This is a genomic window from Roseovarius halotolerans, from assembly GCF_900172255.1.
Lineage (GTDB): Bacteria > Pseudomonadota > Alphaproteobacteria > Rhodobacterales > Rhodobacteraceae > Roseovarius > Roseovarius halotolerans.
In genome coordinates, this window is record NZ_FWFU01000004.1 from 332,753 (window position 1) to 387,109 (window position 54,357).

Annotated in this window: 62 protein-coding genes (2 of these 62 only partly in view); 23 read left to right on the plus strand and 39 right to left on the minus strand. The window is 64.0% G+C overall.

The features are described from left to right. A protein-coding gene (locus ROH8110_RS16375; RefSeq protein ID WP_085818821.1) for a bifunctional folylpolyglutamate synthase/dihydrofolate synthase crosses the window boundary here: on the plus strand, positions 1-717 show its 3' portion. Its footprint begins 558 nt before the window's first position; the window shows 717 of its 1,275 coding nt (coding positions 559-1,275); its start codon lies off the left edge, out of view; it ends in the stop codon at positions 715-717. A 297-nt stretch (positions 718-1,014) separates the two neighbouring features. On the opposite strand, the gene ROH8110_RS16380 is transcribed toward ROH8110_RS16375, so the two are convergent. From ROH8110_RS16380 to ROH8110_RS18575, 6 genes are all read right to left on the minus strand, one after another. Next, complete coding sequence (locus ROH8110_RS16380) at positions 1,015-1,572, minus strand: F0F1 ATP synthase subunit B (RefSeq protein ID WP_085818822.1); 558 nt, start codon at positions 1,570-1,572, stop codon at positions 1,015-1,017. A gap of 5 nt (positions 1,573-1,577) precedes the next feature. Then, complete coding sequence (locus ROH8110_RS16385; RefSeq protein ID WP_085819063.1) at positions 1,578-2,123, minus strand: F0F1 ATP synthase subunit B'; 546 nt, start codon at positions 2,121-2,123, stop codon at positions 1,578-1,580. An 89-nt stretch (positions 2,124-2,212) separates the two neighbouring features. Beyond that, entirely contained in the window at positions 2,213-2,437 is a 225-nt protein-coding gene (locus ROH8110_RS16390; protein WP_007816449.1) for a F0F1 ATP synthase subunit C, read from the minus strand. Positions 2,438-2,489: 52 nt separating this feature from the next. Next, entirely contained in the window at positions 2,490-3,245 is a 756-nt protein-coding gene (locus ROH8110_RS16395) for a F0F1 ATP synthase subunit A (RefSeq protein ID WP_085818823.1), read from the minus strand. Continuing rightward, positions 3,235-3,603: an AtpZ/AtpI family protein gene (locus ROH8110_RS16400; RefSeq protein ID WP_085818824.1), complete on the minus strand. Its 369-nt coding sequence runs from the start codon at positions 3,601-3,603 to the stop codon at positions 3,235-3,237. The genes ROH8110_RS16395 and ROH8110_RS16400 overlap by 11 nt, the downstream gene beginning before the upstream one ends. After that, positions 3,600-3,836: a hypothetical protein gene (locus ROH8110_RS18575; RefSeq protein ID WP_139837425.1), complete on the minus strand. Its 237-nt coding sequence runs from the start codon at positions 3,834-3,836 to the stop codon at positions 3,600-3,602. Before ROH8110_RS18575 ends, ROH8110_RS16400 begins: the two co-directional genes overlap by 4 nt. Between ROH8110_RS18575 and ROH8110_RS16405 the strand changes: the two genes are divergently transcribed. Continuing rightward, on the plus strand, positions 3,835-4,182 hold the full coding sequence (locus tag ROH8110_RS16405) for an ArsR/SmtB family transcription factor (RefSeq protein ID WP_085818825.1): 348 nt from the start codon (positions 3,835-3,837) through the stop codon (positions 4,180-4,182). The genes ROH8110_RS18575 and ROH8110_RS16405 overlap by 2 nt on opposite strands. Before the next feature lie 20 nt (positions 4,183-4,202). Here ROH8110_RS16405 and ROH8110_RS16410 read toward each other — a convergent pair whose 3' ends face one another. Together ROH8110_RS16410 and ROH8110_RS16415 are read right to left on the minus strand one after the other, a co-directional pair. Then, positions 4,203-5,090 (minus strand): DMT family transporter, encoded by an 888-nt coding sequence (locus tag ROH8110_RS16410; RefSeq protein ID WP_085818826.1) that lies wholly within the window; start codon positions 5,088-5,090, stop codon positions 4,203-4,205. Beyond that, entirely contained in the window at positions 5,087-5,968 is an 882-nt protein-coding gene (locus ROH8110_RS16415; RefSeq protein WP_085818827.1) for a LysR family transcriptional regulator, read from the minus strand. Before ROH8110_RS16415 ends, ROH8110_RS16410 begins: the two co-directional genes overlap by 4 nt. A gap of 130 nt (positions 5,969-6,098) precedes the next feature. Between ROH8110_RS16415 and ROH8110_RS16420 the strand changes: the two genes are divergently transcribed. The 9 genes from ROH8110_RS16420 to rimM all read left to right on the plus strand — a co-directional run bounded on the left by ROH8110_RS16420 (position 6,099) and on the right by rimM (position 11,678). After that, positions 6,099-6,689 carry an FMN-dependent NADH-azoreductase gene (locus ROH8110_RS16420; protein ID WP_085818828.1) on the plus strand — a complete coding sequence of 197 codons (591 nt, stop codon included), beginning with the start codon at positions 6,099-6,101 and terminating at the stop codon, positions 6,687-6,689. Positions 6,690-6,965: 276 nt separating this feature from the next. Further along, complete coding sequence (gene ffh / locus ROH8110_RS16425; RefSeq protein ID WP_085818829.1) at positions 6,966-8,459, plus strand: signal recognition particle protein; 1,494 nt, start codon at positions 6,966-6,968, stop codon at positions 8,457-8,459. 6 nt (positions 8,460-8,465) lie between these two features. Continuing rightward, positions 8,466-9,017 (plus strand): GNAT family N-acetyltransferase, encoded by a 552-nt coding sequence (locus ROH8110_RS16430; protein ID WP_085818830.1) that lies wholly within the window; start codon positions 8,466-8,468, stop codon positions 9,015-9,017. After that, positions 9,017-9,622: a GNAT family N-acetyltransferase gene (locus tag ROH8110_RS16435; protein ID WP_085818831.1), complete on the plus strand. Its 606-nt coding sequence runs from the start codon at positions 9,017-9,019 to the stop codon at positions 9,620-9,622. Before ROH8110_RS16430 ends, ROH8110_RS16435 begins: the two co-directional genes overlap by 1 nt. Next, positions 9,615-9,914 (plus strand): chorismate mutase, encoded by a 300-nt coding sequence (locus ROH8110_RS16440; RefSeq protein ID WP_085818832.1) that lies wholly within the window; start codon positions 9,615-9,617, stop codon positions 9,912-9,914. Before ROH8110_RS16435 ends, ROH8110_RS16440 begins: the two co-directional genes overlap by 8 nt. A gap of 52 nt (positions 9,915-9,966) precedes the next feature. Next, the gene (rpsP, locus tag ROH8110_RS16445) at positions 9,967-10,371 is read left to right on the plus strand and encodes a 30S ribosomal protein S16 (RefSeq protein ID WP_085818833.1); all 405 of its coding nucleotides are present in this window, start codon (positions 9,967-9,969) and stop codon (positions 10,369-10,371) included. Positions 10,372-10,392: 21 nt separating this feature from the next. Next, entirely contained in the window at positions 10,393-11,022 is a 630-nt protein-coding gene (bluB, locus tag ROH8110_RS16450) for a 5,6-dimethylbenzimidazole synthase (RefSeq protein ID WP_085818834.1), read from the plus strand. 3 nt (positions 11,023-11,025) lie between these two features. After that, positions 11,026-11,169 carry a hypothetical protein gene (locus ROH8110_RS18765; RefSeq protein WP_170156521.1) on the plus strand — a complete coding sequence of 48 codons (144 nt, stop codon included), beginning with the start codon at positions 11,026-11,028 and terminating at the stop codon, positions 11,167-11,169. Next, positions 11,166-11,678, plus strand: coding sequence for a ribosome maturation factor RimM (gene rimM / locus ROH8110_RS16455; protein WP_085818835.1), 513 nt, complete (start codon positions 11,166-11,168; stop codon positions 11,676-11,678). The genes ROH8110_RS18765 and rimM overlap by 4 nt, the downstream gene beginning before the upstream one ends. 111 nt (positions 11,679-11,789) lie before the next feature. Here rimM and ROH8110_RS16460 read toward each other — a convergent pair whose 3' ends face one another. The 3 genes from ROH8110_RS16460 to ROH8110_RS16470 all read right to left on the minus strand — a co-directional run bounded on the left by ROH8110_RS16460 (position 11,790) and on the right by ROH8110_RS16470 (position 14,143). Next, on the minus strand, positions 11,790-12,905 hold the full coding sequence (locus ROH8110_RS16460) for a site-specific DNA-methyltransferase (RefSeq protein ID WP_085818836.1): 1,116 nt from the start codon (positions 12,903-12,905) through the stop codon (positions 11,790-11,792). 91 nt (positions 12,906-12,996) lie between these two features. Further along, the gene (rnhB, locus tag ROH8110_RS16465; RefSeq protein ID WP_176236622.1) at positions 12,997-13,632 is read right to left on the minus strand and encodes a ribonuclease HII; all 636 of its coding nucleotides are present in this window, start codon (positions 13,630-13,632) and stop codon (positions 12,997-12,999) included. 85 nt (positions 13,633-13,717) lie between these two features. Continuing rightward, positions 13,718-14,143 carry a hypothetical protein gene (locus ROH8110_RS16470; protein ID WP_085818837.1) on the minus strand — a complete coding sequence of 142 codons (426 nt, stop codon included), beginning with the start codon at positions 14,141-14,143 and terminating at the stop codon, positions 13,718-13,720. Positions 14,144-14,355: 212 nt separating this feature from the next. On the opposite strand from ROH8110_RS16470, the gene ROH8110_RS16475 reads away from it, so the two are divergent. Together ROH8110_RS16475 and ROH8110_RS16480 are read left to right on the plus strand one after the other, a co-directional pair. After that, on the plus strand, positions 14,356-14,598 hold the full coding sequence (locus tag ROH8110_RS16475; protein ID WP_085818838.1) for a hypothetical protein: 243 nt from the start codon (positions 14,356-14,358) through the stop codon (positions 14,596-14,598). Positions 14,599-14,611: 13 nt separating this feature from the next. Beyond that, positions 14,612-15,316 (plus strand): winged helix-turn-helix domain-containing protein, encoded by a 705-nt coding sequence (locus ROH8110_RS16480; RefSeq protein WP_085818839.1) that lies wholly within the window; start codon positions 14,612-14,614, stop codon positions 15,314-15,316. A gap of 27 nt (positions 15,317-15,343) precedes the next feature. Here ROH8110_RS16480 and ROH8110_RS16485 read toward each other — a convergent pair whose 3' ends face one another. The 7 genes from ROH8110_RS16485 to ROH8110_RS16515 form a co-directional block, all read right to left on the minus strand. Next, positions 15,344-16,333: a zinc-dependent alcohol dehydrogenase gene (locus ROH8110_RS16485; RefSeq protein WP_085818840.1), complete on the minus strand. Its 990-nt coding sequence runs from the start codon at positions 16,331-16,333 to the stop codon at positions 15,344-15,346. Then, on the minus strand, positions 16,330-17,091 hold the full coding sequence (locus ROH8110_RS16490; RefSeq protein WP_085818841.1) for an SDR family NAD(P)-dependent oxidoreductase: 762 nt from the start codon (positions 17,089-17,091) through the stop codon (positions 16,330-16,332). Before ROH8110_RS16490 ends, ROH8110_RS16485 begins: the two co-directional genes overlap by 4 nt. Next, positions 17,084-18,391, minus strand: coding sequence for a histidinol dehydrogenase (gene hisD, locus ROH8110_RS16495; RefSeq protein ID WP_085818842.1), 1,308 nt, complete (start codon positions 18,389-18,391; stop codon positions 17,084-17,086). The genes ROH8110_RS16490 and hisD overlap by 8 nt, the downstream gene beginning before the upstream one ends. A 10-nt stretch (positions 18,392-18,401) precedes the next feature. Next, a complete protein-coding gene (locus ROH8110_RS16500; protein WP_085818843.1) occupies positions 18,402-19,727 on the minus strand; it encodes a TRAP transporter large permease in 1,326 nt (441 codons plus the stop codon). Positions 19,728-19,741: 14 nt separating this feature from the next. Then, entirely contained in the window at positions 19,742-20,248 is a 507-nt protein-coding gene (locus ROH8110_RS16505) for a TRAP transporter small permease (protein WP_085818844.1), read from the minus strand. Between the two features lie 100 nt (positions 20,249-20,348). Next, entirely contained in the window at positions 20,349-21,497 is a 1,149-nt protein-coding gene (locus ROH8110_RS16510; protein ID WP_085818845.1) for a TRAP transporter substrate-binding protein, read from the minus strand. Then, positions 21,490-21,705: a hypothetical protein gene (locus ROH8110_RS16515; protein WP_085818846.1), complete on the minus strand. Its 216-nt coding sequence runs from the start codon at positions 21,703-21,705 to the stop codon at positions 21,490-21,492. The genes ROH8110_RS16510 and ROH8110_RS16515 overlap by 8 nt, the downstream gene beginning before the upstream one ends. 175 nt (positions 21,706-21,880) lie before the next feature. Here ROH8110_RS16515 and ROH8110_RS16520 point away from each other — a divergent pair, with 175 nt between their 5' ends. Next, positions 21,881-22,900: a LacI family DNA-binding transcriptional regulator gene (locus tag ROH8110_RS16520; RefSeq protein WP_085818847.1), complete on the plus strand. Its 1,020-nt coding sequence runs from the start codon at positions 21,881-21,883 to the stop codon at positions 22,898-22,900. Between the two features lie 20 nt (positions 22,901-22,920). On the opposite strand, the gene ROH8110_RS16525 is transcribed toward ROH8110_RS16520, so the two are convergent. Beyond that, positions 22,921-23,847 (minus strand): hydrogen peroxide-inducible genes activator, encoded by a 927-nt coding sequence (locus ROH8110_RS16525; protein ID WP_085818848.1) that lies wholly within the window; start codon positions 23,845-23,847, stop codon positions 22,921-22,923. Positions 23,848-24,057: 210 nt separating this feature from the next. Here ROH8110_RS16525 and katG point away from each other — a divergent pair, with 210 nt between their 5' ends. Further along, the gene (gene katG / locus ROH8110_RS16530; protein WP_085818849.1) at positions 24,058-26,226 is read left to right on the plus strand and encodes a catalase/peroxidase HPI; all 2,169 of its coding nucleotides are present in this window, start codon (positions 24,058-24,060) and stop codon (positions 26,224-26,226) included. Positions 26,227-26,300: 74 nt separating this feature from the next. On the opposite strand, the gene ROH8110_RS16535 is transcribed toward katG, so the two are convergent. From ROH8110_RS16535 to ROH8110_RS16565, 7 genes are all read right to left on the minus strand, one after another. Beyond that, the gene (locus ROH8110_RS16535; protein WP_170156520.1) at positions 26,301-26,966 is read right to left on the minus strand and encodes an HAD family hydrolase; all 666 of its coding nucleotides are present in this window, start codon (positions 26,964-26,966) and stop codon (positions 26,301-26,303) included. Further along, the gene (locus ROH8110_RS16540) at positions 26,947-28,008 is read right to left on the minus strand and encodes a GlxA family transcriptional regulator (RefSeq protein ID WP_085818851.1); all 1,062 of its coding nucleotides are present in this window, start codon (positions 28,006-28,008) and stop codon (positions 26,947-26,949) included. Before ROH8110_RS16540 ends, ROH8110_RS16535 begins: the two co-directional genes overlap by 20 nt. Before the next feature lie 10 nt (positions 28,009-28,018). Beyond that, the gene (locus ROH8110_RS16545) at positions 28,019-30,460 is read right to left on the minus strand and encodes a GcvT family protein (protein WP_085818852.1); all 2,442 of its coding nucleotides are present in this window, start codon (positions 30,458-30,460) and stop codon (positions 28,019-28,021) included. Further along, on the minus strand, positions 30,457-31,356 hold the full coding sequence (locus tag ROH8110_RS16550; protein WP_085818853.1) for a choline kinase family protein: 900 nt from the start codon (positions 31,354-31,356) through the stop codon (positions 30,457-30,459). Before ROH8110_RS16550 ends, ROH8110_RS16545 begins: the two co-directional genes overlap by 4 nt. Continuing rightward, a complete protein-coding gene (locus tag ROH8110_RS16555; RefSeq protein ID WP_085818854.1) occupies positions 31,353-33,362 on the minus strand; it encodes an ABC transporter permease in 2,010 nt (669 codons plus the stop codon). Before ROH8110_RS16555 ends, ROH8110_RS16550 begins: the two co-directional genes overlap by 4 nt. After that, on the minus strand, positions 33,359-34,390 hold the full coding sequence (locus tag ROH8110_RS16560) for a quaternary amine ABC transporter ATP-binding protein (RefSeq protein ID WP_085819065.1): 1,032 nt from the start codon (positions 34,388-34,390) through the stop codon (positions 33,359-33,361). Before ROH8110_RS16560 ends, ROH8110_RS16555 begins: the two co-directional genes overlap by 4 nt. Positions 34,391-34,509: 119 nt before the next feature. After that, a complete protein-coding gene (locus ROH8110_RS16565; RefSeq protein WP_211330795.1) occupies positions 34,510-35,454 on the minus strand; it encodes an ABC transporter substrate-binding protein in 945 nt (314 codons plus the stop codon). 200 nt (positions 35,455-35,654) lie between these two features. Here ROH8110_RS16565 and ROH8110_RS16570 point away from each other — a divergent pair, with 200 nt between their 5' ends. Together ROH8110_RS16570 and ROH8110_RS16575 are read left to right on the plus strand one after the other, a co-directional pair. After that, positions 35,655-36,485, plus strand: coding sequence for a DeoR/GlpR family DNA-binding transcription regulator (locus tag ROH8110_RS16570; protein WP_085818856.1), 831 nt, complete (start codon positions 35,655-35,657; stop codon positions 36,483-36,485). After that, positions 36,478-37,266 carry an inositol monophosphatase family protein gene (locus ROH8110_RS16575; RefSeq protein WP_245962880.1) on the plus strand — a complete coding sequence of 263 codons (789 nt, stop codon included), beginning with the start codon at positions 36,478-36,480 and terminating at the stop codon, positions 37,264-37,266. The genes ROH8110_RS16570 and ROH8110_RS16575 overlap by 8 nt, the downstream gene beginning before the upstream one ends. Positions 37,267-37,277: 11 nt before the next feature. On the opposite strand, the gene ROH8110_RS16580 is transcribed toward ROH8110_RS16575, so the two are convergent. The 3 genes from ROH8110_RS16580 to ROH8110_RS16590 form a co-directional block, all read right to left on the minus strand. After that, entirely contained in the window at positions 37,278-37,985 is a 708-nt protein-coding gene (locus tag ROH8110_RS16580) for a class I SAM-dependent methyltransferase (protein WP_085818857.1), read from the minus strand. 152 nt (positions 37,986-38,137) lie between these two features. Continuing rightward, positions 38,138-39,070 (minus strand): choline/ethanolamine kinase family protein, encoded by a 933-nt coding sequence (locus ROH8110_RS16585; protein WP_085818858.1) that lies wholly within the window; start codon positions 39,068-39,070, stop codon positions 38,138-38,140. Positions 39,071-39,091: 21 nt separating this feature from the next. Further along, positions 39,092-41,515, minus strand: coding sequence for a GcvT family protein (locus ROH8110_RS16590; RefSeq protein ID WP_085819067.1), 2,424 nt, complete (start codon positions 41,513-41,515; stop codon positions 39,092-39,094). Positions 41,516-41,670: 155 nt separating this feature from the next. Here ROH8110_RS16590 and ROH8110_RS16595 point away from each other — a divergent pair, with 155 nt between their 5' ends. Beyond that, the gene (locus ROH8110_RS16595; protein WP_085818859.1) at positions 41,671-42,435 is read left to right on the plus strand and encodes a DeoR/GlpR family DNA-binding transcription regulator; all 765 of its coding nucleotides are present in this window, start codon (positions 41,671-41,673) and stop codon (positions 42,433-42,435) included. Then, the gene (locus tag ROH8110_RS16600) at positions 42,401-42,607 is read left to right on the plus strand and encodes a response regulator transcription factor (RefSeq protein WP_245962879.1); all 207 of its coding nucleotides are present in this window, start codon (positions 42,401-42,403) and stop codon (positions 42,605-42,607) included. Before ROH8110_RS16595 ends, ROH8110_RS16600 begins: the two co-directional genes overlap by 35 nt. A 184-nt stretch (positions 42,608-42,791) precedes the next feature. On the opposite strand, the gene ligD is transcribed toward ROH8110_RS16600, so the two are convergent. After that, entirely contained in the window at positions 42,792-45,230 is a 2,439-nt protein-coding gene (ligD, locus tag ROH8110_RS16605; RefSeq protein WP_085818860.1) for a DNA ligase D, read from the minus strand. Positions 45,231-45,283: 53 nt separating this feature from the next. Then, complete coding sequence (locus ROH8110_RS16610; RefSeq protein ID WP_085818861.1) at positions 45,284-45,547, minus strand: hypothetical protein; 264 nt, start codon at positions 45,545-45,547, stop codon at positions 45,284-45,286. A 167-nt stretch (positions 45,548-45,714) separates the two neighbouring features. Here ROH8110_RS16610 and ROH8110_RS18940 point away from each other — a divergent pair, with 167 nt between their 5' ends. Beyond that, entirely contained in the window at positions 45,715-45,840 is a 126-nt protein-coding gene (locus ROH8110_RS18940) for a CBS domain-containing protein (protein WP_139837426.1), read from the plus strand. 11 nt (positions 45,841-45,851) lie between these two features. Next, complete coding sequence (locus ROH8110_RS16615) at positions 45,852-46,181, plus strand: hypothetical protein (RefSeq protein ID WP_085818862.1); 330 nt, start codon at positions 45,852-45,854, stop codon at positions 46,179-46,181. Positions 46,182-46,217: 36 nt separating this feature from the next. Here ROH8110_RS16615 and ROH8110_RS16620 read toward each other — a convergent pair whose 3' ends face one another. From ROH8110_RS16620 to glnH, 7 genes are all read right to left on the minus strand, one after another. Beyond that, positions 46,218-47,237, minus strand: a complete 1,020-nt coding sequence (locus ROH8110_RS16620) for an FAD-dependent oxidoreductase (protein WP_254903800.1) — start codon at positions 47,235-47,237, stop codon at positions 46,218-46,220. A gap of 29 nt (positions 47,238-47,266) precedes the next feature. Then, a complete protein-coding gene (locus ROH8110_RS18945; RefSeq protein ID WP_245962877.1) occupies positions 47,267-47,635 on the minus strand; it encodes an FAD-dependent oxidoreductase in 369 nt (122 codons plus the stop codon). A gap of 129 nt (positions 47,636-47,764) precedes the next feature. Then, a complete protein-coding gene (locus tag ROH8110_RS16625) occupies positions 47,765-48,718 on the minus strand; it encodes a MurR/RpiR family transcriptional regulator (protein ID WP_085818863.1) in 954 nt (317 codons plus the stop codon). After that, complete coding sequence (locus ROH8110_RS16630; protein WP_085818864.1) at positions 48,678-49,697, minus strand: C45 family autoproteolytic acyltransferase/hydrolase; 1,020 nt, start codon at positions 49,695-49,697, stop codon at positions 48,678-48,680. Before ROH8110_RS16630 ends, ROH8110_RS16625 begins: the two co-directional genes overlap by 41 nt. Continuing rightward, positions 49,690-50,415 carry a glutamine ABC transporter ATP-binding protein GlnQ gene (gene glnQ, locus ROH8110_RS16635; RefSeq protein ID WP_085818865.1) on the minus strand — a complete coding sequence of 242 codons (726 nt, stop codon included), beginning with the start codon at positions 50,413-50,415 and terminating at the stop codon, positions 49,690-49,692. Before glnQ ends, ROH8110_RS16630 begins: the two co-directional genes overlap by 8 nt. Then, positions 50,412-51,068 carry a glutamine ABC transporter permease GlnP gene (gene glnP, locus ROH8110_RS16640; RefSeq protein WP_085818866.1) on the minus strand — a complete coding sequence of 219 codons (657 nt, stop codon included), beginning with the start codon at positions 51,066-51,068 and terminating at the stop codon, positions 50,412-50,414. Before glnP ends, glnQ begins: the two co-directional genes overlap by 4 nt. Before the next feature lie 75 nt (positions 51,069-51,143). Further along, complete coding sequence (gene glnH / locus ROH8110_RS16645; protein ID WP_085818867.1) at positions 51,144-51,875, minus strand: glutamine ABC transporter substrate-binding protein GlnH; 732 nt, start codon at positions 51,873-51,875, stop codon at positions 51,144-51,146. A gap of 136 nt (positions 51,876-52,011) precedes the next feature. On the opposite strand from glnH, the gene ROH8110_RS16650 reads away from it, so the two are divergent. Next, on the plus strand, positions 52,012-53,334 hold the full coding sequence (locus ROH8110_RS16650; RefSeq protein ID WP_085818868.1) for an aspartate aminotransferase family protein: 1,323 nt from the start codon (positions 52,012-52,014) through the stop codon (positions 53,332-53,334). Further along, a complete protein-coding gene (locus tag ROH8110_RS16655) occupies positions 53,331-54,095 on the plus strand; it encodes a beta-keto acid cleavage family enzyme (RefSeq protein ID WP_085818869.1) in 765 nt (254 codons plus the stop codon). The genes ROH8110_RS16650 and ROH8110_RS16655 overlap by 4 nt, the downstream gene beginning before the upstream one ends. Positions 54,096-54,143: 48 nt before the next feature. On the opposite strand, the gene hisN is transcribed toward ROH8110_RS16655, so the two are convergent. Continuing rightward, a protein-coding gene (gene hisN, locus ROH8110_RS16660) for a histidinol-phosphatase (protein ID WP_085818870.1) crosses the window boundary here: on the minus strand, positions 54,144-54,357 show its final stretch. It continues 575 nt past the right edge of the window; the window shows 214 of its 789 coding nt (coding positions 576-789); its start codon lies off the right edge, out of view; its stop codon occupies positions 54,144-54,146.

A 54,357-nucleotide genomic window follows, 5' to 3' on the forward strand; every position in this document is an offset into this window, starting at 1 on the left:
ATCAAGCGCGGCGTGCCCTGTGTCGTCGGCCCGCAACACTATGACGCAATGGAGGTGATCGAGGCGCGCGCCGCCGCACTTGGCGCGCCGGTGATCGCGCAGGGGCAGCATTGGCATGTCTTCGAGGAGCGCGGGCGGCTGGTGTTTCAGGACGAGCGCGGGTTGCTCGACCTGCCGCTGCCCAACCTGCCGGGCGCGCACCAGATCGACAATGCCGGTGCGGCGCTGGCGGCGCTGCGCACACTCGATGCGGGCGAGGCGGCCTATGGCGCGGCGGTCACGCGCGCCGAGTGGCCCGCGCGCATGCAGCGCCTGAACAGCGGGCCGTTGGCCGAAATCGCCCCCGAGGCCGAACTGTGGCTCGATGGCGGGCATAACGCCGCCGCCGGACAGGCGCTGGCGCGTCATCTGGCGAGCCTGCCCGAGCGGCCCACTTATCTGATCTGCGGGATGCTCAATACCAAGGATATCGCCGGTTACCTGGGGCCGCTGGCGGCGCAGGCCGAGAGCCTGACCGCCCTGTCCATTCCCGGCGAGGCCAATACATTGCCCGCCAGCGAAACCGCCGGGGCCGCGCGCGCCGTGGGGCTTGAGGCCGGCACGGCCGAGGATCTGCGCGCGGCATTGCGGATGATTGCCGAACGGGCGCCGCATGCGCGCATCCTGATTTGCGGCTCGCTCTACCTTGCGGGTCATGTGCTGCGCGAAAACGCCTGATTTCACGGCGCGGGGGCGGGAAATCGCAAGAAACGAATCACGGCAGGTTGACCGATTCGATCCGATTCGCCAGTATCGCGGTGAACGGCCCGTTTGCGCCGATGATCCGCCGCCTCAGATGTGGTGGTTTCATGAAAGGCAGGCGGCGGGCACGCTGGAATTCAAGGTTACGGTGGCAGGAATGATCGAGGGGCCGGTGCAACGGCCCCCTTTCATTTGGTGGGGTGGGTTGCGCCAGACATGAAAAAGCCCGGACGATTGTCCGGGCTTTCGCATGAGAGACGGTGGTTCGATCCGTCAGTGCATCTTGGCGTCGACCTCGGCGATGGCGTCGTCGATCAGCTTGTTGCCGTCAGTGGCGGTCATCTTCTTGGCGACCACGTCCTTGGCGGCGGCGATGGCGACGCGGATGGCCTCGTCACGGACTTCGCGCACGGCACGCGCCTCGGCGGAGGCAATCTGGTCCTCGGCGCCCCTGAGACGGCGAGCGATCGAGGCCTTGAGGTTCTCTTGCGCCTGTTCACCGGCTTCGGTGGCTTCCTGCTTGGCGTGCGACACGATGCGGTCGGCCTGCTCCTGCACTTCCTTCTGCTTGCGCTCGTAGCTGGCCAGAAGGGTCTGCGCCTCTTCGCGAAGGGCACGGGCCTCGTCGAGTTCGGCCTTGATGCCATCGGCGCGCTTGTCGAGCTGGGCACCGATCAGCGACGGCACCTTGAAGTAGAACAGCACCGCGATGAACAGCAGGAAACCCAGCAGCACGATGAAGTTGGTATTGTGCAGCGAGAAGAACGGGCCAGATGCGGCCAGCGCGGGGCTGGCGGCAAAAAGGGCGGTCAGCGTGGCAAGGTATCTCATGGCGCTTATCCCTTCATCCGTGCGTTCACGGCCGCGGTGATGGTCCGCGCGTCGGCCTTGGTGCCCATCGCGGCAACCAGCTCGGCGGCGGTATCCTTGGCCACGCCCTGGACGCTTTCCATCGCGCCTGCGCGGGTCTCGGCGATCTTCTTTTCGCTTTCGGCCAGCTTGGCGGCGATTTCGGCATCGGCCTTGGCGGTGGCCGCATCAAGATCGGCCTGGATCTCGGCCTTGGCCTCGGCGATGATCTTCTGCGCCTCGATGCGCGCTTCGGCGAGGGCCTTGTTATAGGCTTCCTCGGCCTCGAGCGCGCGGGCCTTCAGATCTTCGGCGGCGGCAAGATCGTTGGTGATGGAGCCCTGACGCTCGGCCAGAACCGAGGCGATGCGCGGCAGCGCGACGCGCGACAGGAAGAAGAAGATCACGGCCAGCGTGACCAGAAGCCAGAAAATCTGGTTGGGCCACCAGTCGAAGCACAGCTGCGGCATGCCGACGGCGGAACCGTCAACGACGCAGGTGCTTGTGGTTTCCCCTAGGGTTTCGGTCGCCATGTCGTCCTCCATCGGAACTGGGTCTCACTATCGGGCGACCCGTATCGTCGATACAGGCCGCCCGCGCGTAAGGAAAGGTTCCGTAAGGTTCAGACGGCGAACATCAGCAGCAGGGCGACCAGGAACGAGAAGATGCCCAGTGCTTCTGCGAATGCGATACCGATGAACAGGGTCGCTGTCTGGCCGGCTGCGGCCGAGGGGTTGCGCAGAGCGCCGGACAGGAAGTTGCCTGCCACGTTGCCCACACCGATAGCGGCTGCGCCGGAACCGATTGCTGCCAGACCGGCGCCGATATGTGCGAGTTCGCCTTCCATGATGTATCTCCTTACGATTGGAAGTTTAGATGAGTGTGTTTGTCGGGGGACCTTAGTGCGAGGGATGCAGCGCATCCTTGAGGTAAACGCAGGTCAGGATCGTGAAAACATAGGCCTGGATGAAGGCCACGAGGACTTCGAGCCCGTACATCGCGGTGATCGCGACGACCGAGATCGGGCTGACCGCCGCGATCGCGGCGAAGCCGGCGAAAACCTTGATCACGGCATGGCCGGCCATCAGGTTGCCGGCAAGACGGATGGAGTGGCTGACCGGGCGCACGAAGTAGGAAATGATCTCGATCACGGCCAGGATCGGGCGCAGCGCCAGCGGCGCGCTCTTGACCCAGAAGAGGCCGAGGAAGGCGCTGCCGTTCTTGACGAAGCCGACGATCGTCACCGTGAAGAACACCATCAGCGCCAGCAGCACGGTCACCGCGAAATGCGAGGTGGTGGTGAAGGACATCGGCAGGAGGCCGAGGAAGTTGGCGAAGACGATGAACATGAACAGCGTCATGATATAGGGGAAGAAGCCGACGGCGTCCTTGCCGGCCACGTCCTCGACCATCTTGTAGATGAAGCCATAGGCCAGTTCACCGACCGACTGCATCCGGCCGGGGATCGTCGTGCGTTTCGACGTGCCCAGCACCATCAGCGCCATCACGGCCAGAACGGTGAGCGCCATCCAGAGGGTTGCGTTGGTGATCGTGAACAGGCCCACCGGGCCGTCTCCGAAGAGCGGCTTGATGATGAACTGATCCATCGGGTGGAAAACCAGACCGCCCTCTTCGCCATGCGCTTCAGTCGCCATCTTTCGTCCTCTTCTCGCCGCCCGCGTCCGCGGCGTTGTCGTTACCGTCGCCCTGACGGGCGCTTTCCTGTCGCTGGAGTTCCCGGGCGCTGCGCATCATCGTCTTGATGCCCGCCACAAGCCCCAGCATCGTGAACAGCACCAGCAGGATGGGCAGCGTGCCGAACAGCACATCGAGCCCGTATCCGATGCCGAAACCGATCATCAGACCGGCCACGAGTTCCGTCACCATTCGCCAACCGACCTGCGCCTGGCTGTAGTGTTCCTCGGAATGGTGCCGTGGTTCCTTGCTCGCCTTGAGAGCCTTGATCCTGTCCTCAAGCCGCGCCAGGCGCTCGCTTTCGTCGGGATCGGTCACGGTGGTTCACCCCTTGGAATGGTTGCGCCTTTGCTAAGCGGCACCGCCAACCGAGTCAAGCGCACGAAGCGCCCCGATGAAACAGGAACAACCTGTTGAATTATCAATATATTTACCAACCGCAAAAACGAGCGGCCATTCTGCCGCAACCCCGGACCGGGCGATTCCGGCGCATTTGCCATATTCAACCAAACGGTTGACGAAACCCGGAAGGCGCGCTTAATGCCAGCCATGTCCCATCGCCTTGACATCACCTTTCACGCATTGGCCGATCCGACCCGGCGGGCGATCCTGTCGATGCTGCTGGAAGACGACATGGCGGTGAGCGACGTGGCCGAGCCCTTCGAGATGTCGCTGGCGGCGGTGTCGAAGCATCTTGGCATCCTGAGCCGCGCGGGGCTGATCAGCCAGGAAAGGCGGGGTCGGGTGAAGTGGTGCCAGCTTGAACCCGACGCGCTGCGCGACGCCAGCATATGGATGCAGAGCTTCGGCCAGTTCGAGGCTGTGAACCTAGACGCGTTCGAGAAGTTCCTCGCCACCGAGTTTCCGGGCAACGACACCGCCGGTCAGGACGGCTGAGGCGGCGGCGCCGGGGTCATTCAGGCCGGGTGCTCGTCCTTGAGCAGAAGCACCAGCGCCAGCACGATCATCGCCACCCCCAAGAACACCATCGCACGCGGCAGGCCGTGGCCCAGCGCCGCCTCCCAGCAGATGACCCAGACCGGCGTGAGATAGGTATAGGCCATGACCTTGGCGCTTGGCAGGCGCAGCGAGGCGTATTGCAGCAGCACGAAGGTCATCGCCGTGGCCGCCAGCGACACATAGGCCAGCGTGATCCACACGATCGGCGGCAGGCTGGCCCAGTCGGTCGCGCGAAGGTCGCTCCAGCCCGCCAGCGTCACCAGCAGCGCAGCACCAATCATCGCACCGAAGGAGAACACCACCGGCGGTTCTCCCCGATTGAGGCGGCGCACCATCGGCGTATAGAAGGCATGGGCGACGCAGCCCCAGAAATAGATCATCTCGCCGCGGCCGATCTCGAACGCCATCAGCGCCGACAGGTCGGAGTCGAAGATCACCCAGAGCGCCCCGCCCGCACCCACGCCGAGCGCCAGCGCCATGCGGCGGGTCATCACCTGTCGCAGCAGCAGGTAGCCGAAAAGCCCCGCCACCAGCGGCGTGAGCGTGAACACCGCCGCCGCCGAGACCGGCCTGGCGGTCTTGAGCCCCTCGAACATCAGCACGAAGTAGAGCCCCATCGCCCCGCCGAGCACGAGATAGCGCCAGGGTGCGCGAAACGCGCGGCGTTCAAGACCGTGAGTGAGGTGGGCGGCGATCCCGACGATCACCGCCGCGATGATGAAGCGCACCGCGTTGAGCGCCGTGGGGGCGATATCCCCCGCGGCCATCGACCCCAGCGCGAAGGAGCCCGCGATCAACCCTGAAAAGGCCAGCATCGCCAGGTGACCGCGAAGGGCCTGGCTCATGTGTCGTCCCAGTGCCGGGCGCGATCCTTCAGGAATGTCAGGAAGGCCTGCACCTTGGTGGTGCGATGGAGGTCCATATGGGTGACCAGCCAGAGCGGCGCTGACCAGTCATCGCGCGGCGGGAGGATTTCGGTGAGGCCGCCCAATTCGCGCGCCTGGAGACGCGACATGAAGCCGATCCCGGCGCCCTCCTTGATGGCACGGCGCTGCGCGTGGACATCGCCGCTGCGGAAGATGACATGCGCGGTGGGGATCGTATCGCGCATCCAGCGAAAGAACGGTGCGCGGGAATTGGCGTCGTCAGGGCCGACGAAGTAATGATCGCGCAGGTCGGCCTCGGATGTGGGCAGGCCGTGGCGCGCGATATAACCATCGGCGGCGAAAAGGGTGATCTTCTGCTTGAAGAAGGGCTGCACCACATTGTCTGGCTGATCGGGCACCGACCCGGCGCGGATCGCCACATGGGCCTCGCCGTATTCCAGCCGGAAGAGGCGGTCGCCGGTCAGGTAGCGGACCACCAGGTCGGGATAACCTGTCTGGAATTCGGCCAGCACCGGAACCAGAAGATGGCTGAGGCCGCCCAGCGAGGTGACCACCAGTTCGCCAGACACATCGTTTCCACGCCCCTTGATGCGGCCCGAAAGCTGCGCGAACTGGTCATCCGTGGCCTGCGCGACACGCAGCAGGTCCTCACCTGCCTCGGTGGGTGTGTAGCCGCGCGCGTGGCGCTGAAAAAGCTTGACCCCCAGCCGCCCTTCGAGCGCGTCGATATGGCGGATGACGGTGGCATGATGCACGCCAAGAACCTCGGCGGCGCCGCTGACCGTGCCGATACGGGCCACGTTGTAGGCAGTGCGAATCTCGTCCCAGTTATCCATCTGTCAAATCCGGCGGCTGTATGTGCATTTATAAACAGTTCCTGTTTCTCATGAAAGGTTGCGTTTGAAAAGAGAAGAACCGATTTATTCGAGCAGCAGATCGATAAACCCATATTAGCGGAGATACCCCATGTCACAGACCATCCTTCGACTCGACGCCTCGGCCCGCGGCGCCGGTTCCGTCACCCGCGACCTGAGCGAACGGATCGTCAACCGCTGGCCGGACGCGACGGTGATCCACCGCGACCTGGCGCAAACGCCGGTGCCGCAGCTGGATGAAAGCTGGGTGGAGGCCAACACCACCGATGCCGCCAGCCGCAGCGAGGCCCAGAAACAAAGACTGGCGCTGTCGGACGAGCTGATCGGGGAGTTGCAGGCCGCCGATACCATCGTGATCGGGCTGCCCGTCTATAATTTCGCACCGCCCGCCGCGCTGAAGGCGTGGATCGACCAGGTCTGCCGCGCCGGCGTCACCTTCCGCTATTCCGAGGCCGGTCCCGAGGGGCTGCTGAAGGGCAAGCAGGTGATCCTTGCGATGGCGTCGGGCGGGACCGGCGCGGGGTCGGAGATCGACTTTGCCAGCACCTATATGCGCCATATCCTGGGCTTTATCGGGCTTGATGACGTGACGCTTGTGGCCGCGGATCAGCTGGCGCTGGATTCCGCCGCCAGCCTTGAAAAGGCCGCCGGTCAGATCGAGGCGCTCAAGAAGGCGGCCTGAGGGCCGTCCCGGCCGGTGGAGGCGCGGTGACGCGTAACCCCGCCAGCCACCGGGCGGACAGCGCCCGCCCAAACCATATCACCCTCCTATATTGACTCCGGCGCGCGCGCGCAGTAATTGCCGCGGATATTCCGGAAGTCCGTCAAGCTTCCGGTCCCATGGCCTTTGGCCGGGATCGCCCCCCGTCAGCGAGTTTCGCCCACGGGGGAGATTGGCATATGGGCCGGTTCTTCTTATCTGAGGGGCCATAACGCAACGGGCGAAGGAGCGCTTGAGATGTTTGAAAATCTGTCCGAACGCCTCTCGGGTGTCCTTGATCGCCTGACCCGCCAGGGCGCGCTGAGCGAGGACGATGTCAAGACCGCCCTGCGCGAGGTGCGTGTCGCCCTGCTGGAGGCCGATGTCTCGCTGCCGGTGGCGCGCGAATTCATCAAGAAGGTGCAGGACCAGGCGACCGGCCAGTCGGTGACGAAATCGGTGACACCCGGTCAGCAGGTGGTCAAGATCGTGCATGACGCGCTGGTCGACACCCTGACCGGCGAAGGCGATCCCGGCGCATTGAAGATCGACAACCCGCCCGCGCCGATCCTGATGGTCGGTTTGCAGGGTTCGGGCAAGACCACCACCACGGCCAAGCTGGCCAAGCGTCTCAAGGAGCGTGACGGCAAGCGGGTGCTGATGGCCTCGCTGGACGTGAACCGGCCCGCCGCGATGGAGCAGCTCGAGATCCTCGGGCGTCAGATCGGGGTCGACACCCTGCCCATCGTCAAGGGCGAGGACCCGGTCGCCATCGCCAAGCGCGCCAAGACGCAGGCCAGCCTTGGCGGCTATGACGTCTACATGCTGGATACCGCAGGGCGGCTGCATATCGACCAGGAGCTGATCGCGCAGGCCGCCGCCGTGCGTGACGTGGCCAACCCGCGCGAAACCCTGCTGGTGGTCGATGGCCTGACCGGCCAGGACGCGGTCAACGTGGCCGAGGAGTTCGACGACAAGATCGGCGTTTCGGGCGTGGTGCTGACGCGGATGGACGGCGACGGGCGCGGTGGCGCGGCGCTGTCGATGCGCGCGGTCACCGGCAAGCCGATCCGCTTTGTCGGCCTTGGCGAGAAAATGGACGCGCTCGAGACCTTTGAACCCGAGCGCATCGCCGGGCGCATCCTGGGCATGGGCGACATCGTCAGCCTGGTGGAAAAAGCGCAGGAAACCATCGAGGCCGAACAGGCCGAACGCATGATGAAGCGCTTCCAGAAGGGTCAGTTCAACATGAACGACCTGAAGATGCAGCTTGAGCAGATGCAGAAGATGGGCGGCATGGAAGGCGTGATGGGCATGATGCCCGGCATGGGCAAGATGGCCAAGCAGATGGAAACCGCCGGGATCGACGACAAGGTGCTGGTCCGTCAGATCGCGCTGATCCAGTCGATGACCAAGAAGGAACGCGCCAACCCCAAACTGCTTCAGGCGAGCCGCAAGAAGCGGATCGCCAAGGGCGCGGGGCTGGAAGTGTCCGAGCTCAACAAGCTTCTGAAGATGCAGCGCCAGATGGGCGACATGATGAAGAAGATGGGCAAGATGGGCAAAGGCGGCATGCTGAAACAGGCCATGAAGGGCATGTTCGGCAAGGGCGACATGCCCGACATGAATGATCCCAAGGCGATGGAAGAGGCCGCCAAGGCCATGGGCGGCAAGATGCCGGGCGGCATGGGCGGTTTTGGCAGCGGCGGCGGTTTGCCGCCCGGTCTCAGCGGTTTTGGCAAGAAGAAGTGACCCGACGTGACAGCTTCGTTCACCATTCCCTCGCTTGAGACCGAGCGCCTGATCCTCCGCGAACCGCGCGAGAGCGATTTCGAGCATGAGCGCGATTTCTTCGCCTCGGATGCCTCGCGCTTTGTCGGCGGCCCCACCCAACCGCATCAGGTCTGGCGCAACCTTGCCATGCTGATGGGGCATTGGGCATTTCGCGGGTTCGGGTTCTGGGGGGTCGAGGAAAAGTCCAGCGGCACTTATATGGGCCGCGTCGGGCTCTGGTATCCGCATGGCTGGTTCGGGCGTGAAATCGGCTGGACCCTGATGCCGCATGCAACCGGCAAGGGCTTTGCGACCGAGGCGGCGCTGGCCGCGCGCGCCCATGCCTATGACATCCTGGGCTGGGACACCGCGATTTCCCAGATCGCCCCCGAAAACGAACCGTCCAAGGCCGTTGCAAGGCGCCTCGGGGCCGGGTTCGAGCAGATGTATGACGATCCCATCTACGGCCCGATCGAGATCTGGCGCCACATTGCCCCCGGTAATCCCGTCGATGGCGGTATGGAGGCCTACGCCTGATGCACACCTCACGCATTCCCACGCTGGAAACCCGCCGTCTTGTGCTGCGCGGCCCCGCACCCGAGGATTACCCGGATTTCAAGGCGACGTTCAGTTCGTATCGCTCGCGCTTCATGGGCGGGCCGCTGAACCGCTACGAGAGCTGGATGCTCTATGCCGCCGAGATCGGCCATTGGAACATTCGCGGCTATGGCATGTGGATGATCCACGACAAGAAGACCGACGAGACCTTCGGCATGGCCGGCGGCTGGTTTCCCGCAGGCTGGCCCGAGCAGGAGATCGCCTGGATCATCTGGCCCGAAAAGGGCGGGCACGGCTACGCATTGGAGGCGACCCACGCAGCGCGGGGGTATTTCTACCGCGAGCTCGGGTGGGAGGGGGCGGTCAGCTATATCGACCCCAAGAACCTCGATTCGATCCGCCTTGCGGAACGGCTGGGCGCGAAGAAGGACCACGATGCCGCCACCATCGACGGCAATGATGCGGTCTATCGCCACCCTGCCCCCGAAACGCTGAAATCCGGCCAGCTGGCCGACGGGATCGAGATGGAGATCGACCATTACTGCGACCCGCTTTTCCAACCGAAAGGGTTTCCCCTTGACTGATGACGCCACCGCCCGCGCCGCCGCCCTTCTGAAGGACCACCGCGACAGCATCGACCGGCTGGACGCGATCCTTGTCTATACGCTGGGCGAGCGGTTCAAGCGCACCCAGGCGGTGGGCCGGCTCAAGGCCGATCACGACCTTCCCGCGTCCGATCCCGCCCGCGAGGCGCAGCAGATCGCACGGCTTGAAGACCTGGCGACCCAGGCCGACCTGGACCCGGAATTCGCCAAGAAGTTCCTGAACTTCATCATCGCCGAAGTCATTCGGCACCACCAGAAACACCAGTCGTAAGGTGCAAGGTTAAACGCACCGAACCCACGCCATTTCAAAAGGAGATATCCCAATGGCCATGAAAATTCGTCTCGCCCGTGGCGGCAGCAAGAAGCGCCCCCATTACAGCATCGTCGCCGCCGACAGCCGCATGCCGCGCGATGGCCGCTTCATCGAGAAGCTGGGCACCTACAACCCGCTTCTGCCCAAGGACAGCGAAGACCGCGTCAAGATGAAGATGGAGCGCGTGCAATACTGGCTGGACCAGGGCGCGCAGCCGTCGGACCGGATCGCACGGATGCTGGAAGCCGCAGGCGTGCTGGCCAAGAAAGACCGCTCGAACCCCAAGAAGGGCACGCCGGGCGCCAAGGCCAAGGAACGCGCCGAGGAGAAAGCCGCCAAGGCCGCCGAAGCCGCCGCGCCCGCCGAGGAAGCACCGGCAGAAGCACCCGCCGAAGAGGCCGCCAGCGAGGAATAAGCTGGCAAAGGGGGATCGGGCATGTCGCGTTTCACCCCGGATTTCCAGGCCGGGCTGATCGACCTGATGCGGTGGCGGCGCGATGTGCGCCGCTTCCGCACCGACCCTGTGGACGAGGCGGTGCTGAGCGCCTGCCTCGATACGTTCCTGTTGTCCCCCTCGGTCGGGCTGAGCGAGCCCTGGCGCGTCATCCGGGTCGAGAGCCCGGCGGCGCGCCGGGCCGCGCTGGAAAACTACAGTGCCGCCAATGACGCCGCCCTTGCGGGTTACGATGGCGAGCGCGCGCAGCTCTACAGCCGCATGAAACTGTCGGGCATGACCGACGCGCCGGTGCAGCTGGCGGTGTTCTGCGACGAGAGCACCGACAAGGGCGCGGGGCTGGGTGCAGGGACCATGCCCGAGATGCGCCGCTATTCGGTGGTGGGCGCGATCACCCATTTCTGGCTGATGGCGCGCAGCTACGGGCTGGGCGTCGGCTGGGTGTCGATCCTCGATCCGGGCCAATTGGCGCGTGACCTGCGGGTGCCCGAAGGCTGGGCGCTGGTGGGGTATCTGTGCGTCGGCTGGCCCGAAGCGGTGAGCGACACCCCCGAACTTGAGCGTGCCGGCTGGGAAGACCGGCGCGGTCACCTGCCGACAGAGATCAGATAGGCCATGCTGCGTCCGGTCCGCACCCTGATCCTGATGGTGGTTCTGTTCAGCGCCGGTGTGTTCTATGAACGCTACCAGCATCTTGAACGCTGCACCGAGGCGGGTGGCACGGTGAGCGGCGGGCTTTGTCGGGGAGAAACGGGATGAGCGACGCACAACGCATCTGTCTTGGCGCCATTGCGGGCGCTTTCGGCGTCAAGGGCGAGCTGCGCCTCAAGAGCTTTACCTCCGAGCCCGAGGATATCGCCGCCTATGGGCCACTGGAAAGCGAGGACGGGGCATTGAGCTTCGAGATCACGCTGACCGGACAGAGCGGCAAGGGCGCGCTGATCGCGCGGCTCTCGGGCGTGAACACCAAGGAACAGGCCGACGCGCTGCGTGGTGTCCGCCTTTATGCCGACCGCGGCCGCTTGCCCGCCCTGCCCGATGACGAGTTCTACCACGCCGACCTGATCGGGCTGGAGGTGTTCGATACCGGCGGCGCGCCTTTGGGACGGGTCAAGGCGGTGCTGAACCACGGGGCGGGAGACCTGCTGGAGATCCATGCCCCCGGCATGACGGCCAGCGTTCTGATGCCCTTCACCCGGGAGGCGGTGCCGACCGTCGATCTGACCAGCGGGCGCATCGTTGCCGACCCGCCCGAAGGGCTGTTCTGAGGGCAGGCAGGCCCACACCACCAAAAAAGCCCCGCCGTAGAAGGCGGGGCAGAGGTAGAGTGCCCGTGATGTCAGGCCACGGGCACCGGCGGTGTTCGCATTTTGTGAAGATCAGATCGGGCGTTCGGCCATCTCGGCGCGGATCTGCTGGCGCAGAAGGTCGATCGGAACGGTCTTGCCGTCGCGCTTGAAGCACCAGTAGGTCCAGCCGTTGCAGCTGGGCGCGCCTTCGAGCGCGGCACCGACCTGGTGAATGGAGCCTTTGACATCATCGCCGATCAGGGTGCCATCGGCGCGCACCTTGGCCTTGTGGCGGCCATTCATGCTGAGCAGTTCCTCGCCGGGGCGCAACATGCCGCGCTCGATCAGCTGGCCGAAGGGCACGCGCGGTTCGGCGCGCTTGGAGGCCGAGACCTGAAGCGCCTCGCGGTCGTATTTGCGTGTATTGGCAAGGCGCTTTTCGGCGACCTTGCGATAGCTGGCCTCGCGCTCGATCCCGATATAGTCGCGACCGAGCATCTTGGCGACGGCGCCGGTGGTGCCGGTGCCGAAGAACGGATCAAGCACGACGTCGCCAGGATTGGTGCTGCCGACCAGAACGCGGTGCAAGAGGCTCTCGGGTTTCTGGGTCGGGTGGGCCTTGTCGCCGTTCTCGTCCTTCAGGCGCTCGTGACCGGTGCAGATCGGGAGCACCCAGTCAGAGCGCATCTGCACCCCGTCATTGAGCGATTTGAGCGCCTCGTAGTTGAAGGTGTATTTCGCGCCTTCCTGCTTGCTGGCCCAGATCATGGTTTCGTGGGCATTGGTCAGGCGCTTGCCGCGGAAATTCGGCATCGGGTTGGATTTGCGCCAGACCACGTCATTGAGAATCCAGAAGCCGTTATTCTGCAACGCCGCGCCAACGCGGAAGATGTTGTGATAGGAGCCGATCACCCAGATCGCGCCATTGGGCTTGAGCAGCCGGCGGGCCGCCTTGAGCCACTCATTGGTGAAGGTGTCATAGACCTCGAAGCTGGCGAACTGGTCCCAGGCGTCGTCGACCGCATCGACGGCGCTGTTATCGGGGCGGTGCAGATCGCCGCGCAATTGCAGGTTATAGGGGGGATCCGCAAAGATCAGGTCGATGGACGCCTCGGGAAGGCTGTTCATCGCCTCGATGCAGTCGCCATCGAGAATCGTGTTGAGCGGGAGCGCATCTGCGCCCGTCGGTTTGGTCATCGTTTTCATTCTCTGCCTCTGTCCCCGGCGCTTCCTGCGCTCTGGTTGGTTGAGGACAAAGATGAGTCAAAGCCGATTCGCCGTCAATTTCTTTTTTGAATCAGTCACTTATTGATTTTTCTTGATACAAGATATTGTGGACGGGTTTGAAGGAACGTCTATGGTGAGGGGTGAGCCCAATATTTTGAAGCGCCTCCCTGTGGCTTTTCGACGGGTATCCGGCGTTGGTCTCCCAGCCGTAGCCCGGAAACTGTTGCGCCAAATCCCACATCATCCGGTCACGGGTGATTTTCGCCACGATCGAGGCCGCCGCGATGGAGAGTGATTTGCCGTCGCCCTTGACCACCGCCTGGGCGGGAACCGTCAGTCCGCGCGGGATCATGTTGCCGTCGATCAACGCGAGATCGGGTGCGCTGGACAGGCCTGCGATGGCGCGTTCCATCGCAAGATGGCTGGCGCGCAGGATGTTGATCATGTCGATCTCTTCGACGCTGGCATGGGCGATCGACACTTCGGCCATCGCGAAGATGGCGTCATGCAGCTCGGCGCGGCGTTTGGCGCTGAGGCGCTTGGAATCGTTCAGCCCCTCGGGGATACGCGCGATGTCGAGCACCACAGCCGCTGCCGTGACCGGCCCGGCAAGCGGGCCGCGCCCGACCTCGTCGACACCGGCGATGCGGCGCGCGCCGCTGGCCTGCGCGGCAAGTTCAAGCGAGAAGTCGGGACCGTTGATCATGCTTCCTGATGGCATGGCGGCGCGCAAAATGCAAAAGGGAAGGGCCCTGCCCTTCCCTTTCACCTGCCCGGTTCTCTTGCCTGGTTCAGCGATAACCATGACGGCGCAGGCAATGCGCACTGTAGACGGAACGCTGCCCGTTGGCCTTCACGAGACAGGCATTGGGCAGGGCAACACGGCTGCGCGGGGCTGCGTGTTTCTGATACCCGCGCTGGTGGACCGGACGATAGGAGTGCGGCGCGGCCCGGTAGTGCGGGATCACCGCAGCACGGGTGACCGGCGCGGAGCGATAGACCGTCCTGGGCGGGTAGTAGCGCTGTGGCTGCGAACGGTAGACGGTAGCATTGCGGTTCGAGCGCGAGTCGGCGACGGCGGCGCCGATGATCGCCAGCGCGGCAACGCCCGCAATGACCTTGGCGGCGTCGTTGTCCGCACGCGCGGGCGCGGCCGTGAGGCTCGTTATGGCGATGGAAGAGGCCAGAATGGCGGCGATGAACTTGCGGTGAAACATGGGATGTCCTTTCAGCTGTCATGGGGGCCGGTGGTTTCCTTTGACGATCCGGCAGCGCCCGCCCCGGCATGGGTCAGGCTGATGCCCAAGGGTGCGCCCCCCTGCGAAAGACAGGCAATATCGCCGCGTTGTTATCGGATAACCGGTGCAATATGCCCCGGAGCCGGGCCTTGGATATTGAATAGCCGCGCGGTTGCACGCATGGTTCTCGCATGAAACGAAATATCATCATCCTCGCGACCGCAACGGTCATGACACTGGCCAATGCCGCCACGGCGCAGGCCGCCTGCTTTGCCGAATACAAGGCCAAGCGCGACAATCCGCTTGAACTGTTCTACGACGTGGCGCAGATCAGTGGTCCATGCACCAAGGCCAACGCCCGCGCCCAGCTGCAACAGATGCTGGCGCGTCAGGGACTGACCCTGCTCAAGGTGCTGTCGGTGAAGAACAACTAGGAAGGACAGGCCCTTGAAGGAGACAAGCGCAACGGCCGCGGAGGCACGCCGCTCGGGCAACCGGGTGGTGGTGCTCGGGGTCGTCGCGATCGTGGCGATCCTGTCGCTGGCCGCGATCTTCCTGTTCCTGAGCCTGCCCGACGCCAATGCCTTCAACGCACGGGTCGAGCGCATCTTCGTCGAGAACGACACCCTCACCGCCGACGCCGAGATCAAGCTGCTGGAAATCCTGGCGCTGTCGGGCACGGCATTTTCCGAGACGCTGACCAGTTACCGGATGGTGATATTCGTGCTGCTGGTCTTTGCGGCGGCGCTGTTGGTGGCGGCACTGGTGTTCCTGGTGATGCTGGTGGCGATGAACCGGCGCATGGCACAGATCGAACGGTCGGGCATCCAGGTCAGTTCGCTGCTGATCAGCCGCGAGGAGAACGCGGTTTACCTCAACAACATGGGCTTCACACTGACCGCCGCGGCGATGGAGACATTGGCGGTTCTGGCCGAGGCGCGGATGGATGACGACGTGCTGACCGGCGCCGAGATCGAGGCGGTGATTTCCGGGCGCAATGCCGCCGACTGCGACGAGGCGGCGGGGGCGACACGGATCAAGCGGCTGCGCGACACGCTGGGCAACCAGATGGTCAGCGAATTGCTGGTCAAGAACATCGCGCGTCGCGGTTACATGCTGGCCATCGACAAGGATGTGATCCAGGTGATCTGAGCGCCGCGCATCCAGGCCCCGCCCCTCTCAACCGGGGCGCAGGATGACCTTGGGCGCGTCGACCACGCCGCGCCGGATATCGGCAAAGGCCCTCGCCCCTTCGGAGAGCCTGCGTGTCTGGGTCCAGTCAAGTGCGCCAAGACGGCCATCGAACATCGCCGCCGCGGTCTGGCGGAAATCTTCGGCGGTATAGGTATAGGTGCCGATGAAGGTGATTTCCTGAAGGGTCATTCGACGGATATCGAGCCCGCCCGAAGCCGCACCGAGACCGATATGCATGATCACGCCGCCGGGACGCGCAAGGGAAGAGGCCTGTGCGCGGGTGGCCTCGTAGCCGACGCCGTCGATCACGATGTCGAACAGCGCGTCGGAGTCCAGCGCATCGGGCGCAAGCACCTTCTGGTCGCAATGCAGTTCGAGATAGCGGCGGCGCGGGGCGCTCGGCTCCAGCATGGTGACATCAGCCACCCCCTGCGCCGCAAGGCTGAGCGCCGCGCCAAGCCCGATCGCGCCGCCGCCGATCACCAATCCACGCGGACTGTGACCGGTTGCGAGGCGCGCAAGCCCCAGCCGCACGGCATGCCAGCCGCAGGCGATGGGTTCGGCCAGCGCCGCCTGATCGGGGGTCACGTGGTCGGGCATCGCCACGAGGTTGGTTTCGGGCATCGCCAGCCACTCGGCAAAGGCGCCTTCGCGCGGCGGCATCGAGATGATCTGCCGCGAGGGGCACAGATTGTCGCGCCCGGCAAGGCAGGCCGGACAGGCCCCGCAGGTCACCAGCGGGTTGATGGTGACGCGGTGGCCTTTGCGCGGACCCGCAGCGATCACGCCCGCCGCCTCGTGACCGAGGATCAGCGGCGCGGGGCGGCGTTCGTCATGGCCGAGATAGGCATGCATGTCCGAGCCGCAGATGCCGACGCTTTCGACGCGGATCAGCAACTCGCCATCGCCGGGACCGGGTTCGGGCACATCGCGATAGGTCAGCGTTTCGGGGCCGGTATAGACAAGCGCCTTCATCGTGCGGTGAACCCCCCATCGACCATAAGCACCTGCCCGGTCACGTAATCCGAGGCCGGCGACGCCAGGAACAGGAGCGGGCCGTCGATATCCTCGACCTCGCCATTGCGCCCGATGCAGGTGGCCGCGGCGTTGCGCGCGGCGCGCTCGGGATCATTAAAGACCGGCGCGGTCAGTTCGGTGCGAAAGAAGCCCGGCCCGATCGCATTGGCGTTGATGCCGTGGGGCGACCATGCCTCGGCCATCGCACGGGTCAGCTGTGCGATACCGCCCTTGCTGGCGCCATAGGCGATGCCGTCGGGAAAGGCGCGGAAGGTCTGGAGCGACGCGAAATTGAGGATCCGGCCCCAGCGTTTCTTCTTCATCGCGCCCACGAGATGTTGGCTCAGAAAGAACGGTGTCGCCAGATTGAGGCCAAGGGTGATGTCCCAGCCCTCGGGCGTCACATCATCGGCAGGCTCGCGCCGGTTGATCCCGGCGGCATGGACGACGATGTCGGGCGGACCGAAGGGTTCTGCCACAAGGCGCGCAAGATCGGGCAGCGTGTCGCGCTGCGAGACATCATGGGCGACGATCGCGGCGCGTGCGCCGGTCTCGCTTTGCCAGTCCTGTAGCGCGTCCTTGCGCCGGGCAACGCCGACCACCTCGGCCCCCGCCACCGCAAGCAGGCTGGCGGCGCGACGGCCCAGACCGGCGCTGGCGCCGGTGACGCAGGCGACCTTGCCGGTCAGATCGAAGAGGCGCGCGGGGTCAGCCATTGGCAGACAGGTCGAAGTTCTGACCAGGGAAATACTTGCGCAGCCGGATATCGGCGGTGCGCGCATGGCCTTCCATCCCCTCGAGCCGCGAAATCCGCGCGGTGGCCTCGGCGACGGGTTTGCAGCCCTCGCGGGTGGCGCGCTGCCAGGTGACGATCTTCATGTATTTATGCACGCTGAGCCCGCCAGTATAGCGCGCCGCGCCCGAAGTCGGCAGGACGTGGTTTGTACCGCTGGCCTTGTCTCCGAAGGCCACGGTGGTTTCCTCGCCGAGGAAAAGCGAACCATAACAGCTGAGCCGTCCCAACCACCAGTCGAGATCGCCCGCCTGCACCGTCAGGTGCTCGGGCGCGTAGGAATCCGAGGTCGCGGCCATCTCTTCGCGGTCGGCGCAAAGGATCACCTCGGCGTAGTCGCGCCATGCAGCTTCGGCATTCTGGCGGTTCACTTCGGGCAGGTCCTCGATCAGGCGCGGGACCAGTTCCATCACCTGTTCGGCCAGCGTACGGTCATCGGTCACGAGCCAGACCGGCGAATTGTAGCCATGCTCGGCCTGACCGACCAGATCCGTCGCGACGACCTCGGGGTCGGCGCTGGCATCGGCAAGGATCAGGCTGTCGGTGGGGCCGGCGATCATGTCGATCCCGACGCGCCCGAACAGGATGCGCTTGGCCTCGGCGACGAACTGGTTGCCGGGGCCGACGAGGATATTCGCGGGCGGCAGGCCGAACAGGCCGAAGGTCATGGCGGCGACGCCCTGCACACCGCCCATCGCCAGGATCGTATCGGCGCCGCAGAGATCGGCGGCGTAGATGATCGCCGGGTTCACGCCGATGCCGGGGCGCGGCGGCGAGCAGGCGACGATATGCGAGCAGCCCGCGACCTTGGCGGTGGTGACGGTCATGATCGCGCTGGCGATGTGGCTGTAGCGCCCGCCCGGCACGTAACAGCCCGCGCCCCGGACGGGGATGCTTTTCTGCCCCGCGATCAGGCCCGGCACGACCTCGACCTCGATATCGCGCAGGGTTTCCTTCTGCGCGGTGGCGAAGCGGCGGACATTGTCATGGGCGAAGGCGATGTCACGGCGCAGTTTCTCGGGCACCTTGGCCTTGGCGGCCTCGATCTCGTCACGGGTAAGGACGATATTGCCCTCGTACTGATCGAAGCGCGCGGCATAATCGAGCGCCGCCTGATCGCCGCCCGCCTCGATATCGTCGAGGATCGTCTGGACGGTTTCATGCACGTCCGACGCCCCCGATTGCGAGGTCAGCGCGGCTTTTTTCAGGTATTCTTGGGCCATATGGGAAATCCTATTTGTAGATGTCGGGCAGAAGGCTGGTGGAAAGTGCCGGAACATAGGCGATCAGCAGCACCACCAGCAGCATGAAGAAGACGAAGGGCACCGCACGGGCGGCGATGCGCAGGATGGATTCGCCGGTCAGGCCCGAGACCACGAACAGGTTCAGGCCCAGCGGCGGTGTGATGAAGCCGACGCCCAGCGCGGTGATCATCATCACGCAGAACTGGATCTCGTTCATGCCGATATCGTCGGCGAGCGGCTTAAGGATCGGGGCGAGGATCACGATATTGGGCGTGGTTTCCATTACGCAGCCCGCCGCGATCAGAATGGCGATCATCAAGAGGATCAGGATCGCGGGCTCGTCCGTGAGGCTGGTGACCGTCTGCACGAAGCCCTGCGGCACGCCGAGGATCGCGAGCGCCTGCGCCAGCGGCAGTGAGAAGGCGATGATCGGCAGGATCACCCCGTTGACCTTGGCAGAACTGACCAGCATGGCCGGGAAATCCGCCAGTTTGAGCGTGCCCAGAACGAAGCCGATGAAGATAGTGACGACAACCGCCGTCGCACCGGCTTCGGTCGGGGTGAACTTGCCCGAGAAGATGCCGCCGAAAATGATCGCGGGCACGATGAAGGCATACCAGCCCGACGCCAGCGCCCGACCCAGGTTGCGCAGCCAGTCGCGAAACGCAATGCCGCCGCCGCCCTCGTAGCCATAGATGCGGTTGACCACGATATTGGTGATGAGGATCGACAGAAGGATCGCAAGCCCCGGCACCACCGCCGCGAGAAACAGGGTCGAAGCCGATATCCCCAGCACGAGGCCGATGATGATATAGGCGATCGAGGGCGGGATCAGGATGCCGGTACAGGCGCCAGCCGCCACCAGCGCGCAGGCGTAGGGGCGCGGGTAGCCCGATTCCACGAGCCGGTCGATGGTCATCCGCCCCACGGCCGCCGCACCCGCCGCATCCGATCCCGAAATCGCCGAGAACATGCCGCAGACCAGCACCGTGGCCGAGCCGAAACCGCCCTTGGCAAAGCAGGTCAGCGCCTCGGCGACATCAAGGAACTTGCGGCTGAGCCCGGTGCGCACCAGCACATCGCCGGTCAGGATGAACAGCGGCACGGCGGTCAGCGCAAAGGCGTCGATGCCGTCGAACAGGCTTTCGCCCACGAGGCTGAGCGGCAGCGCACCCGACATCAGCAGCATGATGATGGCCGATGCGCCGATGGCCGCCCAGACCGGCACCGCCAGCGCGCACAGCACCACGAACAGGATCATGGGCGCATAGAAGTCCCAGCCAAGTTCGACCGAGTGATTGAGGGTCTGCCACATCGCGCCGTCCCCCTTCAGTCGAACATCTTGTCGCCCTCGTAGACGGGTGTCCCGTCACGAAGGGCGCGCAGGTCACGCAGGAAAGACTGCACCAGGCGCAGCACCATCAGGCCGAAGCCGAGCGGCACCGCCATCAGGAACCAGATCATCGACACCCGCAGCCCGTGGCTGACCGAGTCGAACCGGTAGGACACGGTCACGGTTTCCCATGACCAGTAGAGCGCCACCAATGCGACGGCGGCCATAACCAGGTCGCCGAAGATATAGAGCAGCGCCTTGGCGCGCGGCCCGAGGTAATGCATCAGCACGTCGATGCGGATATGGCCACGTTCGCGCACGGCCGCCGCCGCGCCGATCCAGGCGAGGTAGATGAAGCTGTAGCGCACGATCTCTTCGCCCCAGATCGAGGAATAGGAGAAGACCTCGCGCCGCAGCACCTCGACCGCCATCGTGACGACAAGCATGACGTAGAACACCAAGAGCGCCCAGCGTTCCGCGTTCCTGTCCAGCGTCTTGAGCATGCGGACCCTTCCAGCCCGGACCCTGCATATTCAGGGCCGGTGCGTTCATCGACAATTGGGAAAGCCGGGCGCAGGTTGCGCGCCCGGCCGGTTTCAGGCGTTACGCGTCATGCACGTAGTAGCGGCCCGGCGTTCCGGCGGCCTCGGCCAGCTTGTCGAACGTGTCCATCGACCCGGCCAGTTCGGTCTTGAACGGGTCCCACTCGGAGCGCTGGAACCCGGCGGCCTCTTGCCATTCGGCGAGCTGGTCTTCGCTGAGCGAATGGAATTCGACCCCCGACTTGGCCATTTCGGCCATCGCGAATGTGCGCGCCGAGGGCACCTTGGCGAGGTTCTGGTGGAAGGTCATTTCCGAGGCCCAGTCGATGGCGTCCTGCACATCCGAAGGCAAGGTATTGAACCATTCGAGGTTGCAGGCATAGCACTGGCTGTCTGGCACGGCCTGGGTAAAGGTGACGTGGCTCAGGATGTCCTTGAACCCGAAGGCGTAAAGTGCCCCGACCGCGGGATCGAGCGCATCGGCCACACCCTGCTTGATCGCCGAGGGGGTCTCGCCCCAGGCGACCGGCGTGGGGTTGGCGCCTGCCATGCGGTAGAACTGTTGCAGCATCTTCGATCCCGGCACCCGGAACTTGACGCCTTGCAGGTCGCCCGGTGTCATGATCGGGCCGCCGCCGCCCTTGCGCACGGCCATCACGCGCGGGTCGATGCAGAAATAAAACATCGGGCGGAAACCGCGCTGCTCGACCATCGCGTTCACTTCGGATTTCCAGATATCCGAGGTGACAAGGTTCACGAAACGCTGATTGGCGCCGCAGAAATAGGGCAGGTTGATCAGGTCGACCGCAGGCGCGAAGGGCGCGAAATTCGACAGCGAGAACTGCCCGGCATTGACTGTGCCGCCCTGTACCTTCTGGGCCAGCGCCGAGCCGACGCCGAGTTGCCCGCCCGGTGCCAGCTTGACATAGATCTTGCCGTTCGAGGCGTTCTGAAGGTTCTCTTTCAGGTCGAGCTGCATCATCGGGTAGCTGCGTGTGGTGCCGATGACGTATTCTGTGGCCAGCGTCAGCACGTGATCGGCGGCCTGTTCGCGCTCGCGTTCCTCGCTTGCGCTCTGGGCGCTGGCCTGGGACGACCAAAGCATCCCGCCCGCCCCGGCGACCATCGCCGCGGTGAAGCTGCCGGTGGTGGCCAGCTTCATGAAGTTGCGCCGCGCTTCGGACGCGAGTTCCTCGTGTTCTTCAGGCATTTCCATTCCTCCCTTGAATGTCCTGTTTCTTTCGCCTCGCCTTGCGGGCCGCTTCGCTGCGCAGGACAGCCACAACGAAGGCGCTGGAGGCGCCAAGCAGCATAAGCATCTCGCCGACGTCGCTCAGGAACGCCGCGCCCCCGGACGAGCCGACCAGGACGTTGGCCGCGAAGACGCCAAACAGCACAGCGGCAACCAGCAAGAACATGCAATCCTCCCTCTCGTCGGGCGGGCCGACGATTCGCCTCGAATGTAAGCGCTTACAATTTTTCATGCAAGCGCTTACACTGCGTGGTATTGGCCGCCGCAACCGGTTAAGGCCAAACAACAGTGCGCAGTGGAACGAGATGTCACAAGGTAACGATCACAGGGGTCAGGCGGATATGGGCGCCAGCGTTGCGACGCTGGCCGATGTGGCCGAGCGCGCGCAGGTTTCAACGGCGACGGTATCGCGCTGCCTCAACGCGCCCGACAGGGTCGCGAAGCCGACCCGCGAGCGCGTGCTGGCAGCGGTGCAGGAGCTGGGCTATTCGCCGAATTTCGGGGCGCGCGCGCTGGCGGCGCGGCGCACAGGGACAGTGGGCGCGATCATCCCGACGATGGACAACGCCATTTTCGCCCGCGCCATCCAGGCCTTTCAGGAGGAGCTGCGCGCGCATGGTGTCACCCTGCTGGTGGCCTGTTCCTCCTATCGCCCCGAGATCGAGGAGGAGCAGATCCGCGCCCTTGTGGCGCGCGGCGCGGATGCGCTGCTGTTGATCGGACATCAGCGCAGCGATGCGATCTATCAGTTCCTGGACCGGCGCGGCGTGCCCGCGTTGGTGGCTTGGGTTCATGACCCTGACGCCACGCGCCCCTCGATCGGCTTCGACAACCGCAAGGCCATGCAGGACCTGGCGCGCGAGGTGATCCGCCTGGGGCATCGCCAGATCGGGGCCATCACCGCCGAGCAGCGGGACAATGACCGTGCCCGCGCCCGGATCGAGGGACTTTGCGATGCGATGGAGGCGCAGGGGCTGTCGCGTGATGACCTGGCGCTGGTCGAAACGCCCTATTCCGTCGAACATGGGAGGCAGGCCTTTGCCCGGCTGATGCGGCGGGTGCCGAGGCCGAGCGTGGTGATCTGCGGCAATGACGTGCTGGCCGCCGGGGCGCTTCAGATGGCGCGCGGCATGGGGCTGCATGTGCCCGGCGACGTGTCGATCACGGGTTTCGACGACATCGAGATCGCCACATTGGTCGATCCGGCGCTGACCACGGTGCATGTGCCGCATCGCGCGATGGGACGGCAGGCGGCGCAATTGCTGATCGAGATGGTGCGCAGCGGCACGCCACTGGCAGAGAGCGTCGAGTTGCAGACCGATCTGCGGCTGCGCGGCACGCTGGGGCCGCCGCCGGGCTGAGGCAATCGCTCAGGGTCGGTTCAGGCCGGTTCGCCCAGCGCTTCGCGCTGCTGACGCAGATCCGCGCCCGATTGCTTCACGATCCGGGCGATTTCCTGCAACTGATCGGCGAGAGGGCTGCTTTTGCGCCAGATCATGCCGACCGTGCGCGTGGGCTGTGGCGCATGCAGCGGCACCACCGAGACGTCGGCCGAGCGGGTCTCGACCGGGGCGGCCATTTCGGGGATCAGGGTTACACCGATACCCGCCCCCACCATCTGCACCAGTGTCGAGAGCGAACTGCCATCAAGCCCCTCGCGCGGGAGAGCCGATTGCAGGTTGCAGAATGACAGGGCCTGATCGCGAAAGCAGTGCCCCTCCTCGAGCAGCAAAAGGCGCATTTCGCGCAGGTGGTCGCGACTGGGGACGGGTTTGTCCGCATCGCCGGCCGGGCGCACCAGCATCAGCTTTTCGGTGAAGAGCGCCACCTCGCTGAAGGACGGCTCCGAGACCGGCAGCGCGACGATGGCGGTATCGAGACGCCCTTCGGACAGTTCCTGAATGAGGCGGGGTGTCAGGGATTCGCGCACATGCACGTCGAGCCCCGCATGGGCCGCCGAAAGGTTGCGCAGAAGCGTCGGCAGAAGATAGGGCGCGATGGTCTGGATCACGCCGATGCGCAACCGCCCCACCATGCCGTCGCGCGAGGCGCGCGCCAGATCGCCCAGTTCATCCACCGAGCGCAGGATCGTGCGCACCCGCAGCGCGATTTCCTCGCCAAAGCTGGTCAGGCGGATCTGGCGTGCGCCGCGTTCAAACAGCACCATGCCAAGGCTTTGTTCCAGATCGCGGATCTGAACCGATAGCGCTGGCTGCGATATGGCGCAGGCCTCGGCGGCGCGCCCGAAATGGCCGTGCCGGGCCAGGGACTCGAAGTAGCGAAGCTGCTTGAGGGTCACATTGTTCATAATTTAAAATTATCATGACGATCAGTAAATGCAACTTAAACCAATGACAGAGATTTGCTACACAAGGGCATCGTCACCGTGCGGGTGATTCCCTGACGGCCTGCCAAGGCCAGCACAGGCCAACGGAATGGACTTCGCAATCACCCCGGTGCATCACAGCTTAGCGACACGAACTTGGTTCAAGTCACGCAGCAAGAATCGGAGAGAGAAATGGACGGAAACGACATCGGCAAATGCCCCATCATGCATGGCGGCAACACGGCTGCCGGCAAATCCAACATGGATTGGTGGCCCAATGCCCTGAATCTCGACATCCTGCATCAGCACGATACGAAGACCAACCCGATGGGTCCGGATTTCGACTATCGCGAAGAGGTGAAAAAGCTCGACTTCGAAGCGCTGAAGAAAGACATGCGCGCGCTGATGAAGGACAGTCAGGATTGGTGGCCCGCCGATTGGGGCCATTATGGCGGCCTGATGATCCGCATGTCCTGGCATGCGGCGGGGTCCTACCGCGTATCGGACGGGCGCGGTGGCGGCGCCACCGGCAACCAGCGCTTTGCGCCGCTCAATTCCTGGCCCGACAATGTGAGCCTCGACAAGGCCCGCCGCCTGCTGTGGCCGATCAAGAAGAAATACGGCAACAAGGTCAGCTGGTCGGACCTGATCGTTCTGGCCGGGACCATCGCCTATGAGGATATGGGCCTCAAGACATATGGTTTCGCCTTTGGCCGCGCCGATATCTGGCATCCCGAAACCGACACCTATTGGGGATCGGAAAAGGAATGGCTGGCGCCGAGCGACGAGCGTTACGAGAACGTCGACGATCCCTCGACGATGGAAAACCCGCTGGCCGCCGTGCAGATGGGCCTGATCTATGTGAACCCCGAAGGCGTGAACGGGCAGCCCGACCCGCTGAAGACCGGCGCGCAGGTGCGCGAGACTTTCGCCCGCATGGCGATGGACGACGAAGAAACCGTCGCGCTGACCGCAGGCGGCCACACCGTCGGCAAATGCCACGGCAATGGCGATGCGTCGCTGCTGGGGCCGGACCCCGAGGCGGCGGATGTCGACCAGCAGGGCTTTGGCTGGGCCAACCCGAACGAGACCGGCAAGGGGCGTTATACCGTCACGTCGGGTATCGAGGGCGCATGGACAACCCATCCGACCAAGTGGGACAACGGCTATTTCTACCTTCTGTTCAACTATGAATGGGAGCTCAAGAAATCGCCCGCCGGTGCATGGCAGTGGGAACCCATCGACATCAAGGAAGAAGACAAGCCGGTCGATGTCGAGGATCCCTCGATCCGCTACAACCCGATCATGACCGACGCCGACATGGCGATGAAGATGGATCCGGTTTACCGCGAGATCTCGGAAAAGTTCTACAAGAACCCCGATTACTTCTCCGAGGTGTTCGCGCGCGCATGGTTCAAGCTGACGCATCGCGACATGGGCCCGCGGACACGCTATATCGGCCCCGACGCGCCGCAAGAGGACCTGATCTGGCAGGATCCGGTGCCCGCAGGCAGCACCAGCTACGATGTCGAGGCGGTGAAGGCCAAGATCGCGGCATCCGGTCTGTCGCTGGCCGACATGGTCGCGACCGCCTGGGACAGTGCGCGCACGTTCCGCGGCTCGGACATGCGCGGCGGTGCCAATGGCGCGCGCATCCGTCTGGCGCCGCAAAAGGACTGGGAGGGCAACGAGCCCGAACGCCTGGCGCGGGTGCTGGCGGTGCTGGAGCCGATCGCGGCCGAGACCGGCGCGAGTGTCGCCGACGTGATCGTCCTGGCGGGCAACCTGGGTGTCGAACAGGCCGCCAAGGCCGCCGGTGTCCAGATCGACGTGCCATTTGCACCAGGCCGTGGCGACGCAACCGACGAGATGACCGATGCCGAATCCTTTGACGTGCTGGAGCCGCTGGCCGATGGCTATCGCAACTGGCTGAAGAAGGATTACATCGTCAGCCCCGAGGAACTGATGCTGGATCGCACCCAGTTGATGGGCCTGACCGCCAATGAAATGACCGTTCTGGTCGGCGGGATGCGGGTGATGGGCACCAACCACGGCGGCACGTCGCATGGCGTGTTCACCGACAAGGAAGGTGCGCTGACGACCGATTTCTTCGTCAACCTGACCGACATGGCGAACCGCTGGCAGAAGGCCGAGGACGGCACCTATGAGATCCGCGACCGCAAGACCGACGCGGTCAAGTGGACGGCGACACGGATGGACCTGGTGTTCGGATCGAACTCGATCCTGCGGGCCTATGCCGAGGTCTATGCCCAGGACGACAACAAGGAGAAATTCGTCAAGGATTTCGTTGCCGCCTGGACCAAGGTGATGAACGCCGACCGCTTCGACCTTCGGGGCTGATCGGCTGAATGAAACGGGCGCGGCGCGGGTTGATCCCTGCGCCGCGCTTTTTCGTGGCGCAGGGATGTCGCGGTTCAGTGTGGCGCAAACCCGCGCAGCACCGCCAGAAGCGCGCAAGGCGTGTCCGCAATGACCGCCGCACCATGATCGCCAAGCTGGCGCGCCTCTTGCCAGCCCCAGCCGACCCCCACCGCAACCGCACCCGCCGCGCGGGCGGCGTGCATGTCGCTGATCCCGTCGCCTATCATCACGAAACGGCCCTCGGGCCAGATGCGGCGCAGCGCCGCCAGCTTTTGAGCCTTGGTGCCGAAATGATCGCGCCCCAGCACCCGCGCGACATCCCCGGCAAGGGAATGCGTTTCAAGGAAGCCCCTGATCACATCCGAACGCGACGCGCTGACGATCGCGATATGGGCACGCCGCGAGAGCGCATGGATCACCCGATCCATGCCGGGAAAGAGCGGCGCATAATGGGGCCGCGCGGCCAGATGCCGCGACACGGTGTCAGCGAATGCCACCGGATCCAATGAAAGGGCGCGGGCAAGTGTCTCGAAAGTCAGCGGATCAAGATCGTGAAACGGGTTGGGCGCCAGCCGGCGGCCCGACCCCATGTCGCGGGCAACCGCCTGGCAGGCCTCGGCGCAAGGCGCGAGGGAATCCGCGATCACCCCGTCGAAATCGAAGACAATCAGCGACGAGCCATGCGCCGCGCCGCCCGGTTCAGTATTGCGCGTTGACATGGTGCAGCACGGTGCCCCGCCCGCCTGGTGAACCGCCGGTGGCGCGCGCAGCCGGTGCCTGGCGCTCGTCGCGCGGGGCATAGCCGAAGAAGGCCTCGTAATTGTCCTTCATCGCCCGCGTCGTGCCAAAGCCGCAGATCATCGCGATCTCCCCCAGGCTGTGCTCGCTGTAGCGCAGAAGCTGTCTGGCACGCGAGAGGCGGATATGGCGATAGAACCTGTCGGGCGAGAGGTTCAGCTCCTTGCGAAAGAGCCGTTCAAGCTGCCGCACGCTGGCATGGGCCGAGGCCGCGATGTCGCGCATCGGCAGCGGCTCGGAGATGTTCTGGTTCATGATGGCGATGGCCTTCAGGATCTTCCTGTTCCAGGTGCCGTAGCGGATATGGGGCTGCATGTTCAGCTCGTCCTCGCCGTCGCGGATGCGGTCGATCACCATGCGGCTGGCCACGTCGCGCGCCAGCCCCGGACCGATCTCGCGCTCGAGGATCGCCAGCATCATATGCGCCCCCGCCGCACCCCCCGCACAGGTCGCGAGGCGCCGGTCTAGAACAAAGATGTTCTCGGTCACATTGATCCGGGGAAAGGCCGTGCGCAGGCGCGGTGTGTCCTCCCAATGGGCGGCGCAATCGCGCTCATCCAGAAGGCCGGTGCGCGCCAGCACCATTACCCCCGATGACACCGCGCCGATATGCCCGCCCTGGCGGTGATGAAAGCGCAGGAATGCCTCGATCCGGCCGGTGTCGCTGGTCACGACGTCGCTGGCAGCCAGAACGATGACGTGATCGAAGCCCGACGCCTCTGCGACGTCGTGATCGACGCCAAGCGACAGCCCGTTCGAGGCGCGCACCTGCGCGCCCCCGGCCCCGATCAGGGACCAGCTGAAATGGTCACGCCGCATGAGGATATTGGCGCTGCGCAAGGGTTCGAGCGCGGCGGCAAACGAGTAATGCGAGAAGCCCGGCAACAGTAGAAAGCCGAAATGCCGCCCGCGCGACGGCGCGCCGCCGGTCGCGCCGTCTGCATTGTCCTGCGGGCCGCTCATCCTGCCTGGGTCAGCATTTCACCCGCTCCATTCCGGGATCGTAAAGCGGGGCGAGATGCACCGCGCAGGGCACACGCTCGGTTGCGACCTCGAGTTCGTATTCGCCGCTCAGCACATGGGCGCGATCGATGGGTTCGTCGCTGCGCACATAGCCGTAACCGATCGACTGGTTTACCGTGTAGCCAAACCCACCGCTGGTCAGCCAGCCAACGCGCTCGCCGTTGCGGTAGATCGTCTCGCGCCCAGAAAGCACAACATCGGGATCGGCGGTGAAACAGGCGAGGATTTTCTTTACGCCATTGTCGCGCTGCGCCTCGGCGGCCTCGCGGCCCTTGAAATCGATGTTCTTCTTCAGCTTCACCGCCCAGGCCAGACCGGCCTCGGCAGGTGTGTGATCGGCACCGATGTCGGAGCCCCAGGCGCGATAGCCCTTTTCGAGTCGCAGGCTTTCGATGGCGCGGTAGCCCGCATCGCGCAGCCCGAATTCGCGCCCGGCTTCGCTGAGGGCGTCATAGACGGTGGTGGCATACTCGACCGGCAGGTGGAGCTCCCATCCCAGTTCGCCGACATAGGTGACACGCAGGGCGCGCACGGGGCAGCCGGCGATGCCGATGGTCCTTGCGGTGCCGAAGCGGAACGAGTCATTCGACAGGTCGTCCCGTGTCACCTTTTCAAGGATGTCGCGCGCCCGCGGCCCCATCAGCGACAGCACCGCATAGGCCGAGGTCACATCCACAAGCTGCGCGTTCATCCCAGCGGGGATGTTGCGCGCAATCCAGTCGAAGTCATGGGTGGCGAAACCGGTGCCGGTAACGATGTAATATTCATCCTGCGCCACGCGCATGCATGTCAGGTCGCATTCGATGCCGCCCCGGTCATTGAGCATCTGCGTATAGATCAACGAACCGACCGGCTTCGCGACATCATTGGCCGCGATCCAGCTCAGCGCCGCCTCGGCATCCGGCCCTTTAAGGGTGAACTTGGCGAATGAAGTCTGGTCGAACAGGACGGCGGCCTCGCGGCAGGCCTTGTGCTCTTCGCCGACGGTCTCGAACCAGTTCTGTCGCCCGAAGCTGTAGATGTCCTTTGCCTCGGTGCCGTTGGTCGCAAACCAGTTGGGACGCTCCCAGCCCAGCTTTTCGCCGAAACACGCGCCTTTCGCCAGCAGCTTGTCATAGAGCGGCGACTTGCGGCAGGGGCGGCCCGAGCTGTGTTCCTCGAAGGGCCAGGCCATCGTGTAATGCTTGCCATAGGCCTCGACGGTGCGGGTCCGCACCCAGTCGGTATCGAAATGCGGGCGGCCAAAGCGACGGATGTCCACTGGCCACAGATCGAAAGGCGGCTCGCCCTTGGCAACCCATTCCGCCAGCGCCATGCCCGCGCCGCCACCAGCGGCGATGCCATAGGCGTTGAAACCCGCGCCGACGAAGAAGTTCTTGAGCTCGGGCGCTTCGCCCAGGATGAAATTGCCATCGGGCGTGAAGCTTTCGGGGCCGTTGACCAGTTGCTTGATCCCGGCGGTTTCCAACGCGGGCACCCGGCCCAGCGCCAGTTCGACCAGTTGCTCGAAATGATCGAAATTGGAATCGAGCAGCGTGTAATGAAAACCCTTGGGAATGCCGTTCACCGCCCAGGGGATCGGGTTGGCCTCGTAGCCGCCCATCACGAGGCCGCCCACTTCTTCCTTGTAATAGGTCAGCCGGTCGGGATCGCGCAGCGTCGGCATGTCCGATGTGACGCCGTCGATCTGCTCGGTCACCATGTATTGATGCTCCATAGGCACGAGCGGCACATTCACCCCGACGCTGGCGGCGAAATCGCGGGTCCACTGGCCGCCGCACAGGATCACCTTTTCACAGGCGATAAAGCCCTTTTCGGTCATCACCCCCTTGATGACACCGTCTTCCAGCTCGATCTTGGTGACCTTGGTATCCTCGATAATCGTCGCGCCCGCCTTGCGCGCGCCCTTCGCCAGCGACAGCGTGATATCCGAGGGGTTCGCCTGCCCGTCGGTGGGCATGTAGGCCGCGCCGACCAGATCGTCGGTGGTCATCAGCGGCCAAAGTTCCTTGGCTTCGGAGGGTGTGAGAAGCTGCATCTCGAGGCCGAAGGAATGCGCCGTTGTTGCCTGCCGCTTGACCTCGGTCCAGCGCTCCTCGTTGCAGGCGAGCCGCAGCCCGCCATTCATCTTCCACCCCGTCGCCTGGCCGGTCTCCTGTTCCAGCGTGTTGTAGAGATCGACCGAATAGCCGAGCAACTGCGTGATATTGGCGTTCGAGCGCAGCTGGCCCACAAGCCCCGCCGCGTGGAATGTCGTGCCCGAGGTCAGCTTCTTGCGCTCAAGCAGAACGACTTCGCTCCAGCCCAGTTTCGCAAGGTGATAAGCGGTCGAGCATCCCACGATGCCGCCGCCGATGATGACGGCCTTTGCGCTTGTCGGAAAAGTGCTCATTTTGGTCCTCGCATAGATTGAAAGTCGGACAGCGCCGTTTCGAAACGCGACAGGTTCTTGTCGGTATAGGCGGCGTAGTCGAAGTCGATGTCCGAGTGGATTTCCGAAACCATGCTCCACATCGTTTCCCTGAGAAGCGATGCGCATTTCATGGCGTGATATCTGTGGTTCAGCTCGTGGGTCAGATCGGTCTCGAAATAGGTTTCAAGCATCCAGCGTTCCTGTTCGGGATCGAGTTCGCTGTTCGAGGCCAGCCCGGCGAGATCGAAGAGTGGCGAATTGAAGCCGCCATATTCCCAGTCGAGCAGCCAGAGCCGCTGGTCGTCATCGAGGAAATTGGCGGCCAGGAGGTCGTTATGCCCCAAGACCAGCCGCACCGGGCCGACCGCGTCTTCGAGATCGGCAGCAACGCGCAGCAAACCGTCAAGCCGCCCCACATGACGCGAACCGTCGGCGCGCAGGGTGGCGGCGTAATCACGCAGGACATGGAATACCCAGAAGGTCAGCACCGGCCCACGCAGCTGTGCCGCCGCCTCGGTGTGGCAACGCTTGAGCATGGGCACGATCCGCGCCAGCATGGCATTGTCACGCACCGCCTCCTCGTCAAGAGTGCGCCCGGCGACATGTTCAAGCACCAGTATTCCCGGCTCGGTATGGATAATCGCCGGGGCGATCCCGATGGCCTGCGCGGCGCGATGCACGGACTGTTCATTGAAGCGCATGATCTGGTGCAGAAGAATGTCCTGCCCGACGCGCACCACGTAGCGGCGGCCCTGATCGCTGAGTGCGACATTGAAATTCGTGATCCCGCCACCCAGCAGTTCGGCCTGCTCGGGCGCTGTCCAGATCGAGAGGGATGTCGCCCGTTGAAGGGCGGCTTGTGCGGCGTCACTCATTGTTCAAGTCCCATCTTGCGGCGCATGCGGCTGGCCGTTGCCGACAGGATCCGGTCCGCGACAATGGCAATGAAGGCGACGGCCAGACCGGCAACGATGCCTTGCCCGGAATTGGCCTTGGTGAGTGCGATATAGACTTCCTGACCCAGGTCGCGTGTACCCACCAGCGCGGTGATCACCAGCATCGAAAGGGCCAGCATGATGGTCTGGTTCAGGCCCAGCAGGAGTTCGGGAATAGCCATCGGCAGCTTGATGCGCCACAGCACCTGACGCGGCGTGCAGCCCGAGACGAGCCCGGCCTCGATAAGCTGGGGATCGACGCTGCGGATGCCGTGGGCGGCATAGCGCACGGCTGGCGCCATCGCGTAAAGCACCACCGCGATCATCGCCGAGAAATCCCCGACCCGGAACAGCATCACAACCGGGATGAGATAGACGAAACTCGGAAGGGTCTGCAGCGTATCGATGAAGGACCCGACCACACGGTTGGCCGTGTCGTTCTGCGCCGCCATGATCCCCATCGGGATGCCGATGGCCGAGGCGATCAGGACCGAAACACCGCAAAGGTAGACGGTGATCATCGCCTTGTCCCACAATCCCACCATCGCGATCAGCGCCGTGAGAATCCCGCTCAGAGCCGCCAGCCACAGCCCCCCGGCACGCCAGCCGATCAGCGTCATCGCCATGATTCCCCAGGGCCAGGGAATGCCGACGAAGAAACGTTTGACGGGCAACAGGAGGTAAGACAGAAGCGCGGTCTTGATGGTCTCGAAGACATCGAAGAAATGCACGTTGATATAGCCCATGAAATCGGACCAGAACGCGCCGGTCGAGAGGGTCGCCGCCTCCGGATAGGCCTGCAGGGCGGGCGCGACTTGCGACAGAAGATAGGTACAGATGGCAACCAGAAGCACCGTCGCAACCCAGGGATGGCGCTGAAACAGGTTGCGGTTCGGGTCGGGCGCGCGGGTTGCGACATTGCGGCTGGCGAAAGCCTGGCTCAGCCGGTCGAGCGCGATCGCCATCACCACGATCGCCAGGCCCGCTTCGATTCCGCCGCCGATATCAAGCCGCCTGAGCGCGCTCAGCACGTCAAAGCCAAGCCCCCCGGCACCGATCATCGACGCGATAATCACCATGTTGAGTGTCAGCATGATCACCTGGTTCACGCCCACCATCAGCGTCGGCGCGGCGGAGGGCACAATGACTTTCCACATCATCTGACGGCGCGTGCAGCCGACCATCACCCCGACATCGCGGGTCTCATTGGGCACGCCGTGCAGCGCGACGATGGTGACCCGCACCATCGGCGGCATCGCGTAGATGATCGTCGCGACAAGCGCTGCCACGGGACCGAAGCCGAACAGGAACAGGATCGGCACGAGATAGGCGAAGACGGGCACCGTCTGCATGAGGTCGAGCAGGGGCCTGAGCAGTCGTTCGAACAGTGGCGAGCGATAGGCCAAGATGCCCAGCAGCAGCCCCCCGACCGACCCGATCGGCACCGCGATCAGCACCGAAGCGAGGGTTACCATCGCGCTGTCCCACTGGCCGAAGACCGCGAGGTATAGAAAGCATCCCCCAACCAGCGCAGCCAGCTTCCAGTTGCGCGCGTAATGGCCCATCGCGACCAGCGTCACGATGATCGCGATCCAGCTCAGCGGGGGCGCGATCTGAACGGCGGCATTGCCCAGCCCGGTGGAAAACCCGTCGATCAACAGGTCGCGCATGAAATCATAGGGGATCTCGATCAGCATCGAGATGAACCGCGTCACGTCGCGAAAGCTGAACAGACCGAAACCGGCATCCTCGACCAGCCAACGCATGAACGCGCTGATGCGGGCTTCGACCGGCAGGATGTAGGCGCTCGGAAACTTGACGATCCAGCGTGCATCGAACGCCTTGTAGAGATCCCAGGAATATCGCGACAACAGCCATGTCGCCGCAAACAGCGCCAGCCAGAACCAGCCGCTGCGCCCCGGAAGATGATCGCGCCACCCTGTCATGGGGCCGGCTTCCGGCCGATCAGCACATCAATGACGGCCTGCCGCCCGATACTACCGACCACATCGCCTTCGGCGTTCACCACCCGGAACGGCAGGGCGCTGGACTCGATCTGGTCGGCCACGGCCTCGATGCGCTGAGTCTGGGGTAACTCGCCCGCGGTCTCGCCCTCGGGCACGCCGGGGGTCATCACGCTGCGCAGCGTCAACACCTTGGAGCGCGGCACGTGGCGGGTGAACTCGCCGACATAGTCGGTGGCCGGATTCAGCACCAGTTCTTCCGGGGTGGCCACCTGAACGACCCTGCCATCCTTCATCACCGCGATATGATCGGCGAGCCGGATCGCCTCGTCGAAATCATGGGTGATGAAGACGATGGTCTTGTGCAGCATCCCCTGAAGACGCAGGAACTCGTCCTGCATCTCGCGCCGGATCAGCGGATCGAGCGCCGAAAACGGCTCGTCCAGGAACCACAGGTCCGGCTCGACGGCCAGCGAGCGGGCGATCCCGACGCGCTGCTGCTGCCCGCCCGACAACTGCCGGGGATAATAGGCCTCGCGCCCCTTGAGGCCAACCAGCTCGATCACCTCGCGCGCGCGGGCCTCTCGCTTGGCCCGCGGCACGCCCTGAACCTCCAGCGGAAAGGCGGCGTTCTGCAACACGGTCAGATGTGGCAGGAGGGCGAAGTGCTGAAACACCATGCCCATTTTCCGGCGTCGGATGTCGATCATCTCCTTGTCGGTCATCGACAGGAGATCACGGCCCTCGAACAGGATTTCGCCAGCGGTCGGCTCGATCAATCGCGACAGGCAGCGCACCAGGGTGGACTTGCCCGAGCCCGACAGCCCCATGATCACGAATATTTCGCCCTGGCGGATCTGCACGGTGGCATCGCGGACCGCCCCGACAAGCCCGGCTGCGCGGATATCTTCGGAGCTCAGCGCGCCACCGTGACGCTTGAAAGCATCCTGAGCACCCGCGCCGTAGAGCTTCCAGACACCCCGGCAATCCAGCAAGATCGGTTTTTCCATGTCATCCTCGGGCACTGGCGCACCATCCCGGTCGCGCCGGGGGAAGGGCGGTTTAAAGCGAAGGGAAGGCCCGGGCGCAGGCGCAGAAAGGCCCGCGCGCCGGATTGGTCATGCGTCGCTCAGTTGGCGATCCAGGACTGCCAGACCGAACTGTTGGCGGCGAGCCATGCGTCGCTGACCTCGTCCAGTGACTTGCCATCGAGATCGACGGCGGAAACCATCGCGCCCATATCCTCGTTGCTGATGGTAAAGGCCTCGACGGCCTTGGCCGCACCCGGCCATTTATCGGCAAGACCCGACCACGCCACTTTCCAGATCGGCCCCGTGGGTTTGCCGCAATCATAGGCCATGTTCGGGTTTATCCCGACCGAAGGGTCCTCGTAGCATTCGGGCGTATAGGGCGGGAAGGCCACGAAATTGCCCTCGTACTTGGTCGGCGCCCAATGCGGCGCATAGATCCACAGCACGATGGGCGCCTTGCGCTGATAGGCACTTTCAAGTTCGGCAAAGAGGGCTGCGTCAGTGCCGGCATGGACCACCTCGAAATCAAGGCCAAGCGACTCGATGCGCTCTTCGTCGAAACCACCCCATGTTACCGGCCCGCCAAGGTAACGGCCCATCGGCGCGGTCTCGGGTGTAGCGAATTCCCGCGCGCAATCGTTGAGCGCCTGCCAGTCGGGAAGACCGGGGCAGACCTCTTCCATATAGGCGGGATACCACCATTCCTCGATGGCCTTCATTCCGGTATCGCCCATGTTGACGACCTGCCCGGTCCCAATGGCCTCGTCCATCGCCTCGCGGCCGGTAGTTTCCCATATCTCCATCGCCACATGCAGATCGCCGCTTTTCAGTCCGGCGAATTGCGCGATGTAATCGGCCTGCACGTATTCCACGTTATATCCGGCCTCGGCCAGGACCTTGCCCATTATGGTCGTGGTCAGAAGCTGACCCGTCCAGTCATGCATGGTCAGCTTGATCGGTTCTTGTGATTCAGCTTCGGCAAAGGCCGAGCCGGCCATTACCAGCCCGGCGCATGCTGCCGCCGCAAATGTTGAAAGACGCATTCTGAGAACTCCCCGTGTTTTTGTTTATTGGCCGACGGCCCTTTTCACAGCCTTCGATTCGCCGCGCCATATCAAACAATTTCCAACAGCGTATCTGAGTTTTCAATATTTATTTTTGTTTTTTGTGGTTTTAATGTTGGTATTTGACTGATTTTGTGGTTTTTTGCCTAAAAATCCACAGGGTCGCAGCGGAGCCCGACATGACCAAGCCCTTGACCCACCCCCCCAGCGACACCCGCGCCCTGCCCGCCTCGCAGCGCGGCGCCGAGATCATCGATCTGGTCACGCGCGCCGGGGGCAGCATGCGAATCCAGTCCATTGCCGAGGCGCTCAACGTTTCGGAAGAAACCGTGCGCCGGAACGTGCGGCGGCTTTCGGATGAGGGCCTCGTGCGCAAGGTGCATGGCGGGGTGCTGCTCCAGCACGGCTCGACCGAGCTGAACTTCGCGCAGCGCATGGCCGAGAATCCCATCCCCAAGCAGCGCATCGCGGCCCATGTGGCGGGGCTGATCGGCGACGGCAGTTCGCTGTTTCTGGATGTCGGGTCGACAACCGCTTTCATCGCCGAGGCGCTGAAGGCGCATCAGGAACTGCTGGTGGTCACCAATTCGGTCGCGGTCGCCCACAGCCTTGCGGCGCGGAACAATAACCGGGTGTTCATGCCAGGCGGCGAGTTACGCGGCCATGACGGCGGCGTGTTCGGCGCGAATGTGCTGGATTTCGTGCGCCAGTTCCGCACCGATTTTGCGGTCCTGTCAGCGGCGGCGATCAATGCCCGCAACGGGTTCATGCTGTTCGACATGGAAGAGGCACTGTATTCACGCGCGATCATGGCGAATTCCACCACAAGAATCCTGGCGGCGGATACCAGCAAGTTCGGACGCACCGCCCCGATCGCCATCGGTCCGCCGGCATCGGTCGACCTGCTGATCTGCGACGCCCCGCCGCCCGAGGACATCCGCGAGGCCGCCCAGGGTTGGGGCACCGAGATCGCCGTCGCTGACAAGGCCGCGGGACGGGCGCATGACTGAGATGCATGACCTGCGCCGCCGACTGTCCGCCGCGCTCGATATCACCGAAGCGGCGAGCCGGATCTCGCTGGCGCATTTCAACCGGACACTGGATATCATCACCAAGGACGATGAAAGCCCCGTCACTATCGCCGACCGCGAGACCGAAGAGGCCATCCGTTCCCGCTTGCAGGCGGAGTTTCCGCAGGATGGCATCTATGGCGAGGAGTTCGGCAGCCAGGGACTCGACAAAGCCGATATCTGGGTTGTCGATCCGATCGACGGTACCCGGTCTTTCATCGCCGGTGTTCCGCTTTTCGGCATGTTGCTGGCGATGACCCGTGAGCGGCAACCGGTTCTGGGTATCTGCCGCCTGCCCGCGATCGGCGAAGTCTATGCCGCCGCGCGCGGGCTGGGCGCCACCCGCAACGGCGCGCCGATCCATGTGTCGCGCGAAACCGCGCTTGACCGGGCCATGCTGTTCATCAACGAGGGCGAGAAGATCCATGCCGAGGCGCCGCATGTGTTCGGACGGTTGATGCGGGCGGGCAGGTTGCGCCGGCTCTCCTATGACTGCCAGCCCCATGCGCTTGTCGCCAGCGGGCAGGTCGACGCCGTGGTGGATTACGACCTCAAGCCCTATGACTATTTCGCGCTGGCCCCGATCATCACCGAAGCTGGCGGCATCATCACCGACTGGCAGGGACGCGCCCTTACCTACGATTCCGACGGGCGCGTCGTGACCGCCGCCACGCCCGAACTGCATGCCGAGTTGATCGCGCTTCTGGCCGAAACGGGCTGAGCTGCGGCGCCTCAGCGCCGACCCAGGGCGCAGGTGCCACGCACCTTGCGACCGTCGCGGAAATAGTCCTTCATCCCCGTGGTGTCGTCGCCCAGAATAAGCGCGTGATCGATCCATGCGATGTCCATGTCCAGGGCCTCGGCCATGAATTCGGTCGCGCGGCGGCTGGGGACACCGACCACGGTATGCGACTGCCCGGCAGAGGCGGGCACGGCATTGAGAGGGTTGGACACCTCTTCGCGCAAGAGCTGAATCATGGCGTTGTCCACGACAATGAATTCGCTGTCGATGATGATGATTTCCGGCTCAAGCTGCTTGGCAAGCGACAGCAGCCGCAGGTGATCCATGACGTGATAGAAGATGCCATAGACGGCAACCACGTCGAACCGCTCACCCTGCGCGACCAGCGTCTCAAGCTCGTCAAAGAGATCGTTGCAATGCAGTGACACCCGCGACTTGAAGTCGGTTTCAGGAAAGACCGCGAACCGTTCGATCAGCTCGGGCCGGGCCTCCACCCCGTGAACATGCTCGGCACCTGCCGCGGCCAGCGCATAGGACCAGCGCCCGTCATGACAAGCGAGGTCAAGAATGCGCGCGCCCTCGATCTGCGGCTGGAATGGGCCGATCAGAAGATCATGCCGGCGGTTGAGGCGGTGAACAGTGGTATCGTTTTCCGAATAGGGTGGAATGTTACCCATGAAGTTGAAAAAATCCACCATCCGGACACTCCCTGTCTGAGAAAAACTCTAGACGGATCTCGGGAGAATGGAAGCAACTTTGACGTGCAATACCGGTCAAACTCGTGCGCTGCGACGAAAAAAGCGGGCATGGAGGCCGGAGCCGCCACGCCCGCCAGTTGGAGAGAACAGTTTCAGCCCGCGCGCACCGCAGCCAGATGACCCGCGAAGGCCGGATCGCTCATCAGCGCCTTGCACCGCGCGAAACGATTGACGGCATAGGCCCAGAAATCCTCGGCAGGGTTGTTGTCGGCATGCTGGATCAGGCCCCAGAGGGTCCACAGAAGATCGCACATCGCCTTGTAGATCACCGTGCGCCCGATCTGTGCTGCTGTGGGGGGCGCACCGAAATAGGCGGTCAGCATCTCGATATCCTGCGCGTCGCTCATCCCTGCCTCGACCGAGAGATCGCCAAGATCCCATAGCGCGTCGTTCATACCGGAATACTCGTAATCCACGATCCACATGCGCGTGCCGTCATCGAGGAAGTTCTCACAGAGCGGATCGCAATGGCTCGGCACGAGCTCGCCGGGGTTTTCAGCCAGCAGCTGCTTGATCGGCGCGGCCTCGGCCACCACTTGCTCATAGCCCTCGGGCAGCTCGATATCCTTGGTCGAGAGAACCTCGAGATAGTCGTCTATCATCGAAAAAAGCTCGAATCGGAACTGAAAGGGCGTCTCTGCATCATGCAGTTGCCTGAGCGCAGCGCCCGCGCGTGCCGCCGCGCCCGCGCGACTGGCGAAGAGTTCGGGAGTCATCGTGACGATCCCCATGATACATTCGCAGACCATGTCGCCGGTCGCTTCATCCGCCCAGATCACACGGGCGCAAACCCCGGTATCTGCGGCGACGCGCGTGTTGTGGATTTCGACCGCCCTGTCGATATAGGCTTCGGTCCCCTCGCCGGGAATGCGCACGATCACGTTCTGACCGCCGGTCTCGACCCGGTAGACAAGATTGGTCATCCCGCCCAGCCGCTCGATCTCGCAGGTTTCAGGCGTGGTCTGTTCGAATCCCGGCACCTTGCGCAGCACCGCGATAACGTTGTCGCGATTGTCATCCCTCATCTTGTCGTCTCCCCTGTTGTATCACGCCTTGAGGCGTTCATTGGCCGGGTCGTAGAGCTGCCCATCGACCCGGCGGATCGCATGACGCGCGCCGAAAAGCTCGAGTTCAAAATCGGCTTCCTGCGCCAACGCATCGGGCAGATAACCAAGGATGATCGTCTGGCCGACCGTGTGACCATAGCCCGCGCTCGAGGCGACGGACACGGTCTTGCCGTCATGCAGGATGGTCTCGCCCCCGGTGATGGGCAGCTTGTCGTCACAGACGAAAGTGCAGAGCCGCTGGCGCGTGCCTTCGGATTTCTGTTTCTCAAGCACCGCGCGGCCGGTGAAGTCGCCCTTGCTCTTGAGATGCACACGAAAGCCCAGCCCTGCCTCGATCGGCGTGTAATCGGGGGTGATATCGGCGCTCCAGTAGAGATACCCCTTCTCCAGGCGCAGCGATTCAATCGCGCGGTAACCCACATCGCGGATGCCATGCGCCTGCCCCGCCTGCCAGAGGCAGTCATAGACATGGCGCGCGAATTCGGTGGGGACATGCAGCTCCCATCCGAGTTCGCCGACATAGCCGATCCGCACGGCCTGCACATGGGCGGCCCCGACGATGATCTGCTGCGCGGTGCCGAAGGGGAAAGCGGCGTTGGAAACATCGTGCTCGCTGACCGCTTGCAGCACTTCGCGCGCTCTCGGGCCGCAGATGTTGATCACCGCCCGCGCAGAGGTGACATCGCTCAGGTAGACCGAGCCATCCTGTGGCAGCGCGCGGCGAATCCAGTCGCTGTCATGCACGCCAAAGCCAGAGCCGGTCACGATATAGAACCGGTCGGGGCCCGTGCGGGTGATGGTCAGATCGGCTTCGATGCCGCCATGTTCATTGCAAAGCTGCGTGTAGATCACGCTGCCGACGGGTTTGTCCATGTTGGACACCGCGAGGCGCTGCAAAGCTTCGAGCGCGCCGGGGCCGACCAGCTCGAACTTGGAGAAGCTGGACTGGTCGATCAACGCGACGCCCTCGCGCACTGCCTTGTGCTCCTGGGCGGCATATTGCTTCCAGCCAGGGTCGATGAAGGCCAGTTGGTCGACGGGCTCGACGCCTTCGGGTGCAAACCACAGCGGGCGCTCCCAGCCGTTCTTGGACCCATAGACCGCACCATGCTCCTTGAGCCGGTCATGAAGCGGGCTGAGGCGCAGGTTGCGGGCCGTCTCGGCCTCCTGCCCCGGATAGCGCATCTTGTAGTGATGCGCGTAATGTTCGACCGCGCGCGGATACATGAATGCGCGCGTCGCGTGATGCGGGCTGAAGCGGCGCACATCAAGCGGCCAAAGATCAAGGCTGGGACGTCCGTCGACGACCCATTCGGCGATCATCTCGCCCGCGCCGCCGCCCGCCGCGATCCCGTAAAGGAAGCCGGTTGACAGCATCAGGTTGTCCAGTTCCGGCGCCCAGCCCATGACGAAATCGCCATCCGCCGAATAGGGGATCGGGCCGTTGATGACCTGGCGGATGCCGACCTCGTTGACCACCGGCGTCACCACGCCCGCCATTTCGGCCAGCGGCGCAAAACGATCAAGATTGTCAGGCAGCAACTGGCGGATGAATTCGCCGGGGATGCCGTTGTCGCCGAATGGCAGGGTGCCTTCCTCGTAACCGCCGATCACCAGCCGCCCGCCCGCATCGGGCTTGTAATAGACCAGGCGTTCGGGGTCGCGCAGGGTCGGCAACCCCTTGACCAGTTCAGGTTCGGGCAGCGGTTCTGTCACGATATACTGATGCTCGACGGCACAGGCAGGAACCGTGACCCCCAGCTTGGCGGCCAGTTCCCGGCTCCACATTCCGGCGGCCAGGATCACGTTCCCGGCCTCGTAATCGCCCTCGGATGTCATCACCTTCGTGATACGGCGGTTCACGATCTCGAAATCGGTGACCTTCACGCCCTGCCGGATCTGCGCGCCATGCTTGCGCGCGCCCGCCGCGATCGCCTGGCACAGACTGGCGGGGTCCACATGCCCGTCCGAGGGAATAAAGGCAGCGCCCTCGAGACCGGCAGCGTCGATATAAGGAAACAGAGCCTTGGCCTCGTCCGGGGTGATGATCTGCATGTCGAGATCGAAGCTGCGCGCCATCGTCGCCAGACGCTGCGCCTCCAGCAAGCGTTCCTTGGTGGCGGCCAGCCGCAAGCTGCCGACCTTTTTCCAGTCGAACGCCATGCCGGTCTCGGCCTCGAGCGCATCATACATCGCCACCGACCGCTTGAGCATCCGCGTCGTGTTGCGCGACGAGCGCAGCTGTCCGACCAGCCCCGCGGCGTGCCATGTGGCGCCCTCGGTCAGCGAGGCCTTTTCGAGCAGAACGACATCCTTTTCCCCCGACTTGGCAAGGTGATAGGCAATCGAGCAGCCGATGATACCGCCCCCAATGATCAGGTGCTTTGCCGCATGCGCCGTCATGTCCGTCAGACCTTTCGATGAAACCCGTTCATCGAAATACAGCGCCAATTTCAACATAAATCAACACTTTTTGTCGCATTGGTTTGATTATTGTTGATTTAAATCGCCAATTTCCGCTCAACTTCCTTCAGAAAACCACCTAAACTGAAGATGATATGTCGAAATACGAACACGATATTCTCAGCACGGTGAACCTGCGCGGCACGGTTTCGGTCTCGGAACTGGCGCAGATTCTGGATGTGTCGGACCAGACCATTCGCCGTATCGTCAAGCCGCTGGTGGAACGCGGCGAGCTGCGCAAGGTCCATGGCGCACTGGTCAGCACCCAAAGCGTGATGGACCCGCCCTTTCTGGCGCGGATGCACGAGAACCGCGCCGCCAAGGCCGCTATCGCCAACAGCGTCGCGGGGCTGATCCGGGACGGCGATTCACTGACCATCGACACCGGCTCGACCTCTGCCTTCGTGGCGCAGGCCCTTGAGAGCCGCCGGAACCTGACCGTCGTCACGAACTCCGCCTTCATCGCCAGCAAGCTTGCCATGATCGAAGGGAACCGCGTGTTCATGGCGGGCACGCAGCTGCGCAATCACGACGGCGCCGCGTTCGACCGCAATGCCTTTGACGTGATCGCAAGCGCGTCGGTCGATTACGCGATCCTGTCGGCCTCCTCGGTGCATCCCGCGCGCGGCTTTCTGGCCTTCGATCAATGCGAGGTCGACATCGCCCAGGCGATGATGGAGGTCTCGGCCAGCACGATCATGGCCGTCGACCACACCAAGTTCAAGGAAAGCGGCGCCAAGGCATCGCTACGCATTCCCGCACTTTCACCCGAAGACAGCGTGGTTTGCGACAAGCGCCCAGACGCGGTGTTCGATGATCTTCTGGATGCGCAGAATTTCATCGACGCGACGCGCGGCTGAGCTGTTCGTTCTTCGGCTCGCTGCCGACGGGCTGACCAACAAGGAAATCGCCCGCGACATGAACGCCAACGAAGTGACCGTCAAGATGCACATGCGCTCGATCTGCAAGAAGCTGGGCGCACGCAACCGGGCACATGCGGCGATGATCAGCCGCGAACGCGCACTGATCTGATCCGGTCGCGCAAACGCGACGCATCCTTCTTGCTGCGCTGCCGAACCAACGGTTTCAACGCGTAGGCCCATGCCTTGGGACCAGCCGCCGTGCAGTCCACTCGCCACCATCGACGAAACAATCGCGCGCGACGACCCGACGGGCATCGCGGGCGCCCATCCGTCCCGGTGGCTGGGCCGTCGCCTCAGCCCTTCGACCAATCCTCCAGCGCCTCGAGAACGCCTTTACCGATCCCGCGCGCCTCTGGCGCAAGCAACGGGCAGCGGCGCGAGAGACGATCTTTCATGTCCTGCGGATGAAACCCGTCCGGCCGCTCCAGATCGTCAAGTTCGTCCCACGAGACCGGAACCGCGACAGCCGCGCCGGGACGCGCGCGAAGCGAATAGGGCGCAATGGCGGTGGCACCGCGTTCATTGCGCAGCCAGTCGATGAACACCCGCCCCTTGCGCTTCGACTTCGACATGGTCGCGGTCAAGGCGTCAGGATCGCGATCCGCCAGGGTCTCGGCGAAGGTCCGGGCAAAGTACTTGACCGTATCCCAGCCAGAAATCCTGCGCAGCGGCGCGATCACATGCACCCCCTTGCCGCCGGTCACCATCGGCACCGATTGCAGGCCGCAGGCCGTCAGCCCCTCGCGGACCTGTTGCGCGGCCGCCTTGACCCGTTTGAAATCCAACTCCTCGTCTGGATCGAGATCGAACACCATGCGGTCGGGCCGCTCGATCCGGTCGCGCGCCGCACCCCAGATATGAAATTCCAGCGTTCCCATCTGCGCGGCGCCGATCAGCCCCTCGGGCGTTGAGACATACATATAGTCTTCCCGCTCACCGTCCTTTTCCTCGATCGGCATGGTCTTCACCGTATCGGGAAACCCCTTGCCCGCGTGTTTCTGGAAAAAGCACTCGCCCGAAATCCCATCCGGACAGCGCAACAGCGACAGCGGGCGGTCGGCAGCATGGGTCAGCATCCGCTTGCCCACCTTGGCGTAATGCCCGGCCACCTCGCCCTTGGTCAGACCGGCCTCAGGATAGACGACGCGCCCGACACTGGACACCCGGACCCCGCCGATCGCGCGCTCGTCATCGCCCTCTGTTTCAGCTTCCGCTTTGGCACTCACCTCTCTGGCCTCCTTGTCCTCACGCAGGCCTTTGTAGACACCGTGTCTGATGCGGCCCTCGCGGGTGAATTCAGTATACTCGGCTTCGACCACCAGCTTCGGCGTTACCCAGTTCGCGTCCTGCCCCTCGGTCGGCAATGCGCCGTCAAAGGGGGCGGAACGTTGGGCAAGCGATGCGAGCGCCGGTTCCAGCTCCTTGAAATCGTCCTCGTCAAAGCCCGTGCCGACGCGACCGCGAAAGACCAGCGCGCCGCTCTCATAGCTGCCAAGGAGCAACGAAGCGAAGGGCCGCCCCCGCTTGGTAGAGGGCGACCAGCCCGCGATCACGAACTCGGCCCGGCGAATGCACTTGGACTTGATCCAGGCCTTGCTGCGCCCGCCGCGATAGGGCGCATCGCGGCGCTTCGAGACGATCCCCTCGCCGCCCGCGTCGCACATCGCCGCCAGCGCGTCGGCACCCTCGCCCTCGATGATCGGGCTCAGTCGCAGCGGACCGCGCGGCGGCAGGCCACCGAAGAGTTCCTGCAGCGCCTTGCGCCGCGCCGAAAGCGGTTTTCCGGTCAGGTCCTCACCATCCAGAACCATGCAATCGAAGGCATGGAAGGTCAGCGCATCGCCGCTCTTCAGCGCCTTTTGCAATGTCGAGAAATCGCCGCCTCCGCGCCCGGCGATCACTTCGCCGTCGATCAGCGCGGAATCACAGTCAAGCGCTGCGGCTGGTTCGCAGAGCGCACCGAACCTGTCGGACCAATCCTTGCCGTTGCGCGAATAAAGCCGCACGCCGCCCTTGCCCAGCGCGATCACGCAGCGATAGCCGTCGAACTTGGCCTCGTGTTGCCAGTCCTTGCCCTCGGGCGGCGCATCCTTGAGCGTGGCAAGCTGCACCTTGCGGAACCGGGGCCGCGGCTTGTTGTGGCTGGGGAGCGCTGGGGCCTTCCCCTCTGTGATTTCCCGCATCGTCCGTCCGGTCGTCACGCTTGTCTTGTGAGACTCAGTCAATACCTCCGCACCGTCACGAGCAAAATCATCGCGTTCCTTGATCAGCAGCCAGTTCTCGTTCTTCTCGTCGCGCTCGTCCTCCATCCGGACCAGCGCCCAGCCACCCTTCATGCGCGCTCCATGCAGGCGCAGGTGCAGCTTTCCGTCTTTCAACCCCTCCTCGGGATCATGCAGCGGCTCCCACCAACCGCTGTCCCACAGCATCACGGTCCCGCCGCCATATTCGTCCTCCGGGATCGTTCCCTCGAAGGTCCCATATGCCACGGGGTGATCCTCTGTGCGGACCGCGAGGCGCTTTTGCGAAGGATCGGCGGACGGCCCCTTTGTCACCGCCCATGACAACAGAACACCGCCCCATTCGAGCCGGAAATCATAATGCATGCTGCTGGCATCGTGTTTTTGCACGACGAATGACAGGCGGTCACCGCCCGCCTCGACCAGCTCTGCGCGCGGCTCGGGCGTGGCCTCGAAATCGCGCTTCTTTTCATATGCGTCAAGCGACCTCATCGGACCACCTCACGTTGCCGAGCGGAATTGCCCTTCGACGCGCACGCATGCCATCACTCGGCCTCGATCTCGACCTCGCCATCGCTTGGCGCAACTGTCTCGGTCTGCGCAGCGTCGGGCGCGTTCACGTCGCCTTCGGTAATATCCGCAGCTGGCCTTTCTTCCTCGCCACCTTCAGGGCCGGGCGCCATGCTCGCTTCCTCGACAATCCAGTAAAGGATGATTCCGACCCCGAAAGCCACGACAAGCGCCATCATGATCAACGGCCCGCGGTGACGGCGTTTGTCTCTTTGCGGTTCGGTATCGGGTGGGCTCATCGAAGACCTCCTTTCCATTCTGGAAAACAACCGCCGCGTGCCGGAAATGTTCCAGCAGGATGATGCACATGCCCGCGCGCTGCAGGAACCTCGGTCCTTCGCTCGCGTTTCGTATACGAAGGCGAATAACAGACCACACGAGGAACGAGATGCAGATTTCAGGAATAATGACCCTTCATCCGATCGGCGTCACACCCAATCAGACCATCGGCGAAGCGGCGGCGATCATGGAGAGATCCGACCTGCATTCGGGGACGGCTGCGGCGCAGGTCTTCCCCGGCAACGACCAATGAGAGGAAACACCATGACGGATGCGACAAAGACCACCCCGACCATCCCAACCGACGTTCAACGCCGACAGGGAAATGTCATCAACCAGACCGCCCAGCAGATCGACCCCGCCGGGCGCCACCGCGTTGACGTGAATGCCAATACCGAAAGCGACTTGAACACCAAGCAACCGGGCCATCTGCCCGAGGAACTCCCGCCTCAGCGACCCGACCCGGTGCGACACCACAAGACGGTTCGTCCAGCCGGCCCCAATCAGATGGACGACCCGCCGAGGACATGGGACGAGGTCGACGAGGAGAACGATCAGACCTTCCCGGCCAGCGATCCTCCGGCGAACTACTGACATCGCCTGCGCAAGCAGCCAGCCCGGCTGCGGACTTCACGCGTCCGATCCCCCTCGCCCCGACCCCGGCAGTGAATCGTCATCGCGCTGCCAGGGCCTCGGCTCCCCGCATCTCTCGCAGATCTGCTGGAGTGCGGTCTTCAGCCCCTCTTCGAGCGTCGGGTGATAAAAGGGCAGGTCCAGCGCCTCGCTTGCGGTCACGTCTTTCTGGATCAGCCACGCCAGCAGATGCGCCAGATGCTCGCCCCCCGGCGCGCAAAGCGATGCGCCGACCAGCCTTCCGTCGCTGGCGCCTGCGTGAAGGCGCGCAATGCCATGCGCCTGCCCCATCACTACCGCGCGCCCCTGATCCGCGTAATCAACCTGCCCCGTCACATGCGCGCTGTCACCCCGCTCGGGAACCATGCCGACTACCGCTGCCGCCGGATGCGTAAAGGCGATGCTGAGCGGCACCTTGCGCGCAGCGCGGCGCAGATCGGGATAGGCACTGGCATTGCGCCCCGCAATCGTGCCTTCCTGTGATGCTTCGTGCAGAAGCGGACGGTGATGATTGGCATCGCCCGCGATGAACACCGGCGCATCGCCGCATTGCATTGTCGCCGGGTCGAAATGCGGGGTGCCGTGATCATCCAGTTCCAGCCCGGCATTCTCCAGCGCCAGCGACTCCAGATTGGGGGGCCTTCCTGCGGCCAGCAGAATCTTGTCGAACCGTGCCTCGCCGCCGCTCCAATGCAGGGTGACGCCGTCTTCATGCGGCGCAGGGTCGGGCTTGCATCCGAGATGCATGGGAAACTCTTGTGTCAGGCTATCGAAAAGCGCCGCGCTGGTCTCCTCGGGCAGACCGGCAAGCCGCTTCCCGGCATCGAACAGTTCGACCCGGACTCCGAGCCGATGCATCGCCTGCGCCATTTCCAACCCCAAACGCCCCGCCCCTATGACACCCAGCGTGTCGGGCAGCGCCTCCAGCTCGAAAATCGTCGCATTGGTCAGGACATGTTCCGCAACCGCCTCATATGGTGCAGGCAGCGCCGAGCGGGCGCCGGTGGCAAGCACCACGCTGCGCGCCTCGACCCGTTCGCCATTGTTCAGCGCCAGAACACCGGGCGCCTCGAAACGGGCACAGGCCCGGATGCAGGTGCCGTCGGGCAGCGCTGCGATATCCTCCCGAACGCCTTGGGCGAAATCATCGCGCAGGCGGCGCAGGCGCGCCCATCGACATGCGGTTCAGCGGAAATTCCGAACTCACCCGCACGCCGCACCCCATCTGCCGCCTCGGCAGCTGCGATCAGCAGCTTTGATGGCATACAGCCCACGGTGGCACAGGTCGTGCCCGCGAAATCCGGATCGATCAGCAGCGTGCGCGCCCCGTTTCGGCGGGCATGGCGCTCCGCGGCCAGGCCGGCCGTCCCGGCTCCCAGCACCGCCACATCGACGCGGCGCGGTTCAACAGACATCTGCGCCTCCAACAGGTTCAGACCCGTTCAACGCGCAAGGCCCGCCACAGGTTCCACCCGCCGCCCGCAAATCACCGCAAAAGCCGAGATCCCGCCCGCACGACGCCACCGGCAGGATTCACGGGCAGATCAAGATATCTCGATATCGAGCCTCTTGATCATTTCATCGCGCGCCGAAAGAGCCTGTTTGGTTTGCTCCGGCCTGACAGCCCCGCAGCCGTTGATGAGGCATTCTGCGGCCAGGATGAAGGTGGTCAGGGAGTTCGACAGGAAGCTCGTCTGATGCGGCACAAGGATCGCGGCCCGCGACACGGCCGCCAGGGCCGAACTTGCGCTGTCGGTTACCGCGACGATCTTGATGTCGCGCTCGGCAGCGGCGCGCGCAGTCGCCGCGACCTGCGCCGAATAGGGCGCGCAGCTCGCCGAAATCAGCACATCCTCATGGCTCATCGAAGCAAGCCCTTCCGCCACACCGAGATTGTTGGAATCCAGCAAATGCACATCCGACCGGATCATCCGCAGACCATAGACCAGGAAGGTGGCAAAGGCGTGAAACTGACGGATCCCATGCACCATCACGCGCGGCGCGGACGTGATCAGGTCGGTCGCCGCGTGGAACTGATCGATATCGCAGCTTTCAAGGAAGCGCTCGATATTCGCCTGGTTCTCGCGGCAGAGCCGCGCAATCCCGCCCATGCCAGTCGCATCTTCGCCCGCCAGCGCGGTCTGCGCCTGCCTCGTGTAGAAGTCTCCGGGCGCGGACATCGACGCATCCAGCAACACCTGCTGGAAGGCGCCGAAACCCGGATAGCCCAGGTTGCGCGCCAGCCGGGTCAGCGTGGACGGGTTCACCGACAGCTTCTCTGCCAGGGCGGTGATCGACAACAGCGCCGGATCGCCGCGCAGGTTCAGGATCTCTGCCAGCGCCTTCTGCGCCTTGGGGCCCAGCGAAAGATGCGACTCCCCGCGCGCGATCCGCAGCATCAGGTCGCGCAGTTCCTGCACGTCTTGTGGTGGCGCGCCCGCTTCGCCAGCGGCAGCGTCAGTGGCTTGTAAAGACCGGTCGGTCCGAGTTCTGGTCATAGATACTCCATTCCACTTCGGATCGTCCTACGTGGAACACCGCCGTGGCAAGCGTATTCTCGTTGTCCGGATCATCCGGCTGGCACCTGTGGATCGGCAGACCCGGCCCCGATGCGTCACGCAGGATCGCCAGCGGATTCATGTTGCCCTCGGCCAGCATGTGCATGCCGCGCGCCTGGCGGTCCTGCGAGGATTCGGTGATGTTCTGACCCGCCTCCGCACACTCCAGGTGAAGCGCATGATTGGCGTGCACGCTCGGTCCCTCGATCATCCGGGCGGAACAGGCCCCGGCACCGAACTCCACGCTCATCACCCGTTGATCGCCTGCTTGCGCCAGCGTCATGTGAAACCCCCCGCTCGCATTGTGCCGCTCCAGTATGGCCAGCGCCTCGTCCAGCGACTGGCAGGCAAGCACCCTGCGCCCCAGCCCGATCCGCGGGATCTGCGCGCTCACATTGTGCAGCCGCAGGTTGTTGACAGCCTGCACCAGCCCCGCAGCGTTGGTTCCGAAGGTATGGCCGGGCAAAGATCCGGGATAGCAGAACGACATCAGCCCCGGGCCATCGTCCGGTGTCAGCCGCGCGACAAAGGCATGCCCGCGAAACCCCGGCAAGCCATCCTCGTTATGCCCGACCACCGGGATATCGCCAGGGATCTGGACCGTAGTGCAGCCATCGGGAACATTGGACATGAGGTCGCCGCGGCAGTTCCATGCCACGACATGCTCGAGCGGCAGTTCAAGCCCCTCCGCCAGGCCCTGCAACTCCTCCCAGACGGCGGGAAGAACATCCCGCAGGCTGTCCGCCATGACCTGAACCGCACCCGCATGGGCGCGATCCGTCACGGCATGCCAGTAATCGGCGTGCAGCAGGACATCCCGCACCGCGTCGCGCCCCGCTTCGCCCAGCGCGCGCCCGATCTGGCGTGGCGTGCCTTTCGCGACGACGCTGCCCAGTTCGGATATCGCTATCTCAGACATGCTGAAGAAAATCCTTCATCCGGTCATTGGGCGGCGAGTCGATCACTTCGCGCGGGTCGCCATCGACGGCGATATGCCCGTGCTCCATGAAGATCAGCCGCGTGCCCACCTGCTTGGCAAAGCCCATCTCGTGGGTCACGACGACCATGGTCATGCCCTCCTCGGCCAGCGCCCGCATGACGTTCAGCACTTCCTGCTTGAGTTCGGGGTCCAGCGCCGATGTCGGCTCGTCGAACAGCATGACCTTGGGCTTTACCGCAAGGGCGCGCGCGATCGCCACGCGCTGCTGCTGGCCGCCCGAAAGCTCGGCGGGGTAATGGTCCGCCTTTTCGCGCAGCCCCACCTTCTCCAGAAGGTCCAGCGCCGCCTCCCGCGCCTTTTCCCGGCTCAGACCACGCACCTTGGAGGGGCCGAAGGCCACGTTCTCCAGCGCGGTCAGCTGCGGGAAAAGGTTGAACTGCTGAAAGACCATGCCCGCTTCCTGCCGGATTTCGCGCAGCTGCCGCTTCCCGCCGGTCACGCTCAGACCATCCACGACAAGATCACCGCTCGTGATCGTCTCGAGGCCGTTGATGCACCGCAGCAATGTGGATTTCCCCGATCCGGACGGCCCCACAAGAACGACGACCTCGCCTGTTTCAATCGACAGGTCCACGCCATCGAGAACCTTCAGCGGGCCGAAATGCTTCGACGTGTTCTTGAATTCGATGATGCTCATAGGATCCTCATGCGTTTTTCGATGGTGCGCAGGATCAGGCTCAATGTGCCGGTCATGATCAGGTAGATGATCGCCACGGCGGTCCAGATCTCGACCGCGCGAAAGTTCGAGGCCATGATTTCCTGCCCCGTGCGGGTCAGTTCGCCCACGCCGATCACGATGAACAGCGAGGTATCCTTTAGACTGACGATGAACTGGTTGCCCAACGGCGGTATCAGACGGCGAAAGGCCAACGGCCCGACGATATAGACGAGGACCTTCCAATGCGGCAGGCCGATCGCCAACCCGGCTTCGGTCAGCCCCTTGCTGATCGACAGGAACGCACCGCGCACGATTTCCGCGATATAGGCGCCGGCATTGACCACGATGGCCAGAATCGCCGCGCTCATCGGATCGATCCGCAGGTCCGCCAGAACCGGCAACGCGAAATACAGGAACATAACCTGCACCACGATGGGCGTGCCGCGAATGATCTCGACATAGGTGAATGCAACCGCGTTCAGGATACGCCCGCCATAGGCGCGCATCAGCCCGGCCAATGTGCCAAGGACCAGGCCGCCGATCAGGCCGACCATGGTGATGTAAATCGTCGTCTTCGCACCCTCCAGCAACTGCGGGATGAATTCGACGATGACGGACCAGTCCGTTTCCATGGAAGGCCTCCGTAATTGGGTGTCAGTTTAAGGAATGGGTGGGCCGGGCGCTGCTCGGCCCGGCCCGCGTCCGGCTCAGTTGTTTTCGCCGAACCACTTGGAATAGATCGCGTCATAGCGACCGTCTTCGCGCATCTTGGCCAGCGCCTCGTTCACGGGGCCGACCAGTTCGCTGCCCTTGGGAAAGCCGATGCCGTACTGGTGCGCCATCTGCTGGTCGCCCACGGCCTTGACGTCCCCGCCACCGGCAGTCGCGATGTAATAAAGCACGTTGGGCGTGTCATGCATGGCGGCGTCCACGCGCCCCGTGCGCAGTTCCAGATACGCATTGTCGATATTGGGGAACTTGCGCAGCTCGGTGTCGGGCAGGTTCTCTTCCGCCCAGTCCGACGCCGATGTGCCCGTTTTCACCGCAAGGGTCTTGCCCGCCAGATCGTCCCACGTCGCGATGTCGCTGTCGGCGGGCACCATCAGGCGAAAGCCGCTGTCGTAATAGCCGTCAGAGAAGTCGATGACCTCCTCGCGCTCGGGCTTGATGGTGATCCCGGCCAGTGCCACGTCGATCTGCCCGGTCTGGAGCGCCGGAATGATGCCCGAGAAATCCATCGGGCGCAGCTCGTATTCCAGCTCCAGTTCCTCGGCGATGGCGTTCCACATGTCGATATCGAAGCCGGTATATTCACCGTCCTGCTTGAACTCGAACGGCACAAAGGCGGTGTCCGTCGCCACGACGATCTCGTCGGCATTGGCAATGGATGCGCCAAGGGCAAGGGCCGCCGTGGCGGCAAGGTTGAGAAGTCTGTTCATGGTAGCTCCCGGTTGGCTTGAGTGCAAATATATCGCGCTTTATGTGTTAGCGATGCAAATTTATTTGCACATCCATCCGTGAAATGCAAATCTCGTATTGCGCCGCGATATGGTCTGCCATCCAGAGGAGCCCCTCATGTCCGCCCTTTTTCACCGCACCTGCAACGCTGATCTGCCTTGGGCCGACACGGGCGACGGATGCTACATCATTGACCGCAATGGCAAACGCTACCTCGACGCCTGTGGCGGCGCAGCCGTTTCCTGCCTTGGTCACTCTGACGAGGAGATCAGGGACGCGATCCGCGCGCAGCTCGATAAACTGCCCTTCGCGCATACCGGCTTCTTCACCACCGAAGCCGCCGAATCACTGGCCAACCTGCTGGCGGCCCACGCGCCGGACGGACTTGACCGGGTCTATCCCGTTTCCGGCGGCTCCGAAGCGGTCGAGGCGGCGCTCAAACTGGCACGGCAATACTTCCTCGAACGCGGCGAGCCCCAGCGCACCCGCTTCATCGCGCGCCGCCAAAGTTATCATGGCAACACGCTCGGCGCGCTGTCCACGGGCGGCAATGCCTGGCGGCGCGAACCCTTCGCGCCGCTGATGATCGACACCAGCCACATCGCGCCCTGCTACGAATATCGCGGCCGCGAGGACGGCGAATCCCAAGAGGCCTACGGCCAGCGCGTCGCCGATGAACTGGAGGCCGAGATCCTTCGCCTCGGCCCCGAAACGGTGATCGGCTTCGTCGCCGAACCCGTTGTCGGCGCCACGCTTGGCGCGGTGCCTGCCGTCCCCGGATATTTCAGGCGCATCCGCGAGATCTGCGACCGATACGGCATCCTGCTGATCCTTGACGAGGTAATGTGCGGCATGGGCCGCACCGGCACGCTCTTCGCCTGTGAACAGGACGGGATCGTTCCCGATATCGCCACCATCGCCAAGGGGCTCGGCGCCGGGTATCAGCCGGTCGGCGCCATGCTGTGCTCGGCCGCGATCTACGCGGCGATCGAGAAAGGCACTGGCTTCTTCCAGCACGGGCACACCTATATCGGCCACCCGATGGCCATGGCCGCCGCGGGGGCGGTGCTGACGCGACTGACAGACGGCCAGACCCTGCCTCAGGTCATCGCCACCGGCGAAAGGCTTAAGGCGGGGCTGCAAGACCGCTTCGGTCAGCATCCGCATATCGGCGATATCAGGGGAAAGGGGCTCTTTCTCGGCCTCGAACTGGTCCGCGACAGAGACGGCAAAACGCCGTTCGATCCTGCCCTCAAACTGCACAAGAAGGTCAAGGCCGCAGCTATGGAGGCGGGCCTGATGTGCTATCCGATGGGCGGCACGATCGACGGACGCCAGGGAGACCACATCCTGCTCGCCCCCCCCTTCATCCTGACCGAAGACCAGATCGGCGAACTCGTGGACAAGCTCTCTGATGCCATCGCGGCGGCGCTGCCATGACCGGACTTCCGAGCCTCATGGTCGCCCCCAACGGGGCACGGCGCAGCAAGTCCGATCACCCAGCCCTGCCGGTCACGCTACCCGAAATCGTCGCGACCGCGCGCGCCTGCGCAGATGCCGGCGCCGACGGGCTGCACCTGCATCTGCGCGACGCGGCGGGCCGTCATGTGCTTGACGCGGGGCTTTACCGCGAGGCCCTGGCCGAACTGGGCAGCGCCGTCCCGCACATGGCGGTTCAGATCACCACCGAAGCCGTCGGCCTCTACAGCGCCCCGCATCAACGGCTGGTCGCGCTCGAATCCGGCGCCGGCATGGTTTCGGCTGCCCTGCGCGAGATGGTTCAGGACACGCCCGATGCCACCGCAACCGACTTCTACGCCGATTGTGCCGCACGCGGGATCGCGGTGCAGCACATCCTTTATGATCCTGCGGATTTCGACCTGCTGGCCCGCCTGCTGCCCGACGCGCTGCTGCGCGACCCCAGCCTGCAATTGATCTTCGTTCTGGGCCGATACAGCCACGACCAGAACAGCGCGCCCGCCGATCTCCTGCCGTTCCTCGATCGCATGAAGGCGATGGACCTCGCCCCCGACTGGGCGGTCTGCGCCTTCGGACGCGGCGAAACCGCATGTCTGATCGAAGCGCACCGCTGCGGCGGCAAGCTGCGTGTCGGGTTCGAAAATTCGCTCCTGCATGCCGATGGCACCATAGCCCGTGACAACGCGGAACGCGTCACCGCCCTGCGCCTCGCCTGCGGCTGATGTCTCCAGCCCACCTGATCGGGATCGCAAGCGCGGCGACCGCCTCGGTCAGGCCATCACCTCCAACGCCTCGGCATGGAGCGCCGCACTGGCCGCGGCAATGACACGGCCATCTGATTGCAGCCCCAGCGCCTTGCCGTTCCAGTCGGTGATAACCCCACCGGCGCCTTCGACCACCGCAACCAGCGCCATGTAATCATAGGGCTGAAGGTTCATCTCCAGGACCAGGTCGACATGCCCCGACGCCAGCAAACCATAGGCA

Bases quoted from the DNA above. Each gene is read 5' to 3' on its own strand.
- rpsP (WP_085818833.1), top strand. From the start codon at position 9,967: ATGGCCATGAAAATTCGTCTCGCCCGTGGCGGCAGCAAGAAGCGCCCC.
- ROH8110_RS16545 (WP_085818852.1), bottom strand. From the start codon at position 30,460: ATGAGCACTTTTCCGACAAGCGCAAAGGCCGTCATCATCGGCGGCGGC.
- ROH8110_RS18765 (WP_170156521.1), top strand. From the start codon at position 11,026: ATGCTGCGTCCGGTCCGCACCCTGATCCTGATGGTGGTTCTGTTCAGC.
- ROH8110_RS16505 (WP_085818844.1), bottom strand. From the start codon at position 20,248: ATGCTCAAGACGCTGGACAGGAACGCGGAACGCTGGGCGCTCTTGGTG.
- ROH8110_RS16410 (WP_085818826.1), bottom strand. From the start codon at position 5,090: ATGAGCCAGGCCCTTCGCGGTCACCTGGCGATGCTGGCCTTTTCAGGG.
- ROH8110_RS16630 (WP_085818864.1), bottom strand. From the start codon at position 49,697: ATGTCTGAGATAGCGATATCCGAACTGGGCAGCGTCGTCGCGAAAGGC.
- ROH8110_RS16655 (WP_085818869.1), top strand. From the start codon at position 53,331: ATGACCGGACTTCCGAGCCTCATGGTCGCCCCCAACGGGGCACGGCGC.
- ROH8110_RS16580 (WP_085818857.1), bottom strand. From the start codon at position 37,985: ATGGTGGATTTTTTCAACTTCATGGGTAACATTCCACCCTATTCGGAA.
- ROH8110_RS16585 (WP_085818858.1), bottom strand. From the start codon at position 39,070: ATGAGGGATGACAATCGCGACAACGTTATCGCGGTGCTGCGCAAGGTG.
- ROH8110_RS16610 (WP_085818861.1), bottom strand. From the start codon at position 45,547: ATGAGCCCACCCGATACCGAACCGCAAAGAGACAAACGCCGTCACCGC.
- ROH8110_RS16595 (WP_085818859.1), top strand. From the start codon at position 41,671: ATGTCGAAATACGAACACGATATTCTCAGCACGGTGAACCTGCGCGGC.
- ROH8110_RS16475 (WP_085818838.1), top strand. From the start codon at position 14,356: ATGAAACGAAATATCATCATCCTCGCGACCGCAACGGTCATGACACTG.
- ROH8110_RS16525 (WP_085818848.1), bottom strand. From the start codon at position 23,847: ATGAACAATGTGACCCTCAAGCAGCTTCGCTACTTCGAGTCCCTGGCC.
- ROH8110_RS16570 (WP_085818856.1), top strand. From the start codon at position 35,655: ATGACCAAGCCCTTGACCCACCCCCCCAGCGACACCCGCGCCCTGCCC.
- ROH8110_RS16415 (WP_085818827.1), bottom strand. From the start codon at position 5,968: ATGGATAACTGGGACGAGATTCGCACTGCCTACAACGTGGCCCGTATC.
- ROH8110_RS16405 (WP_085818825.1), top strand. From the start codon at position 3,835: ATGTCCCATCGCCTTGACATCACCTTTCACGCATTGGCCGATCCGACC.
- ROH8110_RS16500 (WP_085818843.1), bottom strand. From the start codon at position 19,727: ATGTGGCAGACCCTCAATCACTCGGTCGAACTTGGCTGGGACTTCTAT.
- ROH8110_RS16625 (WP_085818863.1), bottom strand. From the start codon at position 48,718: ATGACCAGAACTCGGACCGACCGGTCTTTACAAGCCACTGACGCTGCC.
- rimM (WP_085818835.1), top strand. From the start codon at position 11,166: ATGAGCGACGCACAACGCATCTGTCTTGGCGCCATTGCGGGCGCTTTC.
- ROH8110_RS16490 (WP_085818841.1), bottom strand. From the start codon at position 17,091: ATGGCTGACCCCGCGCGCCTCTTCGATCTGACCGGCAAGGTCGCCTGC.
- katG (WP_085818849.1), top strand. From the start codon at position 24,058: ATGGACGGAAACGACATCGGCAAATGCCCCATCATGCATGGCGGCAAC.
- ROH8110_RS18575 (WP_139837425.1), bottom strand. From the start codon at position 3,836: ATGGCTGGCATTAAGCGCGCCTTCCGGGTTTCGTCAACCGTTTGGTTG.
- ROH8110_RS16600 (WP_245962879.1), top strand. From the start codon at position 42,401: ATGCGCAGAATTTCATCGACGCGACGCGCGGCTGAGCTGTTCGTTCTT.
- ligD (WP_085818860.1), bottom strand. From the start codon at position 45,230: ATGAGGTCGCTTGACGCATATGAAAAGAAGCGCGATTTCGAGGCCACG.
- ROH8110_RS18945 (WP_245962877.1), bottom strand. From the start codon at position 47,635: ATGTCTGTTGAACCGCGCCGCGTCGATGTGGCGGTGCTGGGAGCCGGG.
- ROH8110_RS16540 (WP_085818851.1), bottom strand. From the start codon at position 28,008: ATGAGCGGCCCGCAGGACAATGCAGACGGCGCGACCGGCGGCGCGCCG.
- ROH8110_RS18940 (WP_139837426.1), top strand. From the start codon at position 45,715: ATGACCCTTCATCCGATCGGCGTCACACCCAATCAGACCATCGGCGAA.
- glnH (WP_085818867.1), bottom strand. From the start codon at position 51,875: ATGAACAGACTTCTCAACCTTGCCGCCACGGCGGCCCTTGCCCTTGGC.
- ROH8110_RS16510 (WP_085818845.1), bottom strand. From the start codon at position 21,497: ATGCCTGAAGAACACGAGGAACTCGCGTCCGAAGCGCGGCGCAACTTC.
- ROH8110_RS16535 (WP_170156520.1), bottom strand. From the start codon at position 26,966: ATGTCAACGCGCAATACTGAACCGGGCGGCGCGGCGCATGGCTCGTCG.
- ROH8110_RS16435 (WP_085818831.1), top strand. From the start codon at position 9,017: ATGCACACCTCACGCATTCCCACGCTGGAAACCCGCCGTCTTGTGCTG.
- ROH8110_RS16650 (WP_085818868.1), top strand. From the start codon at position 52,012: ATGTCCGCCCTTTTTCACCGCACCTGCAACGCTGATCTGCCTTGGGCC.
- ROH8110_RS16565 (WP_211330795.1), bottom strand. From the start codon at position 35,454: ATGCGTCTTTCAACATTTGCGGCGGCAGCATGCGCCGGGCTGGTAATG.
- hisD (WP_085818842.1), bottom strand. From the start codon at position 18,391: ATGGCCCAAGAATACCTGAAAAAAGCCGCGCTGACCTCGCAATCGGGG.
- bluB (WP_085818834.1), top strand. From the start codon at position 10,393: ATGTCGCGTTTCACCCCGGATTTCCAGGCCGGGCTGATCGACCTGATG.
- ROH8110_RS16485 (WP_085818840.1), bottom strand. From the start codon at position 16,333: ATGAAGGCGCTTGTCTATACCGGCCCCGAAACGCTGACCTATCGCGAT.
- ROH8110_RS16395 (WP_085818823.1), bottom strand. From the start codon at position 3,245: ATGGCGACTGAAGCGCATGGCGAAGAGGGCGGTCTGGTTTTCCACCCG.
- ROH8110_RS16615 (WP_085818862.1), top strand. From the start codon at position 45,852: ATGACGGATGCGACAAAGACCACCCCGACCATCCCAACCGACGTTCAA.
- ROH8110_RS16390 (WP_007816449.1), bottom strand. From the start codon at position 2,437: ATGGAAGGCGAACTCGCACATATCGGCGCCGGTCTGGCAGCAATCGGT.
- ROH8110_RS16520 (WP_085818847.1), top strand. From the start codon at position 21,881: ATGGGCGCCAGCGTTGCGACGCTGGCCGATGTGGCCGAGCGCGCGCAG.
- ROH8110_RS16380 (WP_085818822.1), bottom strand. From the start codon at position 1,572: ATGAGATACCTTGCCACGCTGACCGCCCTTTTTGCCGCCAGCCCCGCG.
- ROH8110_RS16460 (WP_085818836.1), bottom strand. From the start codon at position 12,905: ATGAAAACGATGACCAAACCGACGGGCGCAGATGCGCTCCCGCTCAAC.
- glnQ (WP_085818865.1), bottom strand. From the start codon at position 50,415: ATGAGCATCATCGAATTCAAGAACACGTCGAAGCATTTCGGCCCGCTG.
- ROH8110_RS16470 (WP_085818837.1), bottom strand. From the start codon at position 14,143: ATGTTTCACCGCAAGTTCATCGCCGCCATTCTGGCCTCTTCCATCGCC.
- ROH8110_RS16385 (WP_085819063.1), bottom strand. From the start codon at position 2,123: ATGGCGACCGAAACCCTAGGGGAAACCACAAGCACCTGCGTCGTTGAC.
- ROH8110_RS16575 (WP_245962880.1), top strand. From the start codon at position 36,478: ATGACTGAGATGCATGACCTGCGCCGCCGACTGTCCGCCGCGCTCGAT.
- ROH8110_RS16560 (WP_085819065.1), bottom strand. From the start codon at position 34,390: ATGGAAAAACCGATCTTGCTGGATTGCCGGGGTGTCTGGAAGCTCTAC.
- ROH8110_RS16590 (WP_085819067.1), bottom strand. From the start codon at position 41,515: ATGACGGCGCATGCGGCAAAGCACCTGATCATTGGGGGCGGTATCATC.
- ROH8110_RS16420 (WP_085818828.1), top strand. From the start codon at position 6,099: ATGTCACAGACCATCCTTCGACTCGACGCCTCGGCCCGCGGCGCCGGT.
- ROH8110_RS16515 (WP_085818846.1), bottom strand. From the start codon at position 21,705: ATGTTCTTGCTGGTTGCCGCTGTGCTGTTTGGCGTCTTCGCGGCCAAC.
- ROH8110_RS16550 (WP_085818853.1), bottom strand. From the start codon at position 31,356: ATGAGTGACGCCGCACAAGCCGCCCTTCAACGGGCGACATCCCTCTCG.
- ROH8110_RS16555 (WP_085818854.1), bottom strand. From the start codon at position 33,362: ATGACAGGGTGGCGCGATCATCTTCCGGGGCGCAGCGGCTGGTTCTGG.
- glnP (WP_085818866.1), bottom strand. From the start codon at position 51,068: ATGGAAACGGACTGGTCCGTCATCGTCGAATTCATCCCGCAGTTGCTG.
- rnhB (WP_176236622.1), bottom strand. From the start codon at position 13,632: ATGATCAACGGTCCCGACTTCTCGCTTGAACTTGCCGCGCAGGCCAGC.
- ffh (WP_085818829.1), top strand. From the start codon at position 6,966: ATGTTTGAAAATCTGTCCGAACGCCTCTCGGGTGTCCTTGATCGCCTG.